This window comes from Vibrio sp. Y176 (genome assembly GCF_033438945.1).
The window spans coordinates 230,686-288,356 of the sequence record NZ_JAWOQS010000001.1 but is presented as its reverse complement, the minus strand read 5'-3'; the positions used below and the strand labels follow the sequence as shown (position 1 = coordinate 288,356).

The window sequence follows — 57,671 nt, the reverse complement described above, 5'->3', positions numbered from 1 at the left end:
TCAAAAAGGCGTTTGAAAGTGATACCTCCGTTAACGTCGCTTACGATGAAGAAAGGGATATCTGGTTCCGCCTAGATGCGAGTACGCCTATCTTTAAAATGAGCGATAATCCGAATAGTCCTGTGGTTAAAGCAGCCAACTTTGATGACAATATAGTTTGGTTGTTCTTTTTAGCTGGATTTGCTCTGTATTGCATATTGTTGATCTGGTTCTTAAGCCGTCGGATTCGAGAGCTAGAGAGAGTGACCGTTGAGTTTGCCTCAGGTAATTTCAAGGCTCGAGCTAGTACCTCAAGCGCTAAGTCTGTTGGGACGTTAAACAAAAGCTTTAACACGATGGCCGATAAAGTATCTCGCTTGATCACTAGCAATAAAATGCTAACTAACGCCGTTGCACATGAATTGCGTACCCCAATCTTCCGCTTACAATGGCAAGCAGATTTGTTATCGGATTCAACCTTAACTGAACAACAGAAAAAGTATGTTTACAGTATCGTCGAAGACATTGACGAGATGGAAGAAATGGTTGAAGAATTGCTTTACTACGCAAAGATGGAGCGTCCTGACACAGCATTACAAACTCAAGAAGAAGTCGTCCTATTCAACTTAGTCAAAGAGTTACGACAGAGATGGCAAAAAGAGACTACGCTCGCTATCTCGCTTCAAGAAGTAAACTCAGAAAACGTTCTCGCGTTTGCTGACCCAAAATTGTTAAAGCGAGCCTTAGATAACTTGCTGCGCAATGCAATGCGGTACGCAGATAAGCAGATTTTAGTAGAGATAAAACACGATCAGCACCGCTGCTTCATCAATGTTCATGATGATGGCATAGGTATTGAAGAAAAGCATTGGCCTCATCTATTCGAACCATTTTACAGCGCGGATGAATCTCGCAACAAAAAGACGAGCGGGTTTGGGCTCGGTTTGGCGATTGTCAGACAGATAATGGAGCTTCAACGTGGAGAAGTTTCGATTTGCCATAGCCCACTTGGAGGAGCTTGCTTCACACTTAGCCTCAAAAAATCAGACAGTTAACTTAACCTTCCTACCCCGTTTACAGAAGACGACACTTCAATACACTCAAGCGACAGAGCCCAACAATAAAACAGTGTACATTTAATCCATAAGATTCACACACTAAATGGATAGTACTCATGTATAAATCTTTTATCCTGATTATGGCGCTTACTTCTACGCTTACAGCTTGCGCCTACAACCAAAAACCTGTCGTCGACATGACCAATGTCGACCCTAGTACATATGAACAAGACTTTCTTTACTGCCAAGGCTATGCAGAAAATGTCGACAAATCAGAGGCAGCGAAATCTGAAGCCACTAATGGGGCAGTTACAGGCGCATTGATCGGCGCAGCTGCTGGTGCGCTAGAAGACGGATTAGGTGGAGCGGCTGTCGGTGCTGCTGCCGGCGGTGCTGTAGGAGCTGGAGCTGGTGCTTTGAGTGGAACAAATGATTCAACCAAAACTCAATCTCTCGTATTGCGTAAATGCCTCCAGCACAAAGGCTATACCGTCTACGATCTTGATTAAATAAGCACTTTTCTTAAATTATCGCGCGATGGATTCTATTCACAAATGTTTCACGCTGTAACGATTAATCTCGTTACCTCTCTGGGATATGTGTTCCATCCCAATGCTTAAATAGTAAGGTCATATTTTGAAGCCAGGTAAAACAGGTATACGCCGTGTCATGGATGCGACCGGCTATTCATTTCAAGGATTGAAAGCCGCATGGACACACGAAGCCGCTTTTAGACAAGAATTGATTCTCGCCTTGGTGCTTTCCGTCTGTGCTTTTTTCCTTCCTGTCACCACATACGAAAGAGTGCTGATGATCAGTAGCCTGTTCTTGGTATTGATCGTCGAACTCATTAACTCCGCCGTAGAAGCGGTTGTCGACCGTGTTAGCGATGACTGGCACGAGCTCAGTGGTAGAGCCAAAGATATTGGCTCAGCAGCAGTATTTGTTGCGTTAACTCTTGCCCTTTTTATTTGGGCTTCGTTCTTGCTCTAATTTTTATTCAAGACACTCATTATGAAGACACATGATTTACAACAGAGAGGTATCTCTTACGTTACCTTTACTTTCCTGTTGGCGCTGTATTTCGCTCTCGTCGTAAATATCCCTATTTATAAAGAACTGATCGGCATCTTTACACACTTAGATAATGTCAAGATTGGATTTATTATCACAATACCAATTTTCTTTCTTGCCGCGCTCAATTTCCTTTTTAATTTATTTAGTTGGCCTTGGATCGGCAAGCCGTTCTTTATAATTTTAATCATTGTTTCAAGTATGGTGAGCTACGCAAGCTATAACTATGGCACACTTTTCGATTCTGGAATGATTGCCAATATTGTTGAAACCGATTCGAGCGAGGCGAGTTCTTACCTGAGTGCTCACTCTGTAATTTGGACGCTGATTATGGGAGTTATCCCATCGATAATTGTCTTTAAGGTCAAGCTGCAATCTCAACGTCACCAATTACTGTACTTCTCTGTTACCAAATTAGTATCGATGCTGTCGTCGCTAGCTGTCATCGCCGTCATTGCCAGCGTGTACTATCAAGACTACGCATCTGTAGGGCGCAACAATAGCCACCTAAAAAAAATCATCATACCCACCCAGTTCGTTTACAGCACGACCGGGTATGTGAAGGAGAAATATTTCACCACGCCAGAGCCATATCGAGAAATCGGCACAGATGCAAAGCAGTCAGATAGCGCCGTACAGCAAGCACAGCGCAAACCAACACTACTGGTTTTTGTCGTAGGAGAAACCGCTCGAACGCAGAACTACCAACTCAATGGCTATACACGAGAGACAAACCCTTATACTAGTAAATTGGATGTTATCTCATTTCAAGACGTCGCATCTTGTGGCACCGCGACTGCTGTATCTGTGCCTTGTATGTTTTCACAGCTCACGCGAAACGAGTTTGAACGCACCAAAGCGGATAACCAGGACAATGCTCTCGATATAATGCTGCGCGCTGGGGTTGACCTCATTTGGAAAGAAAATGACGGTGGGGATAAAGAAGTAGCCCACAAGATCAAGAAAATTGAAGTGGATCGAAAGCAAGTAAGCCCTATGTGTAATGGCCAAACTTGTTACGACATGGCGCTATTAGATCATTTTGATCAGGAAGTCGCGGATATGCACGGTAACCGAGTGGTCGCCATGCACCTTATAGGAAGCCACGGTCCGACCTATTTTCAGCGTTACCCAAGAGACAACGCCTTCTTTAAACCAGACTGTCCACGTGCAGATATCGAAAACTGTAGCATCGAACAAATAGTGAACACATATGACAATACCATACGCTACACCGATCTTGTATTGGCAGAAACCATCAAAAAACTTAAAGCGTTAGAGTCTGAGTATAATACCGCGCTAATTTATATATCGGATCACGGTGAGTCACTAGGCGAAAATGGATTGTTCTTACATGGTATGCCTTATGGCCTTGCACCAGATTTCCAAAAACGCGTTCCTTTGATCATGTGGCTGTCTTCGGGCTTTAAACAAGCGAAGCAGATCAATACCGACTGTTTGTATAAACAAGCACAGAATGCAGGCCAATACTCACATGATAACGTATTCCACTCTTTATTAGGCATTATGGATGTACAAACTCAAGCCTACGATAGCAAGTTAGATATATTCAAAGCCTGCCGAGCCGTTTCCTGAATCATTCAATAAAGCCTGGCTCAAAGTGTGAATCAGGCTTTTTCTAACAAGGTATTTAAACTCATCGCCGCGCCAAGCGTTATACTGACAGTCCGCGATCCATACATCGAGATAAGGACTAGGATGAAAATTGGTATTATTGGTCTAGGGGATATCGCTCAGAAAGCATACCTTCCTGTTATCACTCAGCTTCCAAATATCGAACTTGTATTTTGTACCCGCAACCCAAACACACTTGAGAGCCTGGCTAAGCAGTATCGAATCTCAGAGATCTGCCAAGACTACCAGCAACTTCTACACTTTGGCGTCGATGCCGTCATGATTCATGCGGCAACAAGCGTACACCCTCAAATAGCGGCATTTTTTCTGCAGCATGGAATTCCAACCTTTGTCGACAAACCATTAGCGAACAGTGCTGATGACGTGGAAAAGCTGTACGACATTGCCGAAAAAGAGAGACAGCCACTCTATGTGGGCTTTAACCGTCGTCACATTCCACTTTACAACCAACATATGCCACAAGTGCAGCAAGGCAACATATCTGACTTAAAGTCGCTACGCTGGGAAAAGAACCGTCACCAACTACCGGGGGATGTTCGTACCTTTATATTTGATGATTTTATTCACCCATTAGACAGCGTTAACGTCACAGCCAAAGCCGATCTAAGAGATGCTTATGTAACTCATCAACTTGAAGGTGGTCAGTTGGCGCGTTTAGATATTCAGTGGCAACATGGAGATACTTTGCTCCACGCCTCGATGAATCGCCACTTCGGTATCACTACAGAGCGCGTTCAAGCTTGTTATGCAAACAAGGCAGTTGAGTTCGACTCCTTCGTTGAAGGCAAACTATGGCAAGCTAACCAAGAGCAAAAAATCAATTTGAAAGACTGGACGCCAATGCTGACGAGTAAAGGTTTCCATTCGATGTTGCTCGATTGGTTTGGCGTCGTTGAGTCTGGAAATATTGCTGATGAAGTAGTAACACGCAACATTGCCAGCCATCGATTGGCAGAGCAAATTTGTCAATATCTCGAGAAAGTTGTCTCTAGATAATGCGATTCTTGGCTATATGCTTGATTGAGTATTACGCTCTATACTAAAAAGACTTGCCTTAGGGAAGGCATTCATTCTCTGTTAAGACTACGGCGATTATTCTATCAATCAGGTCAATGAGGGCACGAAAGCACACATCGACAAAACAGACGGTTTAGATTTGTTTTACGGTGCTCTCAGGTATCTGGATCATCACATTCAAGAATAAAGGAAATAGAATGAGAACACTTGGTAACATCATTTGGTTTGTATTTGGTGGCGTATTTATGGGGTTGCTATGGTGGTTTTTTGGTATTTTGGCCTTTATTAGCATCATCGGAATACCTTGGGGGCGTGCGTGTATCGTTATGGGTAATTTTTCCTTTTTCCCATTCGGTAAAGAGGCCATCTCACGCGATGAATTGACCAATGAAATGGACATTGGCACGAGTCCGCTCGGCGTTATTGGTAACGTCCTTTGGTTTGTATTTGCAGGCCTTTGGTTAGCTATCGGTCACGTACTTTCTGCCGCAGCATGCTTTGTCACCATAATCGGCATTCCGTTTGCGCTCCAACACCTCAAACTAGCGGTTATTTCACTCGCACCAATTGGTAAAACGGTTGTATCGTCTGAAGAAGCTGCAATGGCTCGATACAACATCAATCGTTAGCAAAAAGCTAATGCACTTTCTATCCTCTGGGCAGTCATGCTCAGAGGGTAACGCCCGTCAAAAGTAAGCCTATAATCGCTATCGCATATTCAATAATGGCTGATTGTATATTCATACCGTCACCTTTACGTTGAAGTTTATCCTAGCTCAGCACTGCTTTACTTTTATAATTAATACGCCCAATCGAGTTCAAGATGCTAGACTCATAGCGTCGTCACTGACTCAAACTCCAAGAACGACGTAACGAAAAAGCGAGCTATCCTATGCTCGAAATATGGGTTCTTTCCCCCTCGAAGTAGAGTTCAACAACAAAAAGACGAACTATAATCATAGCCAAGATTAATGCTTTTCGACCTAAAATATCTCACATCAATCAAAGAAAGCTTCTAAGATTTTCTCTTTTTGAGTAAATATAGAGAGTTACAGTAGCGAAATTCTTCTCGGTAAAACTCCCCACTCAATCTCATGATCAGTTTTTTTAAAAAACAACAAAAATTCGTTGTTATCTAGAGTAATTATTTTATTTGTCGCAGAGCAATTCCATCAATATCATTTGCGACATCGGAGTGCTAGAGCATTGAACTTTTTAGCATTTATCACAGGTATAGAACGTAAAAAACCTTTTATTACTTATTTTTCTTTTTACATATGTTCTAACTCAACGTCTATTCAGACAGGAATATACCGTGGATAAATATCAAGCAGCTTATGCTAAACGTCTAGAGAAACTAAATGGGGATCCATCTCCTAAAACGATAGCCCGCCTTTCGGCTTGGGATGCGTTTTTTAACAAGGAGTACGAGCTCCAAGACTTGGAATACCAGCTATCGGACGCTGCGCACCAGCACTATGAACAGTCGCATGCGAAGAGCGACATTAGCTTCAAAGAATTCAAACGAGCGTTCTATAATGAATCCATCAAAATTTACAATTTAACTGATGGCGCTTCTATCCAGAAAGTATTCACCCCATTACTTTTGCTTACAACGCTCTGGATAGTGTTTGTATGCCTATTTAACAAGTGATCATCAAACTATTCCAACAACGATCAGTATGGGACTACAGGTATGGCTCTATGTAAGGGGGCTAATTCGCTCGGTCTCCTTCACTAAATTAGCGACTCAATTACCCGCAATTCCATAGGCTAAAAGTGACAAGGGCATCCGTTGATGCCCTTTTTATTCAAAGGAACGCAACCTAGACCTTTGGCCCACTTGGGTATAAAACCATTATGCGTTAAGCTGCACGCTATTATCCGATTGATAAAGAGTGGAGCGAAGTGATGGAAAAAGTAGGCTCTCGAGCATTGATTGTCGAAGGTGGAGCCATGCGAGGCGTATTTTCATGCGGCATACTCGATCATTTTCTTGCTAGCGAGTTCTCTCCATTTGATAGCTTTTGGGGAGTGTCTGCGGGTGCTAGCAACTTGGCTGCCTACTTAGCTAAAATGCCCGGACGTAACTTAAAAATCTACCTCGATTACAGCTTAAGAAAAGAATTTATCTCTCCATCTCAACTTCTACGTGGTGGTGATATGATGAACTTAGACTGGATGTGGAATGTCACCCTCGAAGAACTTGGCATCGATAAATCTGCGCTCAAAGCTGATTCACGACCTTTCTTTTTAGGCGTGACGCGTCAAGACAATGGGCAAGCGGAGTACCACCTTCCTGATGTCGACGACTTGGCAGAAACAATGAAAGCCAGCAGCGCACTGCCTGTACTTTACCGAAATGGCGTATCACTGAACGGAATTCAATACGTTGATGGTGGCGTCTCAGACGCACTTCCTGTTGCAGAAGCAATAAAGCGAGGAGCCAAAAAGATTATGGTTTTACGCAGTCAGCCCGCAAGCTATCAAAAGCCAAGAGGAAGATTCAGCGCCCTAACTAAGAGGATGTTGAAAGAAACGCCCGGATTAATTGAACCGATGTTGACACGTGAAGTTCGCTACAATCAGACCTTAGCGCTGATCAACAACCCTCCACCTGGTATCGAAATCATTCAAGTGTGTCCTCCTGAAACATTCAAGTTGAAACGGCTGAGTCGATCGCCAGCACCACTGCGTCATGCTTATGAGTTAGGAATTGAAGCAGGAAAGGAAGCCATCATACGTTGGAGTCAGAAGTAGAAAAAAGCCACGTGGATTAAACGTGGCTAACGCAAATTCGATGGCAGTGGATTATCGTATTTGCTTCTGGTCGAGCCCAATATTCAGGCTCAAAACTGTTTTAATTTGCTCGCTAACTGAAAAAGCGAGTAGGCTGTCAAAACTAGTAAGTTTCAAACAACCCAGAGTTGTAGTCTTGGATGGCTTGTTCTATCTCTCCCATGCTATTCATGACAAAAGGGCCATAATGCACCACGGGTTCATTAATTGGCTCACCAATAAAGATCAGTGCACCACTCTCTTTTTCGGCCTGCAATTCAACCCATTCACCTTTCGATAAAATGGCCATTTCACCTTGATTGATCTCACGACCTCTTAATTGAATACGACCTTTATAGACATAGAGCATCATGTTGTTATCTTGCTCCGTGTTCAAATTCAAAGCTTGACCACCCATCGCTCTCCAATCGGCTACCGTGGCAGCAACACCTGTCTCTGTTAGCGGCCCCTGAATTCGTTCGTTGTTTATAGTCATATGACCCGCAATCAAACGTACAACCCCCGTATTCGGAGTATCAAACTCAGTGATCGTTTCAGGTTGAAAGTCATGATATTGAGCTGGCTGCATCTTATTTTTCGCAGGCTGGTTAATCCAAATTTGGAAACCATGCAGTTCGCCTTCCTTCATAATAGGCATTTCGCTATGGATGACGCCTCTTCCTGCTGCCATCCACTGTGCACCACCGGAACGAAGCTCGCCAACATTATCCATATGATCACGATGCTGGAAATGACCTTTCAACATATAAGTAAGCGTCTCGATACCGCGGTGCGGATGCGGAGGGAAACCGCCGATATAGTCAGCACGGTCTTCTGATTTGAGTTCATCCATCATCAAAAATGGAGAAAAGCTAGCATGATTGAAACCCGCTACTCGGCGAATTTTCACTCCATCACCATCAGCAGTAGGTTGCGCAGGAATAAGCTGACGAATTTCTCTGAATTTACTCATACTAGTTCTCCTAGTTTATCTTTGTGACCGCTTGCAAATCGCATGTTCAATCTATGGCTATCGATAAGGTTCTATTTTAGGTTGATGAGCTAAAATTATGAGCCATACTATTCGTTCTACTTATTCAACTTTTTCGAACAATACAATTTATCGAGTTAATAATGAGCACATTTAATTTATCTAAAATAAATGTAGCTATTTTCTAAACAAGGTGTATAGTGTGCCTTGGCTCTTAGAAGAGAGCTGTTAATGCAACATTTAGTTTAAGTTTCCTCTCAGTAAAATCTTGAATCCCCAATTCAGACACCTGCGTACAACTTCCTCTTGATTGAACATTCAATAGCTTAGAAAAGATCCACAAAACAAATCATAATTTTAATGTTTAATTCAAAGGTATTTTTATGTCTAAAGTAACTGGTTCAGTAAAATGGTTTAACGAAACTAAAGGCTTCGGTTTTCTATCTCAAGACAACGGCGGCCAAGATGTATTCGTACACTTTAACGCTATCGTTTCTGACGGTTTCAAAACACTGACTGAAGGTCAGAAAGTAAGCTTCAATGTAGAGCAAGGTAAAAAAGGTCCTCAAGCGACTGAAGTAACTCCTCTATAAGACTGCTTTTCTTGGTGTAGCATGCCCATGCTGCACCAAACCTCTCTCCTTCTAAAATATTCTTTCATCAATCATTCAGCCTAATTTTAGGCATTGCTTTGTGCTATCTAAAATAAACTGAATAGTACTGCTTAATTTATTATTTATAGGAAAAATCATGTCTTCAAAAAGAACTGGCCGTCAAAGACATTGGTATCAATTACTTAACAAAGAGAAAATCACTAAAAAACAGGAGAATAAATGTTAGAAATTGAATTTAATTTAGAACAACCTCAAACCTCTTGGAACGCTAAAATACATCAATTAAATGGTGATATTTTACGAAGACACGTATTACCGAAACTTCTTTCTCATAGCTTTATGATCGATTTTGAATATTGTGAGAAAACGCAATCTGGAACTATTCTCTGTGACTCAGGTTCAAAGTTAGGAAGTTTTACTGTTAACTAATTCAGTTTTCATGCATTAATGGATAATTCAACTAATTTGGAAGGTATCCAATGGCTAGAAAAAGTAAGAAGCAGTCAGAAAAAGACAAAAAAGAGTCTGAACAAAACGCGGCGGCGATAAAGCAGAAAACTCGACGCCGCATAGAAGACATTATGGAACAAAGAGAATTTGATAAGTTATTCGATCTATAAATGCTCTCTAGTGCTTTCTCTGCCTTTATCGTTGTGCAAGTTACCGCCACCTACCTTTGCTCAAACGAATCTCCACTCTTTTAGACTACTCTTCTAATTACACGTGCCTCTCACACACGCAAAAACAACTGGCTCCTCTATACTCAAGTGACTTGCAAATAGTCGTTTCGCTCACAGGAAACCCCGTGACTAATGACAGTTAGGTTATTTGCGTATAGCCAAAGCGATATTTTTGCGTATAATCCCTCTCGTTTGCTTCGTATAACCCCAATGATATGGTTTGGGGGTCTCTACCAGTTCCCGCAAAGTGCTGATTACGAAGAGTTGAGATCATCGTGGGTCTTACTCTTTGTGATAGCGTTCGATTTATTTCTATCTATACCTATTCTTAGAGTAACTGCATCCACAGTACACATAAGGTGGAATATGAACGCATTTATTCAAGGTCTTCCAAAAGTAGAGCTGCACTTACATATCGAAGGTTCACTTGAGCCGGAACTCTTATTCAAATTAGCAAAACGAAACGGCATCGAGATCCCTTACTCTTCTCCGAGTGAACTGCGCAGCGCATATCAGTTCACAGACTTACAATCATTTCTCGACCTCTATTACCAAGGAGCGGGAGTTCTGCGTACGGAGCAAGATTTTTACGATCTCACTTGGGAATACTTACTGCACTGTAAAGAAGACAACGTTATTCATACCGAAATCTTTTTTGACCCTCAAACACACACAGAACGCGGCATAGACTTTGACACTGTTATCAATGGAATCGCTCGCGCGCTAAAAGATGGTCACGAAAAACTTGGCATTACCTCGCAAATTATTGCGTGTTTTCTCCGTCACCTTTCAGAAGAGAGCGCCATAGAGACCCTACAGGCTATTCTGAAACACCGTGATAAGATCATTGGTGTTGGACTAGATTCTTCAGAACAAGGTCATCCGCCAGCTAAATTCAAGCGCGTATTTAAACAAGCAGTAGAAGAAGGCTTACTTACCGTTGCTCACGCAGGTGAAGAAGGCCCCGCACAAAATATTAGCGATGCCATTGAAATGCTTTACGTGAGCCGCGTGGATCACGGTGTTCGCTGTGTTGATGATGAAGCATTAGTTGAATCCTTAATCGAAAGCCAAATGCCACTGACAGTGTGTCCGTTATCGAATCTTAAGCTATGTGTATTCGACGATATGAAAGATCACAATGTTGTGGATTTGCTACGAAAAGGTGTCGCCGTAACGATTAACTCAGACGATCCTGTGTACTTTGGTGGCTACATGACGGATAACTTTCTGGCCGTCAACAACGCACATCCAATGAGTAAGAGTGAACTTGCCCAATTTACAATGAACGCGATTGATGCCAGCTTTATCGATAACGAGTTAAAGGCGAAATATCGTCACCTTGTTAGCCAATACGTAAACCAGCACGAAGCGTTGCAATAAAGGCATAGTGCCACGCCTTAGGTCAAACGCGTAGGTATTAAAACCCTACAAAGACTCTGTGGTTAACCGCATTTATAAACGCTAGACTGAGAAAGCTAAACTAGCACACAAAAAGGAATAGAATCATGATTCAACAAGGCCAAGCTCTACCAGTTGCAACTCTAAGTGAGTTGACTGCCGATGGTATGGTTAACCACGACGTTACAGAACTGTTTGCGAACAAGAAAGTCGTACTCTTTGCTGTACCTGGCGCATTCACCCCTACCTGTTCAGAAGCTCATCTACCAGGCTATGTGGTATTAGCTGATGAGCTAAAGGCAAAAGGTGTTGATTTAATTGCTTGCGTTTCTGTAAACGATGCATTTGTGATGCAAGCGTGGGGCGAAGCTCAAAACGCTTCTGAGATTCTGATGTTGGGTGATGGCGACGCTAGCTTTACTAAAGCATTAGGTCTTGAAATGGATACAGGCGGCTTTGGTGGTATTCGCTCACAACGTTACGCGATGATCATTGAAAACGGCACAGTGACTAAGCTTAACGTTGAAGAGCCAAAAGAGTTTGAAGCAAGCAAAGCAGAAACGATTTTAGCGGCGCTTTAAGCTTACTCCTAAATACAAAAACGGAAGCCATCGCTTCCGTTTTTTGTTGGCTAACGCATTCTCACAACACTCGTTTGTTGCTTACGCTGCATTTCCGCAAAAGTCAGCACAAACGGGGATGACTGCTTTACACGGCTTGGTAATGAAGAAAGCGCATTGTAGGCATCCTGTTTCGTTTTAAAATCACCAACAGTTACCGTATACCAACGCGTGCCTCGGCTGTTTTTCCAGTTAACCCAAACCGGATGCTTAGGATCGATATAGCGAATATAATCTTTCACATCTTTTTCTTGCTTCAGCGCGAGTACCTGCATCGTGTAATGGTTTGGGTTTAAATAACCATATGCATCCTGAGAGGTCATGACTCCAACACATTGGCCGCTATCGACCTCCTGCTGGTAAGGCATAGCGCAGCCCATGAGCGATAAAATCAATGTCAAAGATAAAATCTTGTGCACGTGTCACTCCATTCTTGTTCTAGTTTCTTTTCTCTCGCACCCAAAAACACAAAACGCTCTTGGTCAGGTAAAAACACACCCTTACAAGAAGGCCTGCGTTTTAACGCAACGAGTATTCCAAAAACGTAAGGCGACCACGTTGGTCGCCTTAGTAAACTGATTTAATAGAAAATTAACAAGATAGAGTGATATAGACAGAAGTTCGCTACTGTTTAGAACCAGCTAGCGACCAATTGCTTAAACCAGTCTAAAATTCGCTTGAATAAACTGCCTTCCTCCACCGACTCCAATGCAACGAGCTCGGCTTCATTTACGACCTTACCGTCGACTTTGTAAAGCACTTTACCAACCACTTGTTGCTCAGAAATTGGCGCAACTAAATCACCGTTGTATTCAACTTCCGCTTGCAGCTTTTTTACATCTCCCTTTGGCAAAGTGAGATAAACATCGTTAGCTACGCCGACAGTAAGCTCGTCTTTTTCGCCCATCCAAACTCGAGCTTTCGCAAGTTCCGCACCCGCCTCAGTCGGCATTACCGTATCGTAAAAGCGGAAGCCATAACTTAACAGCTGCTTGCTTTCTGATTCACGAACATTCTCGCTCTTCGCTCCCATTACTACTGCAATCAGACGCATATCACCTTGTGTTGCAGAAGTCGCTAGACTATAACCCGCACCGCTTGTATATCCAGTTTTCATGCCATCGACATTCATACTACGATCACGAAGCAAGCCATTACGGTTGTATTGAGTGATGCCATTGTAAGTAAACGAGGTTTCGCTATACAGCGGATAGATATCAGGTAAGTCACGAATAATCGCTTGGCCCAACTTGGCAATATCATAAGGTGTCGAATATAAACCGTCACTGTCTAGGCCGTGAGGGTTGGTGAATGCCGTGTTAGACAATTCAAGCTTGGCGGCCCAACTATTCATCAAACTCACAAACCCTGATTCACTTCCCGCAACATGCTCAGCAATAGCAACACTGGCATCGTTACCAGATTGAACAATCAGACCACGGTATAAGTCAGACAAAGAAACGGAAGTATTGACTTCAATAAACATTTTTGAAGAATCTGGGAAATTTTTTGCCCAAGCATTTCGGCTGATGACAACCTCATCATTCAACGTAATATTGCCTGTATTAATTTCTTGACCAGCTACATAAGCAGTCATCAACTTCGTTAAACTCGCGGGGTTTAAACGTTTGTGGGCATCACGTTCAACCAGTACTTTCCCCGTATGGAAGTCCATCAAAACATAACCACGAGAACTGAGTTCCGGCGCATTTGGCACAACTGAAGGCGCAGCATAAGCCAACGAGGATACAGCAGCGAACCCTGTAATTAACACTGTGTGTAATATAGTACTTTTTCTCATCATGACATCTTATCTTAGTCGCATTTAAGGCTTACAAACGGTACCCGAATGAATTCAAAGCGCGGGATTACCTAGTTAAAAAACGAGTATATTGAAACGGCGCTCAGTTACAGCCACCTTGTTACGATTGGTTACTTTTACTCAATGTTTGTCGAAAATAATGAGAGGTAGGTAGAGCTTTCGTCTTGAAGAATGAAACAGGAGCGAAAATAATTCCGTAACGCTATGTTTTTTGAGAGGAGAGAAAAAGCGCGCAAGTCAATTCAGGGAGTAAGTTGGTATAGGAAAAGTAGTTGAGCTTTTATCCATATCTAAATAGGAAACAACAAAAACAATCAACAATAAGCCCAGCTAATTACTTACCAAGAAAACATACTGAAAACGCATCATAAAATCGCAATTAATTATCGATAAATTTAAAAACCTCAGATTATAATTTATGTAAATTTCATTTATTATTAAATCGGAGAAAAATACAGCTTTCCTTTTTTAAAACTAAGAGACGATTTTTTCGATGTTTTTAGGTTTATCTCATCAGAGAACTTGGTATAACAGTGAGGGATAAGGCATCCGGACTTAGCGCGAAAGGATAACCCACTGTTATTTAAGTTCACACGCTGCTTTTTAATGACTAGAGACTTTAAACTGCGGTTACCTTGGGTTTGTGTAGCTATTCTTTGACGTACCCCAACCCAATACGACTCAAACGACGACATCATACATATCCTCTTTCATGATATAAGCATTAATAATTAAACATCGCTAAAAGCTAAGCTTGTCTTAAATAAAAGTACTAGAAATTAATTTTATTTCTTCAAAACAAATCAACCCGCATATTCCACATAAATTTAGTGGTTATGTCAAATATTAATTATCATTAATTTTATTTATAATGGATATAAAATCGGTTTATAATTTTTAAATAATTTAATTATTAGAAAGCAGTATAACCAGTCCATATTTAACATGGAAATATGAGCTTTGTTTTGCATCATAACATATAAACACATTAAAGATTCATCTACTAACTAAATGCTCTTCAATAGGTGATATAAATTAGAATTTCGAGACTAAATGAGAATAAAAATAGCGCACCGTATATGGTGCGCTATAGATTTGATTAAGGTCACTGTATAAGCATAGATAAAACTAAACTCATTTGACGTAGCTAGGCCAAGATTGCTTATGGTTTAAGTTTCAATACTTTATCAATATCTTCTGCGCTGTGGCGCTCAGGTAACTGCTCCCATTCTTCACCCCATGAACGGTTCACAATTCGACCACGTTTTACCGCTTCACGCTCATCAATTACTTTTGCCCAACGCACAACGTTTTTGTAGCTTTCTACGTCTAAGAATTCAGCCGCATCGTAAGCACGACCCAACACAAGGTTGCCGTACCATGGCCATGTTGCGATATCAGCGATGCTGTACTCATCGCCACCTAGGAATTCATTGTTCGCAAGACGCTTGTCTAATACATCTAACTGACGTTTTGCTTCCATTGTAAAGCGGTTGATTGGGTACTCGAACTTCTCTGGTGCGTACGCATAGAAGTGACCAAAACCACCGCCTAGATATGGCGCAGAACCTTGCAGCCAGAATAACCAGTTCATTACCTCAGCACGCTTAGCGCCTTCTTTTGGTAAGAAATGATCAAACTTCTCTGCTAGATAAAACAAGATGTTGCCAGATTCAAACACGTTCACTGGCTCAGAACCCGAACGGTCAACCAATGCCGGAATTTTTGAGTTTGGGTTAACAGCCACAAAGCCAGAGCCAAACTGGTCGCCATCGCCAATCTTAATCAGGTATGCATCGTATTCTGCTGCCGTTACGCCAGCCGCCAAAAGCTCTTCAAACATGATCGTCACCTTCTGACCATTTGGGGTACCCATTGAGTAAAGTTGGAATGGGTGCTCACCAACTGGAAGCTCTTGCTCATGACGTGCGCCAGAATCCGGACGGTTGATGCTCGCCCACTGACCGCCGTTTTCATTATCGTTTGTCCAAACTTTTGGTGGAATGTATTCGTTAGCCATTGTTTTCCCTTATTGTGTTTGAATGCATCTTCAAACTGACGGGTCTTACGCGCCAGCAAGCATTATTAACATCACCTCTTCGCCAACTGCGATTAGGCATACTCAAGATATTAGGTCGAATTCGCTAAATAAAAGTCCTGCAATCTCTTTTAGTTAGAACCTTTGGTTATGGGATTTTCTTTCACGCTATAAGTAAAAACGTCGCGATAATGTGAACTAGGTTCGAGATGCCAACGATGAGTAAGCGACACTCGGCTGCGCACCTCTGTTTGGGGATTTGGAGCAACCGTTGAACTTCAAAGTCACCAAGAGTGACGTTGTTTTGGATACCCTAGTTCAAACCACTTACGTACGTGATAGGCAGTTAAGTTAGATAGTTAGAAAGAAAAACGCCCTTCACTAAATCAATGAAGGGCGTTTTAATGTATTCGAAACCGTTACTTAGCTGATTCAAACAAACCAGTTATACCTTTCAAAGGGAAAAGCCTTGCTTGTTTCAACCCTATCAACGTTACTTTACTAAGGTCATCAATAAAGAAACGACTGGTCATCGTGTGTTTGCCATCATTAATGAAAATCTCGATGACAGAATTGTCGATATATATATCAATCGTCTGCTTAGCGTCCAATCTTGGTGCTTTTCGAATACCACCAAATTCTTCTGCGTACAAATGAGACATGTGACGACGGTCCAACATAAACTCGTGCTCTGTCGCACTAAAGACGATGTTGTCACCTTTGAGGTTACTCAGCTCAAGTTCAAAGCCATCGCCCTCAAGGTCTAATTGGATCAAACAACTTGTGCTTTCCAGTGTATGGGATTGTGCAAAGACCACCTCTTCTTTTCTTAAACTCTTCAGCTCAGGGAGCGGAGCTTGAACAAGAAAACCATCTTTCAACGTTAGTTCTCTAGGAAGAGACAACATTCCTGCCCACTGGTGTGTGACCGATGGTGTGTCGATTTCTGGCAACCCTATCCATGCAATAAGAATGCGACGCCCATTCTCATCTAAATAGGTTTGTGGGGCGTAGAAATCAAACCCATAATCTGGCTGCAAAATATCTTGGTGGTTTTCTAAAATCATCGACTCTAGGTTCAACTGATCACCCACGATATACGCAACAGAATAGATGTTTTTGAAATCATAAGGATTATTACTGCTCACGCCCTGTGGAGAAAACAGCATCACCGATTGACCATTAATCTCAAAGAAATCAGGACACTCCCACATGTACCCAAGGTCAGAAAACTTGGTCTTGATAGGACCTTTATGCTGCCACGTTTTCAAATCTTTGCTTTGATAGAGCGCCATTGAACCATGCTCGGTTTTGGTTTGAGCACCCACCACCATCAAATAGTCGTCGCCTTTCTTCCAAACTTTTGGATCACGAAAGTGCTCCGTGTAATGTTCGTTCTCAATGACCACACCGTGCTTTTCAATGTTGCCATCTGAATCCATGGTGGCAAAACATTGTGTTGGGATTCGATTCCAGTTTTGGTCACGCTTGTTGCCAGTAAAAAACAGCAAAGCCTTGTTGTTTTCCACCAAAGCGCCGCCCGAATAGACACCATGTGAATCGTAGTCTTGGTCGGGATGAAGACCCACACCATGATCAGTAAAATGGATGAAGTCTTTAGTAGAAAGGTGATACCAATACTTCATTCCATGGACTGGTCCCACAGGCGTCCACTGGTAAAAGATGTGGTGCTCACCATTGAAATAACACAACCCATTTGGGTCATTTAACAGCCCAAATCTAGGGGCGATATGAAAACTAGGAAAGCCTTTATCTTGCTGACGTAAAAGTGTCATTTCTTCGATATCACACTGAGGGATTTGCTCAAGTCGGCGATATCTTTGCTCTACAGTCCAACGGTTGTTTAAGCTCATAATTTTTCTCAACTGAAATTGGATCTGGAGATCATTGCCCAATAAATTGCAGCAACTCTGTCTGGGTAGGAAGCGCAGTCATTGCGCCTTTTTGCGTCGTCGCTAATGCACCACAGCCATTTGCCCATTGAATCGCAGAGCTAACAACAGGATGATTTTTCCAATCGTCATGCTGAGACAGACATGCCAGTAGCCCTCCGACAAAAGCATCACCCGCACCTGTGGTATCAATCGGACTAACGACTTGACCAGTGATCAGCTCACTCTGATTTTCAAAGACGCGCCAAACGCCTTTAGCACCTTGTGTCACCAAGACCAAAGCAATATTCAAAGAGGCTATTTGTTGTAAACCTTGCGCCATCGATGTTGAGTCAGTTAAGAACAAAAGCTCCTCTTCAGAGAACTTAACCACATCAGCCATCGCTACAGCCTTCATCACGACAGCTTGGATCTCTGATTGATCTTGCCACACTTCATCGCGCAAGTTAGGGTCAAAGCTAATGAAACCACCAGCGGCTTTTGCTCTTTTGATCGCCTCAAACGTGCTGCTTCTACTTGGCTCATTTGCCAGTGAAATTGAGCAAACGTGTAGCCAGTCACCTTGCTTAAAGTTTGGGATGTCTTCAACAGACATAAACTGATCAGCGCTCGGTTTTACCATAAACGTAAAGCTGCGCTCACCTTGCTCGTCTAAATCCACCACCACTGTTGATGTTCTTTGCTCAGGATCTTTAACGAGAAACTCCGTGCTCACGCCCTCTTGATCGAGCGTTGATTGCATGAAGCGACCCAATGGGTCATCACCCACACGTCCAAAAAACGCACTCTTACCAGATAGACGAGCAATAGCTACGGCGACATTCGCTGGTGCACCACCGGGACATTTGAGTAAAGAAGTATCAGATTCCGGTATTAGATCGACAACAGCATCACCAGTTACCCACACTTGATTCATCTTGCTTACCTTGAAATTAAAGCCCTGATAGTCCAACGTGTTGAACGCCTTCACTACCAAGTAAAAATTGAAAAAGGCTAGCCAAGCCATTAGTGCTTGGCTAGCACCCCAAACATTTAGGAAAAGAAGTGGATTTTGGGGGACTCCACCCCTAAGGAGTTCAGATTAAGCCGCTGCTTTTCTACCGACTTTAGCGCGGTCACGCATACCAAGAACAATGGTGAGAACAAATGCGGTCAAGAACGCGATCACCATACCCGCGATGTAGTATCCAATCTTCTCTGGCGTAATGGAAATGATGCCTGGAAGACCAGCTGCGCCCAATGCCTGAGCTTTCACATTAAACATTGTGATGAACGCACTTGATAACGCCGCAGCGCAAACTGCCGCAATAAATGGGTAACGTAGTTTTAAGTTAACACCAAACATAGCCGGTTCTGTAATACCCAGCAAACCCGTAACACCAGATGGAATCGCAATACCTTTCATCTTCTTATCTTTGCTCATCACGCCCACCGCCAACGCTGCCGCTCCTTGAGAAACGTTAGACATCGCCGCAATAGGAAAGATAAAAGTGCCACCCGTCGTCGCAATATCCGCAAGAAGTTGAGTTTCAATCGCAATGAAGCTGTGATGCATACCAGTAATAACAAACGGAGCATAAATAAGACCAAATACCGCACCACCAACAAAGCCAGCAGTGTTGTATAGCCAGTTCAGACCATCACCCAATAGGAAACCGATATCACGCGTGAACGGACCGACGACAGTAAACGTCAGCAAACCCGCTATGAAAATCGCCAGTAATGGCGTTAAAAGGTTGTCTAAAACAGAAGGTATGGCTTTACGTAAGCCTAGCTCAACCTTCGCAAGAATGAATGCCGATACCAAAACCGGTAACACCGAACCTTGGTAACCCACTTTTTGGATTTCAAAGCCAAGAATATTCCAAACCGGAATGTTGCCAGACACAGATGCGCCGCCGAATCCCCAACCATTCAGCAAGTCAGGGTGAACCATCAACATACCTAGCGCCGCCCCTAAATATGGGTTACCGCCAAACTTCTTACTGGCTGAAAATGCCAGCAGAATAGGCAGGTAAACAAACGGCGCGTTCGCAAACGTGTTGATCATGTTCGCCAAGTCTGTCAGTCCTGGGTTGACATCAATCAAAGATTTTCCATCAATGAACAAGCCTTGGGCAGTCAATAGGTTATAGATACCCATCAACAAACCGCCAGCGACGATTGCTGGAATGATTGGAACGAAAATATCAGACAGCCCTTTCACCGCGCGCTGAACGATGTTTTGTTTCTCTGCGCCAGCAGACGCAACGTCGTTGGTGGACATTTCACTCATCCCCGTCAACTTCGCCATTTCTGCATAAACTTGGTTTACGATGCCAGATCCAAAAATGATTTGGTACTGACCCGCAACTTTGAACTGCCCTTTTACTCCTTCAAGGCTATCAATCGCTTGTTCATCTATTTTTTGCTCATCTGCAACGGCAAGGCGTAAGCGTGTCGCACAATGCGCAAGTGCGGTGATGTTGCTTTTACCACCTAATAGAGTTAACAACTCTTTTGCTACTGCCGGATAATTCATTTCATACCCCATTGGATTATTATCTGAGCTTGCGAAATTTTCGGGAACGTTTGCAAAACAGATTTTTGCTCAATAAAACCAAATGATCAAAGATAAAGCAGAGAGAATGTGAGAATGATCGTCAAATTATCTCCCTAAGAGCAGTATAGGAGGTTAGAATCGCTACTTATCAAAGAGCTTTTCATCTTCTCTTTGCAAACAATCCCAAAAACGAAAAACAGAATGGATAGGAACAATGGCGAGTCTACATGATGTCGCCCGTCTGGCTGGCGTATCAAAATCAACAGTGTCACGGGTTATAAACGATGAATATGGCGTAAAAGAAGCGACAAAACTGAAAGTCCGCCAAGCAGTAGCGGAGTGTGGCTATGTGCCGAACCAAGTCGCTAAAGATCTAAAATCTCAAAAGACCAATCTGGTTGGTGTCATTGTTCCTCGGGTTTCCTCTCATGCCACATCCCAAGGTGTCGATGGATTAACCGATGTCCTTGAAAAAGCCGGGAAACATGTCTTACTTGCTAGCACTCACCAAGCCCACGAAAAAGAACTGGAATACATTCAGATCTTTAACCAAAAACGGGTTGAAGGGATCATTCTTTACGCCACCCACCTCGATTCCAAACTGGTAAAAGCAATTCAAAACTCAGCCGTTCCAGTTGTGCTCGTCGGTCAAGATGGTTCCATGTTTAATATTCCAAGCATCATTCATGATGACGCACGAGTAGGGTTTGAAGCGGGAAATAGACTGGTTGCAAAAGGTTGCCAAACCATGGGTTTTATTGGTGTGCAAGGTGACGATATCGCGGTAGATAAGCAACGCTCTGAAGGATTTGTTCAAGCGCTACAGCATCATGGTTTTGAGATCGCCTTCCATGCTCGTGGTGACTTTACCATCGATTCTGGCTATTCATTGGCAAAACAACACTTAACAAAGAACCCTAAGCTAGATGGCTTGTTCTGTGCGACAGACCGTATTGCTATCGGTGCGATGAGAGCGATTCAAGAGCTCGGGTTAACACCGGGTAAAGACGTTTTAGTGCTAGGAGTTGGTGATGATGAGCTCGCATCAGTGTGCACCCCAACCTTATCAACATTTAACTATGCATTTGATAAAGCGGGTGAAAATGGTGCGAAACTGCTACTAGATAGAATTGCCAACAGAAGTTTTGAAATGAGTAAGATGGTACTAACATTCAAAACAATTGAGCGTCAGTCCTGTTAATGAAAAAGCGCCAACTGAAATCAGTTGGCGCTTTTCTTATTACTCTTTGTCGGTTAGATCCCTTTAGAACCAAGTTTCCATTTGCAGTGCAAACAGAACTTCACCACCATCACCCATCGTTGCAGCACCCGCATCCTGGCTAATCGAGTAGCCATTCAAGTCTTCGCTCCAATCAACGTAGCTAACTGCAAAACGTAGCTCCGGACGGTCAAAGAAACCTGCAGCGGTAGACATCTTAAGCGTTGGTGCAATTGTCGCTTTGTAAAAACTGCCACTTGCTTTATCAATCGCATTGTCTAGGTCCATGTATTGGTATGAGCCTTCATAAACCATCTCAAAGTTCTGCGTAAACTCTTGCGCTAAGCGGATGTTGAACGATGCCCACGTAAATTCATCATTTTTAGCAAAGCGATCTTGGCTGTGTTCTGCTAGCAACGCAGGTGCTACACGCCAGTTGTCGCCGATGCGTGTTACACCATAGCTGAACAAGCGTACGGCTTTTGCGTCTTCTAACAAATCTCCGTTTGAACCGATGCCTTTAAGTTCCGCACCCAGTCCATCACCCATCAAAATACCGGTTTTAGAGAAGCCTTCACTCATGCCAAAGAAGTTATCGCCATGGTAAGCAAACATCGCATGTAAACCTTTGTCCGCTGCGCCTTCTACGCGATCATTGTTATCAGCAGACGTCATGCCGCTCAGCATCAATTGCCAATTACCGAAGCGGTTGTTCATTGTCGCGATATAGTTTTCAACATCTGTTGACGAGCTATCAATCTCACCAAAATCACGACCATAGATCGAGAAGTTTGCTTTCCACGAATCGCTCATTTGGACGTCATACACACCAGCACCAGTACCAGATAAGAAAACAATATCCGAGTCAAAGAAGTGAATGTCAAAGTTATCACGGTCAAATCGTTTACCAGCCCAAAACGTCGCGTCAGCAAAAGCTCTTGATTCAGAGAACATACTCAACTTGTTTAGCTCAGCATATACCTGACGAACGTTTAATTGACTCTCGCTCGCCGTCCATTCGTTATTGGTTTCCGTACTATCTGCCAACATGATTCGGAACAATGCGCTGGAACCATCATCTGCAAAACGTTTGTGAATAAGGTTTGCTTCCACATAATGATCATCCTCTACCCCTAATCGCCCAACTGGAGCGCCAATAGCACCAGCTGCCGTCATGTAAGGACCAGTACCCACTGCACCATTCAGATCGTCATTAATCAGTAGCCCGGAACGAGCGTAGCCATGAAACTCAAAGCTTGAGGCTTTCTCATTTGCTTCTGTGGATACTTTTTCTGTCTGTTCAAGTCTCTGTTCTAATTCATTAATTCGCTTTTCAAGAGCGTCAACATCTGTTGTTGCGAATGCAGGTGCTGTAACCAGTCCAAGCGCTACTGCCATCATCAAAGTGTGTAGTTTCATTTCCATAGTCTCACGTAAATTTATACTTAGGCATATTGCAAACGTTCCCAAGAAAAATCGCAAACTTATGGTGACTTTAAATGTCCATCTAAAGCCTGAATTTGAGAGCGCTCAGACTCAGAGCGTCTCTACTACTTGTATCAATGAGGGCGATAATATATAAACTTTTCGGGAACGTTACCGTTAAGAGGCCATTTTGTTACTTCTATCACGTTCAATTGTGTTACTTACAGAAAAATCATTAACCAGCGCACATTTGAATTAATTGTTAGTGCTAGAGGAAGTAGTTTGAAGGTGACAGGCTACAAAGAAGGAGTTTAGTGTTCATTTGAGAGAATAGTGCTCACGCGCTTCCCTATGCCACTTGATGGTAACTCATCTCTATTTGTTGATGAAAAGTAGCTGCTAAGGTTGAACGTAACTAGGAGCGAAGCGGATCTCGATACCTTGGTTCAAACAACATGAAAGGCTGTTAACGCCCTTAACTTTCGTGAAGAGCGCTTTGCTATTCTAATTCAAGCTAACGAAACTCATTTTTGGAAAATTGAGTTATAGGTTTTGCTAAATTAGCATTTAATGGACAATTATAGATGTTACAAATCCTTTTGTCGGTTGGCCAAATCAACCCACTCACTACATATTAGAAAGGAATCTCGACTTAATAGTTCTTCTCGGGCTTTCTCAGCTTCTCATTTTCATTACGCTTATTAAAACTGCGCTAATTAGTGTATTCGATATAGTCGCCTGTAAAAAGCGGCTCCCCGTCCTCTTTGATACTAGAGATAAAGACTGCTTTGCAATCCCGCCACCTGACGCCTCGACTGCATGATTTCATATTCTACTGTTACTAAAGAAAAGACAGAACTAGCAATAAATGCAACTTCTAATTTGGCTCTACTGTGAAAAACCACGACCCGATTAACCCACTAACATTAGCTTAGGTATTGCAAATTTCTAGTGTAGTGGTTGGATTCATTAACCCCATTGGTCAACTACTAAAACGGATCCAGCAAATCTTCATCAAACTTAAGTCCTTCTAGTCCATGCTCTTCGCACAAAAGCTTGAAAGATTCTGTAGCATAGAGAACTGTACAGCCTTGTAAGCGAGATTTGAATACATAGCGTGGTTCGATATCCTCTTCATCAAATTCAATGGTTTCCAGACCATCTTCAAAACCATCGGTATGTTTCTTAAGGCACATAGACTCATCTTCAGCGCCAAAACTAAGGCAATTAAAAGCATATATGGTTTCGTCACCAACGTTTATAGGCAAGAACTCCCCCTCAGACGCTAGTACCGATTCTAGCTTATCGCATGCACCTGCAGTTAGCGCTAGATATGTGCTATACCATGTTGATATGTCCGGCATCGTAGAGTTTTTTCCTAAAACATCCTCAAAATCGCCAACCACACCATCTTTCCAAATTGGTAGTAAAGGCTCATTAGTAGAAGGCTGCAGTCGGAGTTGCCTTACTAGCTTTTTATTACCAAGCTGATTAGCAAGATTCATAATATCCAGAGTTAGAGTTTTAAACTCCTCAGGGCGTTGCTTTAACTGGTAGATTTTCATGATTGACCGCTCCAGCTAGTGTCTTTCTTTTCAATAATTTTCTGCGGATATCCACCATGCAGAAGTTTGTGCTTTACTCTTTGTAAGCGACTAATCATTGCCTGCTCAGGCAGCATTGGAGAACTAAACGTATTCACAATCCATGATTCATAGTTATACCGATGTATCTCTCGATGAGCTGGTGCTTCACTGCCTGCCCAGTGACCTTTGTCATTTTTATAGCGAGGTAGCCAAGCGCCATTCAACGGGTCATTGATTCCAATACCGTGAGCATGAAGAGCTAATCGTGTCACAACAAGTCTAACCTGCTGAAACCGCCCTTCACCCGGAATGATATGATGTGGGTCATGGATGCTACTCGGCTTAGGTTCACCAACTGCAGTGAGATTACGAGCCAGCACACAAGTCGGATGATGAGCCTCCTCGAACAACTCATCTTCATCTTTCAACTTGTTTTCAGCACGGCATGTTTCAAGATCCTGCTGTAGCATCACCTGAGAAGTGATCTTTTTTCGCTCATGCTGAAGGTGTGCCCAATCCTTTTCCAAAGCATCAGTACGCTGCTTGCAAGCTTCTTTAGATTCATTGTTAAGCGCAACACTATTCTTTTTGTCGTGATATTCAGGCCGCTTGACATTCGTAGTAATAAATAACCAACTCTAATGCAGATGGGTTGCTAGGTCGAATAGGCTTTGGCGTATACTTCACAATTCCTTCCTTGTATGTTTGGTCAATTAGATGTGACTGGCACAACAGCTTTAATAAGAGCTGTAAGCTACCAGAAAACAAGTGGCTACAAAACACTCAATACAATCAGTTTCTTCGCTAATAAAAGTAAGCAATTATACCTTCCATCACGTACTATTGACTGATTCCACTGAATCATTTAGGAGCAAAAAAATACCAGCAGGTCAATTAATGTTCCTCAAACAAAAACGCCCTTCACATAAATAAAGGGCGTTTGTTATTTGACGTTTTGATTAGCGAGCTATAACACCAGCCCACCGTCAATCTTGAGCACTTGGCCTGTGATGTAGGCGCTCTTATCTGAGGTTAGGAAAGAGACGCCATTGGCAATATCTTGAACTGAGCCCATGCGCCCTAATGGGGTTTTGCCTTCCATCATTTGAATAACTTTCTCTGGCAGGTTCTTGGTCATGTCGGTGGCGATAAAGCCTGGCGCGACACAGTTGACGCGTATCTGTGCACCCTTTCTTGAAAGTTCTTTCGCCCAGCCTTTGCTCATTGAGATGACGCCGCCTTTACTTGCGCCGTAGTTGCTCTGGCCGATATTACCATCCGTTCCCACTATAGAAGAAATGCTAACAATACTGCCTGTGCCCTGCTCTAGCATGACAGGAGCAACACGTTGGGTGAGTAAGAACACCGCTTTTAGGTTCACGTCGATCACGCTGTCCCAGTCTTGCTCTAACATGTCTGGCAACAGTGCATCTCGAGTGATGCCCGCGTTGTTAACCAGAGCATCGATTCTTCCGTGCTGCTCTACAACACTTTCTACTACTTCACTTACGGCTTCGGCATCACACAAGTTGACTTGATAACTGCTTAGCTGCGCCGACTGGCTCCATTCCACGGGTGATATGTCTAGCCCGATTACGTGGAATCCATCCTCCAGTAATTGTTCACAAATCGCTTGGCCAATACCACGAGCCGCACCAGTGACTACTGCTACTTTTTCCGGTTTCATCTTGGTCTTCCTTAAATGTTGAGATTACAAATTCGCTTGTATCCCTAGCGTTTTTTGTTTTTATGCCTAGTCGCGTTACAGCTGCGCTTCTCATACGCAGGGTCTTTTATATCTTATAAAAACTATAGAAACAGTCTGGGAGTCGAATGTGAACTAATCAAGGCAACTTGATGACTATGGCAAGATCAACGTGAGAAAGTGTGTTGGAAGGCGCAAAGTTACACGATTGGAGGACTTGGATAGAAAAGTATTGGTCTGATTAATCAAATACTACTTCATCAGACCAATATTACTTGTCTCTTAATCTCTTACAAAAGCTGGTTTTGTTATTTTCACCAGAAAAGGCTGAAGCAAGAGATTAAACAACATGCCAGCAATAAACAGGGTGATCACAATACTCGCACCACTCGGTAAGTCATAGCGAGCCGATGCGGCAATACCCGATAAGATCCCAACAATACCAATGCTGATACTAGCGACAAAGAATCGAGTTCCCTTCAATGCTGCCGCACATAAAGCTGGAATCACCAACAAAGCAAATTCTAAATAAATGCCGGTTAACTTGACCGTAATGGGCATCAGAATAGCAAAGATCAGATAAAAACCACTACCGCGCATAAACGCAGGTTTTAACCAAACTAATAGCAACATCGCAGTGGTAATGAGTGCCAAAGGCCAAACGTCTGCCCAAGTCGCCCATAACAGTTGCCCATTAAGAATGCCTTGAATAAAGTCTCCGCCGTGTGGGTCTTTGCTCACCAGCAGGATTGCCAGCGATGCAGACACGACAAACAAGCTGCCAATCATGGGCTCTAAATGCTGCTGGTATCGTTTCTCCATTAAGGCGATCAAACCGCAAAGCATCAAAGACATCACCCAAGGGCCAATCATTTCGCCAAAGAATGAGCCTGAGAACAGCGCGTATTGGCTCAACCAGTAGTGGCTTAGTGCTGCCCCCAATGCCGCGACTTGCGCCACCGCCAAATCTATAAAGATGATCTGACGATTAAGAACTTGTTGCCCCAGAACGATGTTGCCAACTAACGCAATTAAACCACACAAAACCGCAGGTAAAAGCCATGCATAATCAGCCATGGCTTAGATCTTCTCAGGAACGGGCGGCACTAACACATCCAGTAAATCATCAATGACCTGATCGTACATCTCATCCAAGCTTTCACTCTCAGAAACGGTCAATGGCAGTTGAATCACAGGTTTGTCAGTATGATCTTGCAACCAGTTCGCTGGACGCTGATCCTGATGAGAGGAGTAAACAATCGCATCAAAACTGTCAGCATCTAACTTGGTAAGTGATTGCAGGTGAGATGTGGTCGGTGAAATGCCCGGTTTAGGTTCGAGATCGGCAATCTGCTTTATTCCGAGCCAATCGTACAAATAACGATACGTCGCGTGATAACCGACAACTTGCTTACCCTTTAAAGCCGCACCTTTCTCATTCCATTCTTTAAGCTTTTTACGCCAATGAGCACGAAACTTCATACCATTCACTTGGTAACTTGGTGCGTTCTCGGGATCAATCGCTTTTAGGCGCTCTGTGACTTTACGAGATAATGGAATCATGTCATTTGCCGCAAATTGAACATGTGGGTTACCGTGAGCGTGTATATCTCCCATGCTACGGTCAACGTGAGCATGAGTATCTAACATGCGCACGAAGTCCGTCGCGTAGATCATGCTCGGCGCACCATTTTGCACCGCCGCATTGCTGCTACGAACTTGCAGCATAGGTAACCACCCCACCTCTAGCTCTGCGCCCGAACACATTGCCATGTCCGCTTGGCGCATCTTCGCAATCAAAGAAGGACGAGCTTGTACGTAATGTGGGTCTTGCTTAGCCGTTGTCGCTGAATAAATACTGGCATCTGGCGCGTGGCTTTCAAGAAAGGCTTTCCATTCAGGCTCACAAACGAAAATGTTTAGAGCCGAAGCAGGCGAAGCAGGCGAAGCAATGATGGCAGCTCCTGCCGCCATCATCACCAAACTACATTTATTTAATGTCAGCTTAGAACGCATGAGCACCGTGCGCTCCAAATGTCATCACGTATTGCAGAGTGAACACGTTGTCTGTCTCACTGTCTTGGTTATCAATGCGAGTGTATTGAGCACGGATAGTACCGAAGTGAGAAGAATCCCATGCGATCATCGCATCCATTTCTTTATCATTCAGCTCAGTAAAATGCATGTGGTCGCCATGTGCATGACCATCGTAGCTTTCTGCTTCGCCGTAACGTAGACCTGCTGACCAGCTTGGGTTGAAGCGATAAACACCCGAAACATAGTAAGCGCTTAAGTTGTCTGGTGACTCTGCATCGTTTTTATATTTGCTGTCTACCACACCGTCTAACAGCATGTATTCAGCCGATAGCGTGAAGTTGCTGTATTTGTAATTACCGTCTGGTGCCCATTTCCAAACAAAATCAGCACCGTAAAGGTTCGCACCTGTCACTGCTGCGCCATGATGGTGATCGTGCTCATGCTCTTCTTCATGACCGTGGTCGTGATCTTCGAATTCTTTAACCTTGCCGTTTTCGTTACGCAGGTAACTTAAACCAAACTGCCAACTTGAAGATTCGGAGAAGTCACTACCAAGCTTCAGCGTCGTGGTGTACACGCCAACTTCAGAACCATCTTCGACAGAAGACATTTTGCTACCACTGAGCGCTTCTACACCAAGTTTTACATAAAGGTCGGTTGGCAACACGATATTTGCACGTATACCATCATCGTAGTAGTGCGAGCCAAGGAAAGTACGATAAGCAATTGGACGCTCAACAAAGCTATCGGTGTGCATGTGTTGGTTGTTCAGGTAACCAAAGTCAGATAGGAATCGGCCAGCGCGCACGTTTACACCATATGGCAATGCCAAAGTTTCGATGAATGCCTCTTCAAGCTCTAATTCTGTATCATCACCATGACTTTCAAGAACCGCGGTCAATGCGCCGTAAAACTTGTCGTCGATATTTGATGAGAAGTTTAATTCCGTATGGCCTAGACCAAAGCCTTCTTCGCGCTCAGAGTTATGACGTTGGCCATCTTGGTAGTAGCCATCAACAACAACACCAATCTGTGGGTTCGATAGTGTGTCGGCAAAAACAGGGGATGCAAAAATGCTACCGATCACGAGAGACACCAATTTCTTATTCACTACTTTTCCTTTTTGTTATGTTATAACATTTAATTTTGCGATGTTATAATATAACAATTCTCATTACACAAGCAGAAATTTAAATTAGGCTCCGATTTCATGTTCGAACTCAATCCATGAATTGGGCTATCAACAAATGAATCAATTGATGTTTTTTATACGTATACTAATGAGAATTAGTAATTAAATAAGTAATGGAATTTCAATATGTTGAATATGGATTTTTCAAAAAGAATCGTGATAGATACTACTCAACAGGAATGGATCGCCAGCCCTTCCATAGGTGTGTGGCGCAAACCTTTGGAACGAGAAGCCAAAGAATCAGGGCATACCACCAGCGTCGTTAAGTACGAGCCAAATTCGCAGTTTTCGACTCATCCTCAAGGAGAAGAAATATTGGTGCTCGAGGGGGTATTCTCTGACGAATACGGTGACTACCCTGCCGGCACTTACCTTCGTAACCCTCCAGGAAGTCAACACGCACCATTTAGCAAAGAAGGCTGTGTGATTTTAGTTAAACTAAATCAGTTCGAATCTGAGGATCTTGAAACAGTTCGCATTAATACAAACCAAGCGAGCTGGCAGAGTGGTGTCGGTGGGTTGCAAGTCATGCCTCTGCATCATTTTGAGCACGAACATGTCGCGTTGGTTAAATGGCCAAAAGGTGAGAAATTTCAACCACACCGTCACTTTGGTGGTGAAGAAATTTTCGTATTGTCAGGCGAGTTTAGAGACGAGCTAGGTACCTATCCCGCTCTCTCTTGGATCCGAAGCCCACATATGAGCGAGCATTTTCCTTTTGTAGAGCAAGAAACGATCATTTGGGTAAAAACTGGTCACCTGCCGCTCCAAGCTCCTGCTCAGCACTCCTAATGTTTGCACACTTGGCATCGTCCATTGGAACTAAAATCGGCCCGCTATTTACGAGCCGATGATCATTTCATCACTAAGAACCCATTATTCGCGAGTGGAGCCAGTCTTTGAGCTCAGCCCGGTTATGTTTTAACACGTTCATTTCGTGATCATCAATCGGGCTTCCTTGAAGTTCTAGTACGCGGATTTCCTTATCTAAAGCATTGTAGTTCTTAACGGTTTCAGCAAATGATGCATCGTTTTCGGTAAGCTGAGTAATGGTATCCAAATGTTCTGGGAATTCATGAGTTAATGAGTGATTTTCACCTAACATAGAGACCTCTTGGCTAGAGTTGTTGATGTATTTATCCGCTCATTTTTTGAGCGACACATTTCTAACCATAGCACTTCAAATAGCACAATATCGTCGATTTGAGCACACTTTTACTGAACTTCTTAGTCATGGTTTATCACTCTTTTAACCGCGCGACTCCGCTCGTTATTATTCTGTGTTTTATCAATAATCGACTACATTTAATACACTTCTCATAAAAAGGTACATCTAAATGAACAGCATGAAAATTGGCTTGATCAGTGCGTCAATAACAGTTGCGTTGATTGGCTGTAATTCAGACAGTGACTCTGTCAGCACAATGACTCCGGTTACCTTGTCTGTATCAGATGCCCCTATTGATGACGTATCAGAAGTGGTTATCGCATACAACAAAGTGGCATTTCTCCCTTTGGATGGTGGTACACCACAAGTTTTCGATGTGTATAAAACCGACGAAGACGGAAATTTCGTTGACGAAAATGGTAATCCTCTGCTCGATAACGAAGATCCAATACCATTAAGCGTTAACTTACTCGACTTCCAGGGCAGTAACGCTCAAGAGTTAGTGGACGATGAGCTGATACCCACTGGCAATTACAAACTCTGCGTGTTTGCGAATGATGGCGATCATCCGGATTATCCATCCTATGTTGTTGATGAAGCGACCGGCAATCAAATACCACTGACCGTAAAAGGTAATGGGGCTTGTCCGCAGGGGGTCGGAAAAGATCCGAATTCTGGGGTACTGTTCTTTAATGATACCTTCGCAGTCAACCCTGACAACAACGAATTTGTGGTGGAGTTTGACCTGCGTCGTGGCTTAAAAGACGGAACTGGACAAAACGAGGGTTACAGTATTCAGCGCACCTCAGTCACTTTAATTAACACGGTTACAACGGGTGAAATTCAGGGAGATATCGCAACATTGACCTACCAAAACTGCGAAACGGATACCCCAAGCGCAAATGGGTATGCACACGCGGTCTACCTATATGAAGGAAATATCGCCGAAGAGAACATGGGGCCATTTGCAGGCGCAGAAGGCCAAATAATGCCAATCGCAGCGGCGAACGTAGTGGAAGACATTGATGAAGCAAATTACGAATATGAATTTGGCTTTGTAGAGCCCGGTACGTACTCCGTCGGCTATACCTGTACCGCAAATGACGATTCTGTAGATGGTATTGTTGCAGGTGAAACCTTTAGCATTTATCAATCTACCAGCGGAATTAGCGTCTTTGTTGGTACCGATACAAACGCAGACTTTTAATCTCTCTAACACTGCAGACCCTGCATGGGTCTGCTTTTTTTGCTATTCCAACTGAGCACGGATTATGGTCTTTGTGACTTTTAAACCTCTTCCCAATAAGGTGGCGTGCCATAGTATTCAGCAAAGTAATCAATAAAGGCACGCACCTTAGGCGCAATTAAACGAGAGCTTGGGTACACAGCCCAAATCCCAGCATCCATCGCTAAAGGGTGATCTTCGAGTACTTCCACTAGCTGACCACTTTGTAATTCTTGATAAACACTCCAAACCGAGTTGATAGAAATACCTAACCCGTTTACCGTCGCGTCTCTCATCGCATCACCATTATCGGTTTTAAAACGACCAGAAGTTCTTACATTGAACATTCCATCTTTTGTATTGAATGACCAATTATTCATTCCAACTAAGTTAATACATTCATGATTCGTCAAGTCTTGGGGCTTGTTAGGTCTCCCAAATTGTTCAATATAATCTGGTGATGCAACGATAATACGACGATCTGGCGCAAGCTTTCTTGCGACCAATGAAGAATCTTTCAACTCAGCGACACGAATGGCGACATCGAAACCTCCCTCAACCAGATCAATAATGGAATCAGAAAATCGGCAGTCCACGGTTAACCCTGGGTAACGCGCCATAAAACCTTTTAATGCGGGCACAATATGCAAGCGACCAAAAGTTGCAGAAGCGGTCATACGTAATACTCCCGTTGGCGCACTCTGCCCTGAGCCAACAGCTCCCCTTGCTGCCTCCACTGTTGCAAGGACCTCCTCCGCGTGAGGTAAAAAAGCCTGCCCTTCTTCAGTTAAGGAAACTTTGCGTGTGGTGCGATGAACTAAACGAACTCCTAAGCTGTCCTCAAGTTTGTTGATGTGCGCACTAGCGACAGCAGGAGAAAGTCCAAGCTCCTGACCAGCCATGCTGATGTTGTGTGTCGAAGCCAAACGGACAAATAGCTTTACATGATCGATGTTCATTTAATTTTCAATTATTTGTAAAAAATTACCATATAGAGCTTAGCATTTTCTTCCTTACGGATAGTAAATAAAGACTCCAATTAGAAAAAGCTGATGGGCAGATAGAAGTCCAGCTCAAACGCCTCATCATGGCTAAGGAAATGGTTTTTATGATAGTGAACATAAGCGGGTGTAGAACGCTGCTTAAAGCCTGAATTCGGCAACCACTTCTCTAACACCATACTCAATTGAGGAAGAAGCTCTCCATATACCCCTGTTAAGCGAAAAACAGCATGCAAACCACCCGGAATCGTCATTTGATTCACGACACCGCGTACTTTAAGCGGCTTATCAATCGCCATACAAGCCACATAGCGACACTTATCGAGCTCGACCCAAGCGGGGTTGGAGTGATGCAAACCGTATTGAACCGAAAAGTCCCGATTCTCAGAGCTTGCCCACGCCTTCAAAATCAGCCACGCATTGCGAATGGAACGGCTATAACCCTCATGCCGCACATAAGCCGCAAAGCGTTGTGGGACCTCCATAATTTTAGGTTCTGGCAACTCGCGTTTAGCAACCCGATGATAACCCGCAGCCACTTCCGGATCTTTTAGATACGGCTTTTCTGCAACTTGTAAATCATGCTTTCGCCACGCGCCAGGAGACATAGCGAACGTTGCTTTAAACGCTCGGCTAAAAGAAGATACCGAGCTAAAGCCGCACTTGTTAGCAATGTCTAACACCGACGAGCTGGTATCAAACATCAGTTGATTGGCGGCGTATTCCATTCTTGTACGACGGATATATTGATGGACAGACTCCCCTACCACATCTTTAAAAATACGATGGAAGTGCTGTTCAGAATAGGCTGCTACATCTGCTAGCTCTTTAGCCGATAAATCTCTGCTAATGTCCTGGTGAATGTAAAACAGCACGTCATTGATCCTAGAAACTTGTTGGTGGCTCACGGAGTAAATTTTCGCTTAAATAGCATAAATGGACATGTTTAACAGCATAAATGGACACACCAAGCTTGGCAATTTACCTATACTATTTCTGACATAAAAAAAGACAATTACGAGAAGCACAGCACATGGAAATCGCACAGTCATTACAACAAACTAAGTCATCCTACATCCGAGAAATCCTCGCAGCAGCGAGCGATAAGAACGTCATTTCTCTTGCAGGTGGCTTACCGGACGAAAAAACCTTCCCGATCGACTTAATGAAACCGACGCTCGAAAACCTCGCGAATATGCCAGAGGTGTTTCAATATGGCGCAACAGCAGGCTACGCCCCGCTACTTAACTTTTTGACCGATTATTACCAGCTGCCAGAATCTCATTTGGCGATGATCACAACTGGCTCTCAGCAAGGGCTAGATTTGATTGCGCGTGCGTACGTGAATCCGGGCGATAAAGTGGTGATGGAAGCACCAAGCTACCTTGGTGCTATGCAAGTATTCGGTCTAGTGCAAGCCAACATCGTGACTGTTTCACAAACCGAGTGTGGTCCAAACCTTGAAGAACTTGAACAATGCTTTGCTACACAGCAACCGAAAATGTTCTATGCTGTGCCCGATTTTCACAACCCAACGGGCGTATGCTGGGCGCTAGAGACTCGCCAAAAAGTTGCCGAGCTTTGTATACAATACGACGTGGCATTCATTGAAGACGCACCATACCGCGAGCTGCGTTTTTCTGGTGAAGCGCTTCCACTGGTTTCGGACTTCTGCCCACAGCACTCCATCGTATTGCGCTCTTTCTCCAAAATAGCTTCACCGGGCTTGCGTATTGGTGTAGTTACGGGCAAAAGCAGCTACCTTGAGCCACTTATCAAAATTAAACAAGGTGCCGATCTGCACTCTAGTATTCCTATGCAAGCTTTGCTGCATGGCCTGCTCCAACATGACAACTTCGAAACGCACATTTCAACCATCTGTGCGCTTTACAAATCACGTTACGATGTCATGTTTGCTGAACTGCAAAAACAGCTGCCAGAAAGTTGCGTACTCAAACCCGTCGATGGTGGTATGTTCGTTTGGGTCGAAATTCCAGAATGCGACACCTTCGAACTGGCGAAAAACCTTCTCGCAAACTGGGTTGCTGTAGTGCCGAGCCCGGTCTTTTATCCAGAAGGTTCAAAGGTAAAAGCCGCTCTGCGTCTTAACTTTACCAATGCCACACCAGAAGAACTAACGACGGCTGTCTCTCGACTCGCGGATGTCCTCAACACGTTGTAATTGAGCGCGAGTGTAAGAACCTGCCTTTGAGATTCAAAAAAAGTCTCAAAGGCAGCATCAAAAAAGTTCCCCAAAAAATTTATATTTTTCCTTCAAATCAACTCTCTATAGTAAGTACCTGTTTTCTCTTGAACCTCTCACTCATATAAAAATGAGAACTCAATCACGTATTTGATGGTTAGAAAAGTTACGTCTATCTTTCAGTCAAAGACATCAACTTCGCAGCGTTAATGCTCCCAATTTCAGACACTTTATCAATCGTGGCTTAGCGGTTGATAAACGACTAAAAAAGCATCTGTGGGCATACCCACTACGAAGGGTTGACCAGAACCATTCTGAATGTCGCGAGCCAATCTTTTGATTGGCAATTACGTCAGTGAATCGCACCAAATGACAGAGGGGTTATCAGGATGAATACTCGAATCACGACAGGACTTGTCACCATCGGCTGGTCCGTTACACTTTCACTTTTTACCGCATTCGCCGCATATGCCAATACGTCGCCAAACTGTAGTGACGTATTAGCGGGCAACACAACCGCCGCATCGCAAAAAATGATGGTTTTATTGGGCGAAGACATCACCAAATCCAACCGTATCACTACGGTGATTCCTGCCGAAAACAATCCATTTGTGACCGAAGAACTGGTTTCGGTTTCTAACGACGTATCGCCAAACGGTCGTCTTTCACAAAAGAGTTTGGACGAGATTCGGAAAGTCCGCTCAAATCTAGAGAAAGCAGCACAGGAAGTAAGCCGATTACAGGGCACTTTTGAAGTGGCTTTCATCAGTTTGATTGATGGTTACTGCCAATTTTCTAATCATAAACGTACTCAACATGCCAAAATCGACTTTGACCATTTGGAAGGCCTCACTTTGTATTCAATCCCCGCTTTAATAGCAATGGTCGATCAGTCGTACTCCATGGCAAAGAATCGAATCGCTAATGAGCAGAAACAGTTAAGCGACATTGAAAAAGAGAAACAGCGGCAGAAACAACAAGCAACCGCGGCAGCAGCCGCTCGTTACCAAGACGGTAACGTACTCGTAAGAGTCGAGAACTTTGATGGCGCTAATGTGACATTTTCCGTTACTAACATTGGATCACAAGGATCATTACAACCAAATTTCAACACGTTTAATGCCTATCGCACCGAAAGTGGAGAATTAATCTACAAGTCAGAATCTTTATTACACCTGGCGGATACTGCAGGTAACACACTTGAAACAATGGGTATCGCTGAGCTCTCATCACAAGGTGGAAGTGACATATCGATCTCTCCTGGAGAAACCCGAAAATTCGTTACTAGCATTGCTTCAGAAGTCGCGCCACATACGCAGTTGAGCTTAGAGTTTCCAGCCAAAGTGCTTAATACCGAGCGAGACTTTACATTGTCGTTCTCTGATACATCAGCGGTGGCGACAGCAAACGTCAATTAACGCAAGGTAGCCAGTATTTGTAGAACGCATCAAAGACAGGAGAGCAGCGCCTGTCTTCAAGCCTATAGCTACTGTTTGCACTTGTAAGCATTTGCAAACATCGTTACTGACGTAGAAAAGCTCAATGGTTGATATAAGTACAAGGTATCTGCGTCTAAATCCGCCGCCTTGATGCGCATTTGGTTTAGCGTCCCCCAAACCATGTCTTTATCTGCGTGAAGCCAATAGTCGTAAAAGTGTCCTTCTGAGCCGATCACGGTACCCATTAGTTCACAGTTTTCAATCGCATTCACATTGTCCCAAAGCACCTGTACTTGCTCAGATTCTTGAGTTGGGAACGTCACACATCCCGCTAATGATGCCGCTAACGCGAGAGTCATCACTCGCTTTTTCATACTTATTATCGCCAAAAATTTTCATAGATGGCAGATTTTATGAATGGCTGATGTGATGACTAGCAAAAACTTTTTATCGCGTGTTCAAGCAGAATTAATGGACAACGGAAAAGACTCAAAAGGTGTCATGCAGCTAGCGAGCAAAAACCTAATCATCTCAGACCTAGCAATAAAGCTGTATCTGAGATACAACAGTAACGATTAAATAGCCGCGAGGGATAGAGTTTGGTTGCTAAAAATAAGCTAATTCGCTACACAGCTACGGAAGTCGCTGATGCATTTGACAAAGAAGATGAGCTCATTAAACAAGTTCAGTCCAACCAACTCTCGCAAGTGCTATTGCTTTGGCAAGTAAAAAGTCCAACGCTCGTGCTTCCCGCGGGTAAGAAATGGCCAGTGTCTAATGAGTTAGAACATGCGTTAAATACGTCTGGCTGGAAGCTCTTTTCTCGTAAAACCGGTGGTGCACCAGTCCCTCAGGTGCCAGGTATTATCAATCTATCCCACATTTACCACTGGCCAGAAGGCGAGCCTTACAACATCAAAAAAGCGTATCTCGATTTATGTGCGATATTAACGGTTTTCTTTAAACAGCTCGGCGTGAAAGTGGATGTTCATGCTACGTCTTATTCCTACTGCGATGGCGAGTACAACCTCAACATTGGCGGGCAAAAAGTCGTGGGAACCGCGCAGCGTGTTTTACTTAAAAAAGGCGGCGGACAAGTGGTATTGTCACAAGCATGCATTCTGATTAATGCCGACGTCGAGAAGATTGTCGAACCAGTACGAATGTGTAATCAGCTTTGCGGTCACAGCGATGATATTCGTGGTGATGTCCACACACCGCTCTTCCATCATATATCCGATCGCCCATCGGTAGATTCACTCTTTCAGCAATTGACGAGTGCGTTTTTAACGCATGCAAAAACTGAGTAAAAATCGGTGTAAACAAAAAGGAGCAAAAGCTCCTTTTTGTTTAATGATATTAAAAGCGAACTTCGACTTCTACACCTTCAATCCAACGGCTTTTTTCTAGAGCTTCATCAAAACTCAGCGTCACCTTCAAATACGCAGGTTGACCTTCGAATGGGCTTTGCAGTTCAGAAGGCAGCTTGTTCACCACTTCAACCGGCTTCGATACCGTTGCACTGAACTTTCTGCCATCAGGAAATACAACTTTCGCTTTAGTATCCATCTTACTGTATTGGAGATATTTAGGGTTTAAGAAAGCGGTTATCTCCGGCGTAACATTGCGAGCGATCGTAAGTAAGGGAGTATTTTCAGAGACATTTTGCCCTTCGTGTACATGAACATCGAGCACACGCCCTTTCATAGGAGAACGAAAAGTTAAATTTTCTTGTTGCGCGCGTTTGACTACCAATTCACGCATTAATGATCGATACTCTTGTGTCACTGGACCAGCCAACTCTAACTCTTCCAAGTTACGCATCGCATCCACATAAGCAATTTTCTGACTGCTTAACTGATTGCTCAGTGAGTTATTCACACTCACAATAGCCGCGTAATCCACCTCAGACACCTGTCCTTTCTTTCTGTAAACGTCGTATTTTTTCTGAATATCACGGACCTTCTTCAAGCCTTCGGCTGAGCTTTCAATAGCACTTTTGTATAGCTCATCAGTACTCTGAACCTGATTTTTTGACAATTTAATCAACTCTTCTTTTATAAAATCAATCTCCTTGTTCAACGCATTATCTTTTAACAACAGCAGCGCTTGATCCTGAGTCACTTCCGTACCGACATTCACAGGCACTGGCCCAACAATGGCAGAGCGAGTTGCCGTCACCGTAAGTGGATGTGACGTGATAATGGCGGGTGCCGTCACTAATACTTGCGTTCTAAACAAGTAATAAGCCATAAAGAAAAGCGGACTGATTACAATCGCTAAAATCAAGTACCAACGGAGACGATAACCGCCACGCTTTGCCTGTCCGTAGACGACTTTCATCCCGTTCTCAGACTGCGGTTTATTTTTCTTATCTAAGTGAAAGTTAACTTTCATACTAAAACTTTTTACCTCGCTTCAATACCCACCAAGGTGCCATACTCGACTCTTCATGACTTCTCCTCACAACTTCATTAACCATTGAGAAAGCGGTAATCAAACGCATGAAAAACTGGTAGAAAGGGTAAAGAAATAACCATTTCGCTGACTTCAAATCCTCTTTTTTTCTCTCTGATACAAGCCCAATGTAGACAACAAAAATCAGAGCAGATAAGAAGAGGTAGACAAAATAGAGCATTAGCATCAACGCCAATACAAATTTAAGTGGATAGACAACCACCATGTACACGCTAAATATCACCACAAGCAGCGGCAATAAAACGTTTTGAATCACGCCATAAGCCAAAGTGAATAAGAAGTTTCCCCAACCAAGTAACCGTGGAGACAACCCTTCATTGTGTTTACGCAAAAACAAAAACAATAAATCGCCATCCCAACGCAACCGCTGCAATACCAAACCTTTCAACGTATCTGGTACATCAGTATGGCCGATGGAGTGCGTCGAAAAGGCCAATTTATTATCAGGGTAACGACGTTTGTATTGCTTCAAGCGCATGGTTAAGTCGAGATCTTCTGCGGTATGCGTATCCCAGCCCCCCACTTGCTTAAGCAGATTCTTCCGAAATGCTCCGAATGCGCCAGAAATGTTATTGAGAACACCCCACGTAGCCATCCCCGTTTTACCGGCTTGCATCGACAGCATGTACTCCAAGGATTGCATTTTGGTCAACAAGTTGGCGTTATGGTTGCGAACTCTTAACGCACCACCACTCGCAATCACATTTTTATCCGCGAACTGTTTCATCATGGTGAAGACCATGTCGTTATCGAATGACGTATCTCCATCCACGTTAATGACGATTTCACCACTAGCCATTGATAAGCCGGCATTCAGTGTTGAAACCCGGCCTCCTCGTTGCCATTTTGGCAACACGCGCACTTTACGATTACGAACGCCTGCATGCCTTTTCTCACCATTTAACGCGGCATGATAGGTATCTTGGTTTTGTACCGCCCCATCAACCACAGCAAGTACTTCAATATGACCTGGGTAAACTTGCTCAACTAACGTATCGATAGTGATCCCAATCGCATCACCTTCACCATAACAAGTAATAACGAAACTCACTGAAGGAAACCGCTTTAATTCTTGGTCTTCTTGCGCATATGACCAACGAAATATCCCTGTTAGCACCAGCAAATATAGAGGTAGCTCGATAATGATCATGACGGGAAACAGCAATAGCCATAACTCTTCGTTGTGAAGTAGCATACCTCGAAGATAGTCGAGCAGAACGAGACTATCTTGCAGCATAAATCTCACCCATCAGCGATTCCATCCAAGCAGAAACACTGTCTTCGATGATCGGATCGGGCAGGTCCCAAGCAAAGACATCCAACTCAAACTCTTCGTCTTCAACAAGCTCACCCAGATCCGATAATTTTTGCTGTAAAATGGACAGGCTCGCGTTGGTCGTATTTGGCATTAGGACAAGCAACACATCCTGTTTGTACTGACAACAGATATCGGTATCTCTAAACAAGCCGCTAAGACGACGCGTCAGTTGATCCATCAATGAGAATAATTTTGCATCGCCATATTGCTTACCGTATTCATCAATCGTCGGTAAATGCAGTCCAAGTAGAAGGTGCTGTTCTTTGTGTCTCAGCGCGACTTTATTTAACCATGCAAGCAAATTTTGGAAAAAGCTGACTTCCACTTTGCCTTTGATCGAGAGCTCAGGAGCTTGAATGGACTTGCCGTGTTGGAAAATGTATTCACCCACTTCACCAAGTCGATATTGGTAAATATTCCGGACAACAAGCTCTTCGACTTTGATCTTTGAGTCACAACTTAAACATTGACTGATCGTCGCAGCTTCGACAAATAAACTGGAGCAACTATTACAAACGTGGTTTTCAAGCGGGCGATCATAATCAACGCCGATATGGCGCAGCTGGGTCAAACATTTAGGGCACTCAAGCTTTCCACGGCGCTGAAAGCTGTGTTGTTCACCAACATGGCCACAAGTGAAACAGTGCAAAGAGCTTTGAGAATCGATATCGATGCTGCTGCAATCCGGGCACACCTCTACATAATTCAAGTGTCCGCTGTTGCAATGAGAACAAACACGAATTCTATCGTTCAGTACTTCCGCTTCTAATACTCCGCGACCTTGCTCTGAGAGTACGTATCGATAAGTCGAATAAATATCAGGAAAGAACATATCGATAATTGGATACGAATAAACCGACATAGACTCTAAGCTTTTTAAAGCAGTCACTCTTCGCTGACGATTGACCCCAAGCCAACCAATCAAAGGGTCTAACACTTCCGGTTCATCAATGGCATCGAGCTTATTTTGAATAGATCGCCAAATTTTTATTGATTCTCTAACTTCAAATACACCGTCGGTAACGCATCGAGAATAAGGGGTTTCCACGGAGACATAAACCGCCCAAGACCAACGTCCTTTCTCCTGATAAAACGCTTTCAGCGCGGTATCTATTTGGTGTGAATCTTGATAAGCAATACACACCATGCCACCGAGTCCCGTTGCCACCTCATCAATATGATTAACCAAAACCATATCTTCAGCTAACTCACTGACAGGCTGTTCACCAACCCAGTAGAAATTGTTATTTATTGACGACATTTTATTAGTTCTCACAACCACAAAATTAATTCATAACATCAGAAATATAGAACTTGCAGTAACAAGGCACTCTAGGTAGACAAACCTTGCCACCGTTAAATACAACAATAGAACAAATATTTAGAGAGCTTTAACTCAGGCAGTAAAAGCAGAAAGATCTCTGAATAAAGTGTGAAGGAGTCTGTGAGTAGAGAAATCGGACAGCAAAGCGCATAGTACAACCTTTTGTTAGCAAGCTGGGATAATAGTGCGATTTGATGCAGAATTAGATCCTTGCATTCACATCAAGCTCATTGGTTTATATCAGTCGATTCCTTTCTGCTCAGCATTTAACCATACCGTCATGTATCAAATCTGAGACTTGGTAATACTTTACCAACTAATTTCCATTAAAATTGAGTGGCAAAACACTGAATAACATTCAATCATTCTGATTATTTATCAAATAAGTATTTTTAAGCCGTTTGAGTGATTAATAATCACCATTTTTCTCGCTGTTTTTTCCGAAAGAACACGTAACACATTCAAACTACAGAATGAATCTACGTCACTTTTCTATGCTCTTTTTTGTCCAAAAAAGAAATGAGATCCAGTTCAAATATTTATCCATGACGGAATTAGTTGAAGCCTGCGCGTAAAAGCCTCAGAATGTCGCACTTTTCGCACCGATTTGTTTTCGGCGCGTTGTTATCTAACTCTACAATTGAGAATCATACATATGGGTTTTACCTCGTTAGGTCTATCTGCTCCAATCCTTAAAGCTATTCAAGAGAAAGGCTACGACACCCCTTCGCCAATTCAGGCAAAAGCAATTCCTGCTATTTTGGAAGGGAAAGACGTAATGGCAGCAGCGCAGACTGGTACAGGTAAAACTGCAGGCTTTACGCTACCGATTCTTGAGCGTTTATCGAACGGCCCTCGCGTTCGTGCTAACCAAGCTCGAGCACTGATCCTAACGCCAACACGTGAGCTTGCAGCTCAGGTGCAAGAAAACGTGTTTATGTACGGCCGTCATCTTCCACTAAGCAGTGCGGTTGTTTTTGGTGGTGTGAAGATCAACCCGCAAATGCAGCGTCTTCGCAAAGGTGCGGATGTGTTAGTCGCGACACCAGGCCGCCTGATGGATTTGTACAACCAAAATGCAGTGAAGTTCGACCAACTGGAAGTACTAGTACTGGACGAAGCAGACCGCATGCTAGATATGGGCTTTATCCGTGACATTCGTAAGATCCTAGCTCTGCTACCAAAACAGCGTCAGAACCTACTTTTCTCTGCAACTTTCTCGGATGAAATCCGCGACCTTGCGAAAGGCTTGGTGAACAACCCGGTTGAGATTTCCGTTAACCCGGCAAACTCGACGGCGAGAACGGTTGAGCAAAGCATCTACCCAGCAGACGTGAAGAAGAAAGCACCGATGTTGGTTAAATTGATCAAAGACGGCGATTGGAAGCAAGTGCTGGTGTTTACGAAAACGAAACACGGCGCAAACCGTCTGGCGAAGTTCCTGATCGAACAAAATCTACCGGCTGCTGCCATCCACGGCAACAAGAGCCAAGGCGCGCGTACCAAAGCACTGGCGGATTTTAAATCGGGTGAAATTCGTGTGTTGGTCGCGACGGACATTGCTGCGCGCGGTATCGATATTCCGCAATTACCGCAAGTGGTGAACTTTGAGCTACCGAAAGTGGCAGAAGACTACGTTCACCGTATTGGTCGTACTGGCCGCGCGGGCGAAGTAGGTAAAGCGATTTCACTGGTGTGTGCGCTAGAAGCATCTGAGTTGTTTGCGATTGAACGTTTGATTCAAGAAGTACTACCACGTAAAGAGTTGGAAGGTTTTGCGCCAACCAATGTGGTGCCAGAATCTAAACTGGATACGCGCCCAATCAAACCGAAAAAACCTAAGAAGCCGAAAAAACCAAAAGCGCCAAATGCTGCAAGTGAAAATGCCCCAGCAGCCGAAAAGAAAGCAGGCAATGGTGCAAACAAACCTAAACGTCGCTTCAACGGTGGTAGCAACGGCAACAAAAACAGCACCAACCAAGGCGGTGCAGGCAAGCCTAAAGGCAACCGTGAAGGCCAAAGTCGTGCAAACAGTAAACCAGATGACCGCAAACCTAACGGCAACAAGCCAAATGGTAATAAACCGAATGGAAATAAACCAAACGGTAATAAGAGTGGCAACGCTGGTAAACCGTCTGGTAACCGCAAGCCAAACAATGCTAAGCCTGCAGGAAACAAACCGTCAGGTCAGCGCCGTAAGCCTCGTCCGCAAGCTGCAAACTAACCTGTAAACGGCCCCCGATAGCAAATACAACAAAGCCGCTGATAATCTCAGCGGCTTTGTCTTTCTTAGAACACAGTTTTCTAGAACACTGCTTTGTTAAAACAGCCTACATTAAAGGTGTGATTCGAATATCTGCGATTTGCGCTTCGTTCTTTTCACCCTCAATACCACCTGCGTAGATGTAGGTTTCATTCGATTTGAGGTAACTCATATTGAAGTGGTCCTTCAGAGCGATCTGATAGGTTTTCCCCTGCTCCAACGCTACTTCAATTGGCGTTGAGTAACACATACCTTGGTTTTCACCAATATGGCCCATCTGTAAGTAACCTTGACCAACCACTTTACCTGCATCATCCAATACCTCTAACAGTTTCACGGTATTCGTGATGCCAGTATTAAGTTGCCCTAGGTTATTGTTGTACCAAGCATCGAACTGGTAAGTGCCCGTTACAGGGGCTGTAAACGACTCTGCACCTTTTACGATGCCACTGTCTTTACTCACCGTAACCACTGAGACATTATCCTTGAGTGGCTGATATTCGCCATCGAGTTTGATGCGGATCTCTTCACCGACACAAACTGGTTGGCTTGGGTTAGAACGGAAGCCTTTATCGTTAATGCTTTCAGCCAAATAACAAGCAAAACCTGTTGGCGTATCGGAATAAGATTGAGCAATCACGTTCTTTTGAATCAGCTCGCCATTGCGATACAAGTTCACGTTGTACTTACTCGTCACGTCAATCGAAACCGAATTATCAACGCTTTTTACCACCAATGTTGGCTCTTGCGGAGAATAAACGCGACTATCTTCACTTGCGTACGGTTTCACACCAGAAACTAAAGTAATGCTGCTATCTACATTCACAAGCGCGCCCAATGTCACGTGGAAATGCCCCTCATCGTCCATCGTGACATTTTCAACTGGGTAGTAACCTGTGTCATCTTTGCTTACTTCAGGCAAGTCAATCGTTACCGAGTAGTTCTTTCCTTTGAAGGCAAAGTTTTCCAACGTGATTTGTTCAGACTGAGCCAACAAGTTATTGCGCACCCAACTTGTGATAAACGGCTTCACTTCCAACTTGCCCGTTTCGGTATGGATGCCGAATAGGGTCTCTACCACCATGTTCAAGTAGCCACCCACAGACCAAAGCTGACGCTGAGAGTTAATAACTGGGCCATCCATGCTTGGATCTTCACCATGATCACTATGGATGATGAATGACTTACCAGAAAGCCACTCTAAGTTTTCCATGTTGGATAAATTAGTTGCCGTACCACGAACCAACGATTGAATGGCATTGTTCGCTGCTGCCACATTTTGTGTTTGATGCGCGGCGCGCAAGCTGTACGCGGTAACAAATGGCCAAATTGCGCGATTATGGTACACAGGCACGTCCGGTTGTTGAGGGAAGTAAACCGGCACGCCAAACTCACTGTGTGGGTAATTGGCCATGATTTGTTTCGCCTGCGCATCACTTGCCACGCCACTGATGATTGCCAACGCTTCGCCCAACATATCGTATTTGTCGACCGCAATGTCTTTGCCATTGTCAAACAAATAGCTTACGTACATACCGCGTTCGGCATTCCAAAACTGATCGTTGATAGCGGTTTTTAACTGCTCAGCCCACTCGGTGTATTTGACCGCGTTGGTTGAGTCGTACTTCTCTGCCAACTTAGCCGCGAGCTGAATCGCGCGGTAGTGAACCACGTTTGTCGATAACGCTTTGCTGCTACCAATCGCATTGACATCGTTTGGCGTCCACGTTGAGTAAGTTTGCTCACGCCAATCGAGGAATGATTGCTCACCAGTGTATAAACCGGATTTCGCATCAAAAGCCGCCAGGCGATCGGCTTCAAGTGTATTACTGATCGCTTTATATGCGCGCTCTGCAAACTGGTTGTACTCTTCCCCATCCAATGCCGAAAGTAAGCGTTCTGCACCAAGCGCCCAAGTCGTACGGTCGGTACTGATTGGCCAACTGCCGCCCGTGCCCGTGTCTTGCACAATCTGCTCGCCATCGTATTGCTGATCGGTCGTGTCGCGGAAAGCAGACAATTTGAAATTCAAACCATTTTGCACGCGAGTTGGATTCATCAATGCAAGCGAAAGGTCTGCTGCGTACGCCAAATCACGCGTCCATACGTAATGCCACTTCGCGCCCGTCTCAAAAACTTCCGCTTTGATTGGGTTGTTGTAGTTGTAATTGCCGTCTTTGATTTCAGAAACGGCAAGCTGGTCTAGCTCTTTCATCGTCAATGCAAACAACGCGTCAAACGCGACATCACCCGACACCACTCGCGGCCCTGTTTGCTCATTAATCACTAAGCCTTGGTCGAGCGCATCACGCAATTCTGTCGTCGTTGAAATACCAAATTCACGCAGCTCCGCTTTAGGATCTTTCACCGAGAAAATCACGGTATCACTCGAGTCATCGTAATTGGCGAACAGTTTCACTTCTTTGCTCTGATGCCCTTCATGCACCATTGCAGGGTCGAGAATCGCATCAGAGTAGTATTTTTCCGCTTCTTCTTGTGTTGCTTTCGTCACAGTCATTGACGCGCGACTTTCATCGGCAAAGCTCACAGAAAACTTGTAATACCCTTTGTCTTCAAACGTGATCTCAGAGTTGCAATCATCGTTCATACACGCTTCATTCGTGTCTGGTTTTGGCAGGTACTCCTGAGCTTTATCGAACGCCGCGGGCTCCTCAAAGTAGGTGTATTGGATCTGCCAACCCGGATCAGCAATCTTGAACTGATTACTACCTCGAGCGACGCGCAGTACGGTTTCGTACTCGTTATTACCCAAATAGTTTAGCTTGGCATGCTCTGCCGTGCCCCAATCCCCATTTAAACCACGTAAATATAAGTCGGCTGAAATAATTGGTTTGTCGACCGGCACTGGCGCATCAGAAGAATCTGACCCACATCCAGCAAGACCAATACAAGACGCGACAGCAAGCGCAATAAAACTCGGTTTCATGTTCATCCCTTAGATTGTTGTTTTGGCGACAGTCTAAAGAACACCTTTTTGAGGGGAAAATAGGAAGTCAGGAGCGAGCTATAGATAACATCTATACGTCAAACCCCAACAGTGATGTAGATCTATGAAATGCGCATAATTTCAATCAAATGAGATTACAGATTTGTGATTTATAAATGAAATTGTGCAAAATACCCCTCGTTCTTAGAGGGGAAAGAAAATGGACAAATCTCTGCAGCAATTTTTACTGGTTGCACGCTGCCAAAGCATCAGCGCTGCGGCAAGAATGGCAGGGTTAAGCCAGCCAACGGTAACAAGCAATTTAAAGAAGCTGGAAGAGAATCTCGGCGTGACGCTGTTTGAACGTCATCCTAATGGCATGGTGTTGACCGAATACGGACGCATCCTCTATCGCCATAGCAACGCGATGCAGCATGAATACAACCAAATGATGCAAAGCATTGATGAACGGAAACAGTACCAAGTCGGAAAAATTAAAATGGGTACTGGCGATGCGTGGTGGCCGCTGTTCGTCAAACAAGCACTCAATGACCATCTGACCAAGCAGCCATCGGCATCTACGCACGTCGAATTTGGCAACCACTTAGGCTTAATGGATTCATTAATCAACGAACAGATTGAATTCTTCATCGGCCACGAGATTGTCGGCTTGTCGTCTAAATGCGATGTTACGTTTATTCCGCTATTTCAAACGGTTGATGCCTATTTTGTTTCCCCAAACCACCCACTTCTAGGGAAAACCGTCACCGAAGAAATGCTGCACGAATACCCCGCTCTTTCGGTCACTTATGACGCAAAGAAATTCGCTCACGTCATCGATAACCCAATCCCAAAACAAAATGAACGCGAAAGGCAGCAACTGGATGACAGACCGACTTACGAAGTGGATTCTCTGCTCGCCAGTATTGATGTACTGAAAGAAAGCGTCGCGGTGATGTCTTATACCCGCCATCTGCAACCGTATTTGGAATCCTTTGGCTTACGATGCTTAACTATGGAAAACGAACCAAACCCTGGCACCGTCGGGATTTATCGCCACCGCCGAGAAACCTCTGAATCGCATCTAGATCTGATTGCTGGCATCACTCAGCGCGCTAAATTGCTCAACTAGAAAGTCCAAAAACAGGCGAACTCTTTTCGGTTGATATTGACGGCTTTGATAAATGACATGCAGATCCGCTTCAGCGCCTTGCGAGAAGGCGCTGAAGTTTTTCATATACCCATCCAAAACCGTTACTAAACGTTGCTGTTTGAGGTCTTGCTGAATATCTAAAATCGATTTCAACGCAATCCCCGCCCCCTCCAACGCCCATTGTCGAATCACTTCACCATCATCAGAAAAGCGCTTTGGCGTGACCGTGATCGTTTGGTGAGACTCTTCATCTTTAAAGTGCCACGTTTTTAATTCTTCATTGCTGCGCACCATGGCTAAGCAGCGATGATCCGCGAGATCTTGTGGACAGTTTGGGACACCTTGCTTCGCCAAATAATCAGGTGACGCGCACAGCACGCGTTGACTCGACGCCAGCCTGCGCGAAATGAGATTACTGTCCGCTAACTCACCGTAACGAATCACTAAATCGAGCCCCGATTCAGCCAAGTTCGATAAATTGTCATTAAGGTAAAGATAAGGCGTCACATCCGGATATTGCTCAGAAAAAGCCGACACCATCGGCGAAATAATTTGTTTGCCAATATCTCGTGGAGCTGAAATTTTCAACGTTCCGCGCACTTCCGAAATACCCGTTTGCAGCAAGTTTTCCGTCTCTTTCACGCTATCAATGATGTTCAGACAAGCTTGATGGTACATTGCCCCTGCGTCCGTAAGTGATACGTGGCGTGTGCTTCGGTTGAGCAGCTTTACGCCATAGCGTTCTTCTATCGCTTGCAGCCTTGCCGTTACCGTCGCCGGAGACAAACCCAACTCCCTTCCCGCCGCTGCCAGACCTTGATGTTTAACGATGCTGACAAACAACGTCATATCCGAAAACTTATCCACCTTCGCGCCCTTATTATTTGGAAAAACTGAATAATCAATTCAGATATAACCCAATTATCAAATTAAGTCGAATCCATATACTGACCCTATCAACATTGTTTAGACCCAGAACGTTATGTGACAGGGCAAAGTTAAACGCCGTAACGCTGTTCAACGCACAACAACACGCCCTGCCCAGCCAGAGATAGGAAACAAAAAATGAAACTGTACATTTATGAACATTGCCCCTTTAGCGCCCGCGTCCGTTTTGTTGCAGGCATACTGAATATTCAGCTCGACGTCATCAACATTGCTTATGACGACGAGAGCACCACCACAAACATCATCGGCGCAAAACAAGTTCCTCTTTTGATCAAAGACGATGGTGAAGCGATGGCGGAAAGCTTAGACATCATCAACTACTTCCTTGAATTGGCATCTCCCAATGAAAGCAGCCAACCCTCAGCACCGGTTTTAGACTGGCAAAAACAAGCGTTTTTACCGCTACAAAAAGTCGGGTATCCGCGTTGGTCAAACATGACGTTACCGGAATTTGCAACAGAAAGCGCTAAACAAGCATGGCGTGCAAAAAAAGAAACCGAAGCGTTAAATTTTGAAGCCTTGATTAACGATACACCAGCGATTGCGAAAGAAGTCGCCGCTTTGATAGAACAAACTAAACCCTTGCTCAACCTAAGTTCAGAAAAGCAAACGTCACTGGTTGATCAAGCCATTATGTTTTCCATTCTACGCGGTTTTTTCAGTGCGCCCGAAGTGCAATGGGATCCAGCCGTACTTCACTGGATGGCAACCGCTCGGAAAGCGACCAACGTGCCAGTACTTATCTAAGGAGCGCAACATGCAACAAAGAACAAATAAGCTGTTTGAACCAGCTCAACTAAAAGCGTTGTCACTACAAAACCGCATTGTCATGGCACCAATGACTCGCGCACGCACCACTCAGCCGGGCAACATCCCGAATGAGATGATGGCAACGTATTATCAACAACGCGCTTCTGCCGGGCTGATCATTTCCGAAGCCACACAAATTTCGGACGATTCTCAAGGCTATTCGTTCACCCCTGGCGTTTACACCGATGCGCAAGTGGCGGGCTGGCAGGGTGTGACCCAAGCGGTCAAATCACAAGGCGCAGCGATGTTTTGTCAGCTATGGCATGTGGGCAGAGTGTCTCACCCAACATTCCAAAATGGTGAACAGCCTATCGCGCCATCTGCGCTCGCTCCGGTAGAGACGCAAGTTTGGATTGCAGATGAACAAGGCAACGGCAATATGGTCGATTGTGTTGAGCCACGCGCCATGACACAAGCGGATATCAACCGAGTTGTCGGTGATTTCGCGAACGCAGCCAAACGCGCTATTGAATCGGGTTTTGATGGTGTAGAAATCCACGGCGGGAATGGGTATCTGATCGATCAGTTCTTAAGAACCAACTCAAACCATCGAACAGACAACTACGGCGGTTCACGAGAAAATCGTATCCGTTTTCTTATCGAAGTGGTGGATGCAGTTATCGCCGCTGTTGGTGCGCATCGAGTTGGAGTGAGATTGGCACCATTCATTACGTTTAAAGATATGGACTGCCCAGATATCGTGCAAACGATCCTAGAGGCATCAAAACAGCTACAGGAGCGCGACATTGCCTACTTGCACTTGTCCGAGGCCGATTGGGCCGATGCACCAACGATTCCTGAGACGTTTCGAATCGAACTTAGAAAGCGCTTTCGCAACGCTATTATTGTTGCCGGTCGCTACGATCCTCAACGAGCAAACGAAGTATTAGAGAAAGGCTACGCGGATCTTGTCGCATTCGGACGGCCATTCGTAGCAAACCCAGACTTAGTCTCTCGCTTGCAACATCACCATCCGTTGGCAGAACTCGATGGCTCAACGTTGTTTGGCGGAAACGAACGAGGCTACACCGATTACCCTGCTCTGCAACAGGAATGCGCAGAACAGGCCTAACAAAAAAAGCCCCAACCTAGCTGCTACGGTTGGGGCTGTCACCAAACTAAAATTGGTTTTAGCTAGCTTAATCTGGCTAAGAGTTAAATCACTTCTAACGCGCCGCTGCGCCAAGGTTCGATAACCACTTTGATGTGGTCATTTGGCGTCATTAACTGTCTAAACGCATCTTCCACACCATCGATCCCTACTTTGGCAGTGAGCATTTTCTGCCAAGGCAGCTTATGTTCGGCAATCGCTTGTAGGCATTGCTCAAACTCGTGCGGCTGGTAGTAGTAAGAGAATCTCAAGTCGAGCTCTTTTACCGTCGCGTACGCGTAGTTAATGATTGCGGGTGTCGTATGGATACCCGAGATGACGATTCGCGCTCGGGCAGGAGCGCGGCGCAGAAAATCGTCAATCAAGGTATGCTTGCCCACACACTCATAAATGACCAGACGTGAGTTCATCGCGTACTGCTCACCAACGGCGAGCTCGTCTTCCTTGGTCGGGTTGATCAATCGATTTGCGCCAAACTCACTAGCAAGTTGCAGTTTCTCTTCCTGAAGATCGACCGCAAGAATATTGCTCACGCCACGTTGTTTCAGTGCAGCAATCACCGCCAGCCCTATAGGGCCGCAACCGACAACCAGCGCGGTTTCTTCCGTTTCGATTTCACTGCGATTGACCGCGTGCAAACCGACCGCCAGCGGCTCGGTTAACGCCGCCGCCTCAGACGGCATTTCGTCTGGGACAGGCAGCAATAACGCTTCATCAAGCAGGAAGTACTCAGAGTAAGCACCATAAGTACCCGGAGTAACACCAACGCCTGCGCCATTTTGACTGAGCAACATCGGCACAGAGGTGACTCGGCTACCAACGGACAACGTTTGCTGCGTACCGGCACCGTATTCGACAATTTCCGCACAGAACTCGTGCCCTAACATCACTTGAGCGTGCTCACCGGATTCATCAGGTATCAACCCGAGCTGGTGGAATACATCAAATACCTCATCCGCGTGTCGAGTAATGTGAAGGTCGGAGCCACAAATGCCACAGGCAAGGCTGCGAACCAACACTTGTCCCGCTTCGGGTTGAGGGATTTCGACTTGCTGCAGACGGACTCGGCCATCCTGCATTACAATACTGTTCATCTGTTGCATGGGGTTACTCCGCTAGCTCATCGCTTAGGCCAGCAATCGCACCCGGTTTGATATAGCGCGCAGTGAAGCCTTGCGCTTTGGCAGCGGCAACCACCACTTGCTCAATCCAACCTGCATCCATAATGTTGATGAAGTTACCCTCTTCGTCAAAGTTAATGTTCGCACCTTGGATCACCATAAAGCCATCAGCACCACCCGACTCTTCTGGACAGTGAAAGGTATGAATCGAACCACCTGGCTCATACAAATAACTACCAGCGGTTTGGACTTGGTCTGGGTATTCAATGTAGTGCCAAGCGCCACTCAGTGTATAGAAATGCACCACACCAGTATGGAAGTGCTTAGGTAAAGTCACGCCCGGTTTGAATTTGGCGCGAATCACCCACGTACCGTTTTCTGGATCAAGAAACAATGGGTAAACATCCACACCCGGTAGCGCGTCTTTGATGATCGACTCTTCATTGGTATTAAGAGTTAATAAGAAATCTTGGTGCTGAATAACTTCTGGTAATGACATAACTTACATCCTCGCTATTGCTGTAATGTGGCGTACTCGCCTATCCCATAAGTGGGTACTTAAAATTCTCGAAACCGTCAGATGCGCTGATGGTACAACCGTTGATACAGTTGGCTTTCTCGCTGACCAGAAACGCCACCACATCAGCAATCTCTTCTGGTTGTGTGAAGTTTTGACGCATCTGTTCTTTGCGGATGTGGTCCCACAGGCCAATCTCTTCGTATTGCCTTAACATCGGAGTATCAACGCGTCCCGGAGCGACAGCGCAAACACGAATACCCAATGGTGCGAGTTCTAATGCGGCGCATTTGGTCATCATATCGACTGCGGCTTTACTGACGTTGTAGGTAAAGGTCATTTCAGACGCCATTTGCGCGTAAACCGACGATGTATTAAGAATTACGCCCGGCGTGCCTTGAGCTTGGAATTGTCTTCCAGAGGCAAGAATGCCGTAGTAAACGCCATTTTGGTTGACCTTAGAGATCGGCTCAAAATCAGCAATTGGGTCGTGGTCAAGCAGAGGTTTCGGTGCACCGATGCCCGCGTTGTTGACCATGATGTCAAGCGAGCCAAACTGTTCGACCGCGCACTTCACCATAGCTTCAACTTGTTGGTAATCGGTGACGTCCGCGACAAAGGTTCCCAACTGCTTTGAGTCAAAACTTGTGTACATTTGCAGTGATTGCTCTGAAATATCGACAGCAAGCACTTTGGCTCCTTGCTCTCTTAGCTTTGCAATAATAGCTTGCCCAATTCCACCCGCAGCGCCAGTCACGATGGCAGTTTTATTGATAAGTTCCATACAGCTTCTCATCCATGCGTTGTTGTTATCGAAATGTAACTTAGATCAACTCACTGGCACTCACTTGACCTTTTACGAAGTAAATTTGATATATTGCGATTTACAACCTGTTAACATTTTAAAATCGAGACATGTATATCGTACGAAGTGGCGCTGCTGATAAATTTGATAGCTTGGTTTCAGAATTAGGTCACAATCCGCAAGAGATAATGGCCGCTGTTGGCCTGTCTGCCGCGCAGTTTCGCGATCCCGATACCTATCTCGCCTACCCTAGGTTGGCTGAATTACTGGAAGAAGCGGCTGCTCGTTGTCAGCAACCGTTGTTTGGTGCGTTACTCGCTGAGCGTCAAAACCTACAAAGCTTGGGGGACTTACCAATGCTGGTTTCTCGCGCGGAAACGGTTGGTGATGCCTTGGCGCGGGTGAATGATTTTCTCTATCTACATTCGTCAGGGGTAACTCTCAACATGACGCCACAAGATGATTGGGTACGGTTGTCGCTCAATATTGATGTGCACAGCGAACGAGGTATCGCGCAGTTGATGCAGCTCAGTGTGTCGCATCTGGCGATGTTTGTTGCGAGCTTACTTGATATTGAAGCAAGTCACTTCGCGCTACATTTGACTCAACACGCAACATTGGAAGTAGAAAAAAGCAAGTTTTCCCAGCAGAACAAACTGCGTTTCGGTGATAAGTTTGACGGTATCCTACTTAAAGCGACTCTGCTTAACGCTAAGAACCACCAAGATGAAGATGCATTAGAGCGCCATTTTCAGCAGCACCTCAAAGAGCTGCAAACCCGTTACCCCAACAATCTCAGTGACCAAGCAGCAAACATGATTGGCCGTCTGCTCTCAACCGGAGAATGCAGCGTTGAGCGCGTTGCAAGAGCATTGGATCTGCATCCGAGAATGCTGCAAAACAAGCTGAAACAACAGGGCACAAATTATCGGCAGCTTTTACAACAAGTGCGTCAGGATTTCGCCGAACAGCGATTGCATGAGAATATTCAGAGTATTACCGATATCGCGTTGCAACTGGGCTATGCAGAAACTGCGGTCTTCAGCCGCCACTTTCGTCGCTGGACGGGAAAATCGCCAAGGCAATGGCGACAAGAAAAAACTCAGTTACAAACGTTTAAGCCCATCAGTTAAAAGCATAAATAACCTATCGTTCAAACCAAAAAGTGTGAGGTGGGAGGGTTGGTATCGAGAATTTCAGCAATCACAGATAACCCGTGTTTGATGTAGCCTCGGTTTGTTTCTGCTCCCAAGCTGATTCGCACGTAAGGCATTGGCTGATTAGTATCGAGAACAAACGGTTTATATCCCGTGATCTGCCCCCCTGAACGCTTTGCCGAAGCAACCAGGTCATCGCTATTCCACTGCTCGGGTAGTCTCAACCAAATGTGCTGTCCATTCGGGTGCGAGCTATAAACATGCCCTTCTAAAGCGGCTTTTGCTATTCGCTGTCGCTTAGCAAACTCATTGACTTGAAAGCGAATAAGTCGATTTAACGTACCGTTCTCGATCCACAAATGAGCGACTTCAAATGGTAATGGAGTCGCAGACCAACTCGTTGCCGCTAAACGACCAATCGCGTGCTGCAAAAAATGACGTGGGACCGTCAGATAGCCAGTGCGCATGCCTGGCGCTACAACTTTGGTTAAACTGGTGACATAGAAAGCTTGTTCGGGTAACAATGTGGCAAGGGGTGGGACACGGTTAGGTTCTAGTGCTCCATACACGTCATCTTCAATGACATAGATGTCGTATTGCTGCGCAATATTCGCTATCGCCTCTCGGCGTTCAACATCCATATGCGCACTAGTCGGGTTAGCCATGCTCGGTGTGCAACACAATACCTTGATTGGTTTGTGTTTACATGCCCATTCAAATGCATCCGGCGTTATACCAAACTCATCCATTTCAAGTGGTTGCAACTTAAATCCAAGCATTCTCGAGCGAGAGATCAAGCCATGATCAACCAAGTGACCACAAGCAACTAAATCACCGTGTTCAACAACTGTGCTTAAAGCCAACGTTAAACCATGGCATGCACCATTTGTGAGTAATATTTGATCGGCACCCACATCCAGCCCTTGGCTACTTAGAAATCGTACTCCTGACTCAATATGATGAGGCTGACCTGTTACCGGCTTTGCTTTACTGATCAAACCACGATTGTTTGTTTGCCCAGCAATCTCCATTAACGCCTGATTAAAAAGCGTAATGTGGCGATCGGTCACCACCGGATGTGCAATCGACATATCAATTTCATCCGGCGTTTCTTTCATCTCTTGTGTCAGCATGAACTCCGTGTCCGTACTTTCATCCACAAAACCTGATTTGACAAAAGTACCATTCCCAACCCAAGACTCGATCGCCCCTTTTTTCTCTGCATAACCATATGCATGGCTCACCGTTTGTACGCTGACGCCAATTTGCTCTGCAAACTCACGATGTGTGGGTAATCGAGTTCCCGGTTTTAGATAACCACTGCGGACACATTCGACAAGATAGTTACCAATGGAGATGTATTTAGCGGTGCCTGGCCGAATGATCGGGTTCAAAGAAATTGTCATGACACAATATTTTAATTGATTCATTTTTAACGCTCATTGTAACTTCCATTTAACAAATGGCGAACTTTAACTCACAAAACGAGGTGAAATGCACAAAAATAAACCACAATTGTAATGATTGACATGAAATGTATGGGTTAAACAAACATGTTAAACAGCATCGTTCAATCCAAATACAACCCCAGAGGTAAATTGCAATCATTTTTAACGCAGATCTGGCTAGCTGGTAGAAGGTAGAAATACCTCAGCGTCTCCGAAGGCCCATAAGGCGTCGGATTTCTAACAAGGAGAAAATATGAGAGGCGTTGCTTTGCATTTTACACTGGATGAGTTCCAGGATCGGTTAACGAAAGTTCGGCAATCGATGGAAGAAAGAGAATTGGATGTCCTTATCATTCATGACCCTTCTAACATGGCGTGGCTGACAGGCTATGATGGGTGGTCTTTTTACGTGCCACAATGTGTCGTTGTTGGTCCATCTGATGAGCCAGTTTGGTTTGGACGCTGCCAAGATGCCAACGGAGCATACAGGACTGCGTATATGTCGGCAGAAAACATCACCTACTATCCAGACCATTATGTAATGAATCCGCCGCTACACCCGATGGATTTCCTGGTCGAAGCCGTACTGGCTCCGCGCCTTTGGGATCGTGGTCGCATCGGTGTAGAAAAAGATAACTATTACTTTAGCGCCACCGCTTACGAATCACTCACCACGCACCTACCGAATGCTCAACTTCTCGATGCAACTGGACTAGTCAACTGGTGCCGCGCCGTTAAATCCGATCAAGAACTGGCGTACATGTACCGTGCCGCTCGCATTGTTGAAAATATGCACCGTGTCGCGTTCGACATGATTGAACCAGGATTACCGAAACACCACCTTGTTGCCGAGATTAACCGCCAAGCCGTGCTCGGGCATGAAGACCACTTTGGCGATTACACCGCGATTGTGCCGCTTTTGCCATCAGGTTCTGATGCTTCCGCACCTCACCTGACTTGGGATGACAGACCCTTCAAGAAAGGCGAAGGGACGTTTTTTGAAATCGCAGGGGCGCACCGCCGTTACCATTGTCCACTCTCTCGCACTATTTTTCTTGGCGAGCCTGACGACAAGTTTAAACGAGCCGACGAAGCCCTAACTCTAGGACTTGAAGCGGGCTTGAAAGTGGCAAAGCCCGGAAATACCTGCGCCGACATCGCCAATGCACTAAACCAGGTTCTCGATAAAGCGGGATTCTCACGCGAAGGCGCCCGTTGTGGCTATCCAATAGGTTTGAGCTACCCGCCAGATTGGGGGGAACGAACCATGAGTTTGCGAGACACCGATAAAACCATCTTGAGAGAAGGTATGACATTCCATTTTATGCCGGGGCTGTGGTTCAAAGATTGGGGGTTAGAAACAACGGAAAGTATCGTCATTACCCATGATGGAGCAAAAACGCTGTGTGACTTTCCACGCCACTTATTTGTTAAACACTAATTTTTCAAACCTTAAGCTCTGTTGAGCCAGGTCTGAGAACTAAAAGGACTTGATATGCAAAAAAGCTCGATCACAGCCACCATAGACTTTGACCGAGAAGGTGTACAGCACGGCTTTTTAACGCTGCCCTATTCACATGACGACTCCGCTTGGGGCAGTATTATGATACCTATCACCGTGATCAAAAATGGTCACGGACCAACCGCACTGCTTACTGGCGGTAATCACGGAGACGAATACGAAGGCATCACCAGCCTGCTAAAATTGACGAACTCGCTTCAGGCAGATCAAATCCAAGGTCGTGTCATTATTGTACCCATGATGAACTTACCTGCGGTACAAAATGCCTCACGTACGTCGTTTATCGATAAAGGGAATTTAAATCGCAGCTTTCCCGGCAACCCCATAGGCACAGTGACCGAGAAAATTGCGGATTATTTTACTCGT

54 protein-coding genes, 1 pseudogene and 1 riboswitch (2 of these 56 only partly in view) are annotated in these 57,671 nt (G+C 44.5%); of the genes and pseudogenes, 28 read left to right on the top strand and 27 right to left on the bottom strand.

Going from position 1 to position 57,671, the window contains the following annotated elements; genetic code table 11:
* From R7O13_RS01370 to R7O13_RS01335, 8 genes are all read left to right on the top strand, one after another.
* Window positions 1–1,034, top strand: the 3' portion of a protein-coding gene (locus R7O13_RS01370) for an ATP-binding protein (RefSeq protein WP_005373675.1). It extends 265 nt beyond the left edge of the window; 1,034 of the gene's 1,299 nt are visible here — the last part of the coding sequence; the start codon falls outside the window, past its left edge; its stop codon occupies window positions 1,032–1,034.
* A gap of 119 nt (window positions 1,035–1,153) precedes the next feature.
* A complete protein-coding gene (locus R7O13_RS01365; RefSeq protein ID WP_005385575.1) occupies window positions 1,154–1,546 on the top strand; it encodes a hypothetical protein in 393 nt (130 codons plus the stop codon).
* A 127-nt stretch (window positions 1,547–1,673) separates the two neighbouring features.
* The gene (locus R7O13_RS01360; protein WP_017635149.1) at window positions 1,674–2,030 is read left to right on the top strand and encodes a diacylglycerol kinase; all 357 of its coding nucleotides are present in this window, start codon (window positions 1,674–1,676) and stop codon (window positions 2,028–2,030) included.
* A 21-nt stretch (window positions 2,031–2,051) separates the two neighbouring features.
* Entirely contained in the window at window positions 2,052–3,707 is a 1,656-nt protein-coding gene (locus R7O13_RS01355; RefSeq protein ID WP_213866912.1) for a phosphoethanolamine transferase, read from the top strand.
* Between the two features lie 123 nt (window positions 3,708–3,830).
* The gene (locus R7O13_RS01350) at window positions 3,831–4,763 is read left to right on the top strand and encodes a Gfo/Idh/MocA family protein (protein ID WP_167416160.1); all 933 of its coding nucleotides are present in this window, start codon (window positions 3,831–3,833) and stop codon (window positions 4,761–4,763) included.
* A gap of 218 nt (window positions 4,764–4,981) precedes the next feature.
* On the top strand, window positions 4,982–5,413 hold the full coding sequence (locus tag R7O13_RS01345; RefSeq protein ID WP_005373685.1) for a YccF domain-containing protein: 432 nt from the start codon (window positions 4,982–4,984) through the stop codon (window positions 5,411–5,413).
* 686 nt (window positions 5,414–6,099) lie between these two features.
* The gene (locus R7O13_RS01340; protein ID WP_017635147.1) at window positions 6,100–6,438 is read left to right on the top strand and encodes a hypothetical protein; all 339 of its coding nucleotides are present in this window, start codon (window positions 6,100–6,102) and stop codon (window positions 6,436–6,438) included.
* A gap of 257 nt (window positions 6,439–6,695) precedes the next feature.
* On the top strand, window positions 6,696–7,544 hold the full coding sequence (locus tag R7O13_RS01335) for a patatin family protein (protein WP_054577745.1): 849 nt from the start codon (window positions 6,696–6,698) through the stop codon (window positions 7,542–7,544).
* A gap of 142 nt (window positions 7,545–7,686) precedes the next feature.
* Here the strand turns inward: R7O13_RS01335 and R7O13_RS01330 are convergent, their stop codons facing one another.
* Window positions 7,687–8,535 (bottom strand): pirin family protein, encoded by an 849-nt coding sequence (locus R7O13_RS01330; RefSeq protein ID WP_222716423.1) that lies wholly within the window; start codon window positions 8,533–8,535, stop codon window positions 7,687–7,689.
* Between the two features lie 401 nt (window positions 8,536–8,936).
* On the opposite strand from R7O13_RS01330, the gene R7O13_RS01325 reads away from it, so the two are divergent.
* The 5 genes from R7O13_RS01325 (at window position 8,937) to R7O13_RS01305 (ending at window position 11,829) form a co-directional block, all read left to right on the top strand.
* Entirely contained in the window at window positions 8,937–9,146 is a 210-nt protein-coding gene (locus tag R7O13_RS01325; protein ID WP_005373691.1) for a cold-shock protein, read from the top strand.
* Window positions 9,147–9,386: 240 nt separating this feature from the next.
* Complete coding sequence (locus tag R7O13_RS01320; protein WP_005373692.1) at window positions 9,387–9,596, top strand: hypothetical protein; 210 nt, start codon at window positions 9,387–9,389, stop codon at window positions 9,594–9,596.
* A gap of 50 nt (window positions 9,597–9,646) precedes the next feature.
* Complete coding sequence (locus R7O13_RS01315) at window positions 9,647–9,787, top strand: PA3496 family putative envelope integrity protein (RefSeq protein WP_005373694.1); 141 nt, start codon at window positions 9,647–9,649, stop codon at window positions 9,785–9,787.
* 237 nt (window positions 9,788–10,024) lie between these two features.
* A riboswitch (purine riboswitch) is annotated at window positions 10,025–10,124 on the top strand.
* An 89-nt stretch (window positions 10,125–10,213) separates the two neighbouring features.
* The gene (locus R7O13_RS01310) at window positions 10,214–11,230 is read left to right on the top strand and encodes an adenosine deaminase (RefSeq protein WP_213961399.1); all 1,017 of its coding nucleotides are present in this window, start codon (window positions 10,214–10,216) and stop codon (window positions 11,228–11,230) included.
* Between the two features lie 125 nt (window positions 11,231–11,355).
* On the top strand, window positions 11,356–11,829 hold the full coding sequence (locus R7O13_RS01305) for a peroxiredoxin (protein WP_005373699.1): 474 nt from the start codon (window positions 11,356–11,358) through the stop codon (window positions 11,827–11,829).
* A gap of 50 nt (window positions 11,830–11,879) precedes the next feature.
* Here the strand turns inward: R7O13_RS01305 and R7O13_RS01300 are convergent, their stop codons facing one another.
* The 3 genes from R7O13_RS01300 to yghU all read right to left on the bottom strand — a co-directional run bounded on the left by R7O13_RS01300 (window position 11,880) and on the right by yghU (window position 15,710).
* Entirely contained in the window at window positions 11,880–12,287 is a 408-nt protein-coding gene (locus R7O13_RS01300) for an SPOR domain-containing protein (RefSeq protein ID WP_005373701.1), read from the bottom strand.
* 212 nt (window positions 12,288–12,499) lie between these two features.
* Window positions 12,500–13,669 carry a D-alanyl-D-alanine carboxypeptidase family protein gene (locus tag R7O13_RS01295; RefSeq protein ID WP_171342685.1) on the bottom strand — a complete coding sequence of 390 codons (1,170 nt, stop codon included), beginning with the start codon at window positions 13,667–13,669 and terminating at the stop codon, window positions 12,500–12,502.
* 1,183 nt (window positions 13,670–14,852) lie between these two features.
* On the bottom strand, window positions 14,853–15,710 hold the full coding sequence (yghU, locus tag R7O13_RS01290) for a glutathione-dependent disulfide-bond oxidoreductase (protein WP_005373705.1): 858 nt from the start codon (window positions 15,708–15,710) through the stop codon (window positions 14,853–14,855).
* A gap of 253 nt (window positions 15,711–15,963) precedes the next feature.
* Between yghU and R7O13_RS01285 the strand changes: the two are divergent.
* A pseudogene (locus tag R7O13_RS01285) lies at window positions 15,964–16,083 on the top strand (dihydrofolate reductase); the annotation flags it as partial.
* A gap of 64 nt (window positions 16,084–16,147) precedes the next feature.
* Here the strand turns inward: R7O13_RS01285 and R7O13_RS01280 are convergent.
* The 3 genes from R7O13_RS01280 to R7O13_RS01270 all read right to left on the bottom strand — a co-directional run bounded on the left by R7O13_RS01280 (window position 16,148) and on the right by R7O13_RS01270 (window position 20,162).
* A complete protein-coding gene (locus R7O13_RS01280) occupies window positions 16,148–17,602 on the bottom strand; it encodes a sucrose-6-phosphate hydrolase (RefSeq protein WP_318302776.1) in 1,455 nt (484 codons plus the stop codon).
* Window positions 17,603–17,633: 31 nt separating this feature from the next.
* Window positions 17,634–18,557 carry an aminoimidazole riboside kinase gene (locus R7O13_RS01275; protein ID WP_213961047.1) on the bottom strand — a complete coding sequence of 308 codons (924 nt, stop codon included), beginning with the start codon at window positions 18,555–18,557 and terminating at the stop codon, window positions 17,634–17,636.
* Between the two features lie 165 nt (window positions 18,558–18,722).
* Window positions 18,723–20,162: a sucrose-specific PTS transporter subunit IIBC gene (locus R7O13_RS01270; protein ID WP_213961046.1), complete on the bottom strand. Its 1,440-nt coding sequence runs from the start codon at window positions 20,160–20,162 to the stop codon at window positions 18,723–18,725.
* A 235-nt stretch (window positions 20,163–20,397) separates the two neighbouring features.
* Between R7O13_RS01270 and R7O13_RS01265 the strand changes: the two genes are divergently transcribed.
* A complete protein-coding gene (locus R7O13_RS01265) occupies window positions 20,398–21,384 on the top strand; it encodes a LacI family DNA-binding transcriptional regulator (RefSeq protein ID WP_005373712.1) in 987 nt (328 codons plus the stop codon).
* 63 nt (window positions 21,385–21,447) lie between these two features.
* On the opposite strand, the gene R7O13_RS01260 is transcribed toward R7O13_RS01265, so the two are convergent.
* The 7 genes from R7O13_RS01260 to R7O13_RS01230 all read right to left on the bottom strand — a co-directional run bounded on the left by R7O13_RS01260 (window position 21,448) and on the right by R7O13_RS01230 (window position 29,266).
* Window positions 21,448–22,821: a carbohydrate porin gene (locus R7O13_RS01260; protein ID WP_318303091.1), complete on the bottom strand. Its 1,374-nt coding sequence runs from the start codon at window positions 22,819–22,821 to the stop codon at window positions 21,448–21,450.
* A 995-nt stretch (window positions 22,822–23,816) separates the two neighbouring features.
* Window positions 23,817–24,392, bottom strand: a complete 576-nt coding sequence (locus R7O13_RS01255) for a hypothetical protein (RefSeq protein WP_033906347.1) — start codon at window positions 24,390–24,392, stop codon at window positions 23,817–23,819.
* Window positions 24,389–24,940: an AHH domain-containing protein gene (locus R7O13_RS01250; protein WP_318302773.1), complete on the bottom strand. Its 552-nt coding sequence runs from the start codon at window positions 24,938–24,940 to the stop codon at window positions 24,389–24,391. Before R7O13_RS01250 ends, R7O13_RS01255 begins: the two co-directional genes overlap by 4 nt.
* A gap of 440 nt (window positions 24,941–25,380) precedes the next feature.
* Window positions 25,381–26,100: a 3-oxoacyl-ACP reductase FabG gene (gene fabG / locus R7O13_RS01245; protein WP_017633598.1), complete on the bottom strand. Its 720-nt coding sequence runs from the start codon at window positions 26,098–26,100 to the stop codon at window positions 25,381–25,383.
* Window positions 26,101–26,400: 300 nt separating this feature from the next.
* Window positions 26,401–27,195 (bottom strand): metal ABC transporter permease, encoded by a 795-nt coding sequence (locus R7O13_RS01240; protein ID WP_206970364.1) that lies wholly within the window; start codon window positions 27,193–27,195, stop codon window positions 26,401–26,403.
* Window positions 27,196–27,198: 3 nt separating this feature from the next.
* The gene (locus R7O13_RS01235) at window positions 27,199–28,134 is read right to left on the bottom strand and encodes a metal ABC transporter solute-binding protein, Zn/Mn family (RefSeq protein ID WP_318303090.1); all 936 of its coding nucleotides are present in this window, start codon (window positions 28,132–28,134) and stop codon (window positions 27,199–27,201) included.
* Entirely contained in the window at window positions 28,124–29,266 is a 1,143-nt protein-coding gene (locus R7O13_RS01230; protein WP_318302772.1) for a hypothetical protein, read from the bottom strand. The genes R7O13_RS01235 and R7O13_RS01230 overlap by 11 nt, the downstream gene beginning before the upstream one ends.
* Window positions 29,267–29,473: 207 nt before the next feature.
* Here R7O13_RS01230 and R7O13_RS01225 point away from each other — a divergent pair, with 207 nt between their 5' ends.
* Complete coding sequence (locus R7O13_RS01225; RefSeq protein ID WP_318302771.1) at window positions 29,474–30,139, top strand: cupin domain-containing protein; 666 nt, start codon at window positions 29,474–29,476, stop codon at window positions 30,137–30,139.
* A 73-nt stretch (window positions 30,140–30,212) separates the two neighbouring features.
* On the opposite strand, the gene R7O13_RS01220 is transcribed toward R7O13_RS01225, so the two are convergent.
* The gene (locus R7O13_RS01220) at window positions 30,213–30,452 is read right to left on the bottom strand and encodes a YdcH family protein (protein WP_005373737.1); all 240 of its coding nucleotides are present in this window, start codon (window positions 30,450–30,452) and stop codon (window positions 30,213–30,215) included.
* Window positions 30,453–30,684: 232 nt separating this feature from the next.
* Here R7O13_RS01220 and R7O13_RS01215 point away from each other — a divergent pair, with 232 nt between their 5' ends.
* Window positions 30,685–31,722, top strand: a complete 1,038-nt coding sequence (locus tag R7O13_RS01215; protein ID WP_130546407.1) for a DUF4382 domain-containing protein — start codon at window positions 30,685–30,687, stop codon at window positions 31,720–31,722.
* Between the two features lie 80 nt (window positions 31,723–31,802).
* On the opposite strand, the gene R7O13_RS01210 is transcribed toward R7O13_RS01215, so the two are convergent.
* On the bottom strand, window positions 31,803–32,699 hold the full coding sequence (locus R7O13_RS01210; RefSeq protein WP_167416170.1) for a LysR family transcriptional regulator: 897 nt from the start codon (window positions 32,697–32,699) through the stop codon (window positions 31,803–31,805).
* 80 nt (window positions 32,700–32,779) lie between these two features.
* Window positions 32,780–33,649 carry an AraC family transcriptional regulator gene (locus tag R7O13_RS01205; RefSeq protein ID WP_005387011.1) on the bottom strand — a complete coding sequence of 290 codons (870 nt, stop codon included), beginning with the start codon at window positions 33,647–33,649 and terminating at the stop codon, window positions 32,780–32,782.
* A 125-nt stretch (window positions 33,650–33,774) separates the two neighbouring features.
* Here R7O13_RS01205 and R7O13_RS01200 point away from each other — a divergent pair, with 125 nt between their 5' ends.
* Window positions 33,775–34,923 (top strand): PLP-dependent aminotransferase family protein, encoded by a 1,149-nt coding sequence (locus R7O13_RS01200; protein WP_017819834.1) that lies wholly within the window; start codon window positions 33,775–33,777, stop codon window positions 34,921–34,923.
* 410 nt (window positions 34,924–35,333) lie between these two features.
* Window positions 35,334–36,362 (top strand): hypothetical protein, encoded by a 1,029-nt coding sequence (locus R7O13_RS01195; RefSeq protein WP_053349297.1) that lies wholly within the window; start codon window positions 35,334–35,336, stop codon window positions 36,360–36,362.
* 68 nt (window positions 36,363–36,430) lie between these two features.
* On the opposite strand, the gene R7O13_RS01190 is transcribed toward R7O13_RS01195, so the two are convergent.
* Entirely contained in the window at window positions 36,431–36,757 is a 327-nt protein-coding gene (locus R7O13_RS01190) for a DUF4156 domain-containing protein (RefSeq protein ID WP_151515755.1), read from the bottom strand.
* 43 nt (window positions 36,758–36,800) lie between these two features.
* Between R7O13_RS01190 and R7O13_RS01185 the strand changes: the two genes are divergently transcribed.
* Both R7O13_RS01185 and R7O13_RS01180 read left to right on the top strand, forming a co-directional pair.
* On the top strand, window positions 36,801–36,962 hold the full coding sequence (locus R7O13_RS01185; RefSeq protein WP_262629811.1) for a hypothetical protein: 162 nt from the start codon (window positions 36,801–36,803) through the stop codon (window positions 36,960–36,962).
* Between the two features lie 20 nt (window positions 36,963–36,982).
* The gene (locus tag R7O13_RS01180; protein WP_151515756.1) at window positions 36,983–37,693 is read left to right on the top strand and encodes a biotin/lipoate A/B protein ligase family protein; all 711 of its coding nucleotides are present in this window, start codon (window positions 36,983–36,985) and stop codon (window positions 37,691–37,693) included.
* 49 nt (window positions 37,694–37,742) lie between these two features.
* On the opposite strand, the gene R7O13_RS01175 is transcribed toward R7O13_RS01180, so the two are convergent.
* From R7O13_RS01175 to R7O13_RS01165, 3 genes are read right to left on the bottom strand one after another with little or no spacing between them, the layout of a single operon-like run.
* Entirely contained in the window at window positions 37,743–38,780 is a 1,038-nt protein-coding gene (locus R7O13_RS01175; RefSeq protein ID WP_318302766.1) for an HlyD family secretion protein, read from the bottom strand.
* 1 nt (window position 38,781) lies between these two features.
* Window positions 38,782–40,098, bottom strand: coding sequence for a glycosyltransferase family 2 protein (locus tag R7O13_RS01170; RefSeq protein ID WP_198556876.1), 1,317 nt, complete (start codon window positions 40,096–40,098; stop codon window positions 38,782–38,784).
* Entirely contained in the window at window positions 40,085–41,440 is a 1,356-nt protein-coding gene (locus tag R7O13_RS01165) for a diguanylate cyclase domain-containing protein (protein ID WP_198556877.1), read from the bottom strand. The genes R7O13_RS01170 and R7O13_RS01165 overlap by 14 nt, the downstream gene beginning before the upstream one ends.
* Before the next feature lie 718 nt (window positions 41,441–42,158).
* Here R7O13_RS01165 and R7O13_RS01160 point away from each other — a divergent pair.
* Window positions 42,159–43,727 carry a DEAD/DEAH box helicase gene (locus R7O13_RS01160; RefSeq protein WP_318302762.1) on the top strand — a complete coding sequence of 523 codons (1,569 nt, stop codon included), beginning with the start codon at window positions 42,159–42,161 and terminating at the stop codon, window positions 43,725–43,727.
* A 106-nt stretch (window positions 43,728–43,833) separates the two neighbouring features.
* Here R7O13_RS01160 and R7O13_RS01155 read toward each other — a convergent pair whose 3' ends face one another.
* A complete protein-coding gene (locus R7O13_RS01155; RefSeq protein ID WP_318302761.1) occupies window positions 43,834–46,713 on the bottom strand; it encodes an MGH1-like glycoside hydrolase domain-containing protein in 2,880 nt (959 codons plus the stop codon).
* A gap of 220 nt (window positions 46,714–46,933) precedes the next feature.
* On the opposite strand from R7O13_RS01155, the gene R7O13_RS01150 reads away from it, so the two are divergent.
* Complete coding sequence (locus tag R7O13_RS01150) at window positions 46,934–47,845, top strand: LysR family transcriptional regulator (RefSeq protein ID WP_017819828.1); 912 nt, start codon at window positions 46,934–46,936, stop codon at window positions 47,843–47,845.
* Here the strand turns inward: R7O13_RS01150 and R7O13_RS01145 are convergent.
* A complete protein-coding gene (locus tag R7O13_RS01145) occupies window positions 47,798–48,733 on the bottom strand; it encodes a LysR family transcriptional regulator (protein ID WP_064354542.1) in 936 nt (311 codons plus the stop codon). The two genes, R7O13_RS01150 and R7O13_RS01145, sit on opposite strands and share 48 nt — an antisense overlap.
* Window positions 48,734–48,931: 198 nt before the next feature.
* Here R7O13_RS01145 and grxB point away from each other — a divergent pair, with 198 nt between their 5' ends.
* On the top strand, window positions 48,932–49,561 hold the full coding sequence (grxB, locus tag R7O13_RS01140) for a glutaredoxin 2 (RefSeq protein WP_318302758.1): 630 nt from the start codon (window positions 48,932–48,934) through the stop codon (window positions 49,559–49,561).
* Between the two features lie 10 nt (window positions 49,562–49,571).
* Window positions 49,572–50,696, top strand: a complete 1,125-nt coding sequence (locus tag R7O13_RS01135) for an alkene reductase (protein WP_318302757.1) — start codon at window positions 49,572–49,574, stop codon at window positions 50,694–50,696.
* A gap of 83 nt (window positions 50,697–50,779) precedes the next feature.
* On the opposite strand, the gene R7O13_RS01130 is transcribed toward R7O13_RS01135, so the two are convergent.
* From R7O13_RS01130 to R7O13_RS01120, 3 genes are read right to left on the bottom strand one after another with little or no spacing between them, the layout of a single operon-like run.
* The gene (locus R7O13_RS01130) at window positions 50,780–51,838 is read right to left on the bottom strand and encodes a zinc-binding dehydrogenase (RefSeq protein WP_318302755.1); all 1,059 of its coding nucleotides are present in this window, start codon (window positions 51,836–51,838) and stop codon (window positions 50,780–50,782) included.
* A gap of 4 nt (window positions 51,839–51,842) precedes the next feature.
* Window positions 51,843–52,355 carry a 2,4'-dihydroxyacetophenone dioxygenase family protein gene (locus R7O13_RS01125; RefSeq protein ID WP_064376198.1) on the bottom strand — a complete coding sequence of 171 codons (513 nt, stop codon included), beginning with the start codon at window positions 52,353–52,355 and terminating at the stop codon, window positions 51,843–51,845.
* A 40-nt stretch (window positions 52,356–52,395) separates the two neighbouring features.
* Window positions 52,396–53,157, bottom strand: a complete 762-nt coding sequence (locus R7O13_RS01120; RefSeq protein WP_170893099.1) for an SDR family NAD(P)-dependent oxidoreductase — start codon at window positions 53,155–53,157, stop codon at window positions 52,396–52,398.
* Between the two features lie 131 nt (window positions 53,158–53,288).
* Between R7O13_RS01120 and R7O13_RS01115 the strand changes: the two genes are divergently transcribed.
* Window positions 53,289–54,311, top strand: coding sequence for a helix-turn-helix domain-containing protein (locus R7O13_RS01115; RefSeq protein WP_318302753.1), 1,023 nt, complete (start codon window positions 53,289–53,291; stop codon window positions 54,309–54,311).
* A 20-nt stretch (window positions 54,312–54,331) separates the two neighbouring features.
* Here the strand turns inward: R7O13_RS01115 and R7O13_RS01110 are convergent, their stop codons facing one another.
* On the bottom strand, window positions 54,332–55,765 hold the full coding sequence (locus R7O13_RS01110) for a PLP-dependent aminotransferase family protein (RefSeq protein ID WP_318302751.1): 1,434 nt from the start codon (window positions 55,763–55,765) through the stop codon (window positions 54,332–54,334).
* A 271-nt stretch (window positions 55,766–56,036) separates the two neighbouring features.
* On the opposite strand from R7O13_RS01110, the gene doeA reads away from it, so the two are divergent.
* Entirely contained in the window at window positions 56,037–57,224 is a 1,188-nt protein-coding gene (gene doeA / locus R7O13_RS01105) for an ectoine hydrolase DoeA (protein WP_005373780.1), read from the top strand.
* Window positions 57,225–57,278: 54 nt separating this feature from the next.
* On the top strand, window positions 57,279–57,671 hold the 5' portion of the coding sequence (doeB, locus tag R7O13_RS01100; protein WP_005373782.1) for a N(2)-acetyl-L-2,4-diaminobutanoate deacetylase DoeB. 615 nt of this gene lie beyond the right edge of the window; 393 of the gene's 1,008 nt are visible here — the first part of the coding sequence; its start codon is at window positions 57,279–57,281; its stop codon lies beyond the right edge, outside the window.

Coding starts and splice junctions, on each gene's coding strand:
- R7O13_RS01365 (WP_005385575.1), top strand. CDS start 1,154: ATGTATAAATCTTTTATCCTGATTATGGCGCTTACTTCTACGCTTACA.
- R7O13_RS01355 (WP_213866912.1), top strand. CDS start 2,052: ATGAAGACACATGATTTACAACAGAGAGGTATCTCTTACGTTACCTTT.
- R7O13_RS01350 (WP_167416160.1), top strand. CDS start 3,831: ATGAAAATTGGTATTATTGGTCTAGGGGATATCGCTCAGAAAGCATAC.
- R7O13_RS01345 (WP_005373685.1), top strand. CDS start 4,982: ATGAGAACACTTGGTAACATCATTTGGTTTGTATTTGGTGGCGTATTT.
- R7O13_RS01335 (WP_054577745.1), top strand. CDS start 6,696: ATGGAAAAAGTAGGCTCTCGAGCATTGATTGTCGAAGGTGGAGCCATG.
- R7O13_RS01330 (WP_222716423.1), bottom strand. CDS start 8,535: ATGAGTAAATTCAGAGAAATTCGTCAGCTTATTCCTGCGCAACCTACT.
- R7O13_RS01325 (WP_005373691.1), top strand. CDS start 8,937: ATGTCTAAAGTAACTGGTTCAGTAAAATGGTTTAACGAAACTAAAGGC.
- R7O13_RS01320 (WP_005373692.1), top strand. CDS start 9,387: ATGTTAGAAATTGAATTTAATTTAGAACAACCTCAAACCTCTTGGAAC.
- R7O13_RS01315 (WP_005373694.1), top strand. CDS start 9,647: ATGGCTAGAAAAAGTAAGAAGCAGTCAGAAAAAGACAAAAAAGAGTCT.
- R7O13_RS01310 (WP_213961399.1), top strand. CDS start 10,214: ATGAACGCATTTATTCAAGGTCTTCCAAAAGTAGAGCTGCACTTACAT.
- R7O13_RS01305 (WP_005373699.1), top strand. CDS start 11,356: ATGATTCAACAAGGCCAAGCTCTACCAGTTGCAACTCTAAGTGAGTTG.
- R7O13_RS01295 (WP_171342685.1), bottom strand. CDS start 13,669: ATGAGAAAAAGTACTATATTACACACAGTGTTAATTACAGGGTTCGCT.
- yghU (WP_005373705.1), bottom strand. CDS start 15,710: ATGGCTAACGAATACATTCCACCAAAAGTTTGGACAAACGATAATGAA.
- R7O13_RS01280 (WP_318302776.1), bottom strand. CDS start 17,602: ATGAGCTTAAACAACCGTTGGACTGTAGAGCAAAGATATCGCCGACTT.
- R7O13_RS01275 (WP_213961047.1), bottom strand. CDS start 18,557: ATGAATCAAGTGTGGGTAACTGGTGATGCTGTTGTCGATCTAATACCG.
- R7O13_RS01270 (WP_213961046.1), bottom strand. CDS start 20,162: ATGAATTATCCGGCAGTAGCAAAAGAGTTGTTAACTCTATTAGGTGGT.
- R7O13_RS01265 (WP_005373712.1), top strand. CDS start 20,398: ATGGCGAGTCTACATGATGTCGCCCGTCTGGCTGGCGTATCAAAATCA.
- R7O13_RS01260 (WP_318303091.1), bottom strand. CDS start 22,821: ATGAAACTACACACTTTGATGATGGCAGTAGCGCTTGGACTGGTTACA.
- R7O13_RS01255 (WP_033906347.1), bottom strand. CDS start 24,392: ATGAAAATCTACCAGTTAAAGCAACGCCCTGAGGAGTTTAAAACTCTA.
- fabG (WP_017633598.1), bottom strand. CDS start 26,100: ATGAAACCGGAAAAAGTAGCAGTAGTCACTGGTGCGGCTCGTGGTATT.
- R7O13_RS01240 (WP_206970364.1), bottom strand. CDS start 27,195: ATGGCTGATTATGCATGGCTTTTACCTGCGGTTTTGTGTGGTTTAATT.
- R7O13_RS01235 (WP_318303090.1), bottom strand. CDS start 28,134: ATGCGTTCTAAGCTGACATTAAATAAATGTAGTTTGGTGATGATGGCG.
- R7O13_RS01225 (WP_318302771.1), top strand. CDS start 29,474: ATGTTGAATATGGATTTTTCAAAAAGAATCGTGATAGATACTACTCAA.
- R7O13_RS01220 (WP_005373737.1), bottom strand. CDS start 30,452: ATGTTAGGTGAAAATCACTCATTAACTCATGAATTCCCAGAACATTTG.
- R7O13_RS01215 (WP_130546407.1), top strand. CDS start 30,685: ATGAACAGCATGAAAATTGGCTTGATCAGTGCGTCAATAACAGTTGCG.
- R7O13_RS01210 (WP_167416170.1), bottom strand. CDS start 32,699: ATGAACATCGATCATGTAAAGCTATTTGTCCGTTTGGCTTCGACACAC.
- R7O13_RS01200 (WP_017819834.1), top strand. CDS start 33,775: ATGGAAATCGCACAGTCATTACAACAAACTAAGTCATCCTACATCCGA.
- R7O13_RS01195 (WP_053349297.1), top strand. CDS start 35,334: ATGAATACTCGAATCACGACAGGACTTGTCACCATCGGCTGGTCCGTT.
- R7O13_RS01190 (WP_151515755.1), bottom strand. CDS start 36,757: ATGAAAAAGCGAGTGATGACTCTCGCGTTAGCGGCATCATTAGCGGGA.
- R7O13_RS01185 (WP_262629811.1), top strand. CDS start 36,801: ATGGCTGATGTGATGACTAGCAAAAACTTTTTATCGCGTGTTCAAGCA.
- R7O13_RS01175 (WP_318302766.1), bottom strand. CDS start 38,780: ATGAAAGTTAACTTTCACTTAGATAAGAAAAATAAACCGCAGTCTGAG.
- R7O13_RS01170 (WP_198556876.1), bottom strand. CDS start 40,098: ATGCTGCAAGATAGTCTCGTTCTGCTCGACTATCTTCGAGGTATGCTA.
- R7O13_RS01165 (WP_198556877.1), bottom strand. CDS start 41,440: ATGTCGTCAATAAATAACAATTTCTACTGGGTTGGTGAACAGCCTGTC.
- R7O13_RS01160 (WP_318302762.1), top strand. CDS start 42,159: ATGGGTTTTACCTCGTTAGGTCTATCTGCTCCAATCCTTAAAGCTATT.
- R7O13_RS01155 (WP_318302761.1), bottom strand. CDS start 46,713: ATGAAACCGAGTTTTATTGCGCTTGCTGTCGCGTCTTGTATTGGTCTT.
- R7O13_RS01150 (WP_017819828.1), top strand. CDS start 46,934: ATGGACAAATCTCTGCAGCAATTTTTACTGGTTGCACGCTGCCAAAGC.
- grxB (WP_318302758.1), top strand. CDS start 48,932: ATGAAACTGTACATTTATGAACATTGCCCCTTTAGCGCCCGCGTCCGT.
- R7O13_RS01135 (WP_318302757.1), top strand. CDS start 49,572: ATGCAACAAAGAACAAATAAGCTGTTTGAACCAGCTCAACTAAAAGCG.
- R7O13_RS01130 (WP_318302755.1), bottom strand. CDS start 51,838: ATGCAACAGATGAACAGTATTGTAATGCAGGATGGCCGAGTCCGTCTG.
- R7O13_RS01125 (WP_064376198.1), bottom strand. CDS start 52,355: ATGTCATTACCAGAAGTTATTCAGCACCAAGATTTCTTATTAACTCTT.
- R7O13_RS01120 (WP_170893099.1), bottom strand. CDS start 53,157: ATGGAACTTATCAATAAAACTGCCATCGTGACTGGCGCTGCGGGTGGA.
- R7O13_RS01115 (WP_318302753.1), top strand. CDS start 53,289: ATGTATATCGTACGAAGTGGCGCTGCTGATAAATTTGATAGCTTGGTT.
- R7O13_RS01110 (WP_318302751.1), bottom strand. CDS start 55,765: ATGAATCAATTAAAATATTGTGTCATGACAATTTCTTTGAACCCGATC.
- doeA (WP_005373780.1), top strand. CDS start 56,037: ATGAGAGGCGTTGCTTTGCATTTTACACTGGATGAGTTCCAGGATCGG.